Here is a 55,550-nt window from a genome sequence, read left to right on the forward strand (position 1 = left end):
CGCCGTGACCGTCGCGACGGCGACGCCTTCCGGGATGACGGTTCCGACGGCCACCACACAGGCGACGACAGCCGCCTCCATCACCGAGATCGCCACAGTTTCTCCTGCACACGGGGGATCTTGAGCGAAAAAATGCCGCAAATTCACTCAAGTGCCGCAGATCGTACAAGAGGTCACCGCAGGTCATCGAGGGCTCAAACCAGACAGAAAGGTAAAAACTTCCGGCCAGCCCTCTGGTGGAGGCGGATGCTCACGCACCCGCCGTGTCAGGCAGTGATCGCGTCATAGGCGGCCAGCACGATGCCGAGCCCCCGGGTGTAGCCGTCGGCCCACAGGATCTGGTTCATCACGTACGACACCGTCATCCGGTGGTCGAAGTCGACGAGCGCCACCGAGCCACCCCACCCGCCCCAGGAGCACGTGTGGTTCTCCAGCCGGTAGCCCATGCCCCAGCGGATCGGCATGCCCAGGATGCGGTCCTCACCGCGGTACTGCTCCTCGAAGACACGCTCACACCCGGCCTCCGACAGGAGGCGTACGCCGCGCGCGACACCCCCGCACGCCAGCACCGACTGCACGGCTCCGACCGAGCGAGCGTTGCCGATCCCACCGATGGCGGGCAGCTCAGCGCGCCGCCAGGCAGGCGTGTTGGCGTCGGACACCCCGACCAGGAATCCTTCCGGCCTGTCCCCCTCGGGCGCGGGGATCAGCGGAGCGACCCGATCGTCGTGCTCGGCCGGCAGCGCGATGTGGAAGTCGGCGCCCAGCGGTCCGGCCACCTCCTCGGCGAAGAACGCGCCGAGGCTGCGTCCGGTGACGCGACGGACGACCTCACCGACCAGGAAGCCGAAGGTGATCGAGTGATAGCCGGCCTCGGTGCCCGGCTCCCACTGCGGGGCCTGCTCGGCCAGCCGCGCCGTGACGGTCGTCCAGTCGTACAGGTCCGCCGCCGTGATCGGCTCATCCCAGGTCGGCAGGCCCGCGGTATGACCGAGCAGGTGCCGTACCCGCACGTCCTGCTTGCCCGCCGCCGCGAACTCGGGCCAGTAACGGGCGACCGGCGCGTCCAGGTCGAGCTCGCCGCGGTCGGCCAGGATCAGTGCGCACAGCGCCGTCATCGTCTTGGTGGTGGACCAGACGTTGGTGATGGTGTCGCGCTCCCACGGCACGGTACGGGCCGCGTCGACGTACCCGCCCCAGATGTCGACGACCGGCTCGCCGTCGACGTAGACCGCCGCCGAGGCGCCCACGTCATCGGCGTCCAGCGAGGCCGCCAACGCCTCGGCGACCTTGCCGAACCGACCGTCGCATACGCCGCGAATCTCCGCCATGAGGCGCAACGTAACCCAGACCAGAACGACCGAGCCAACCATTTTTCCCGGGGGTGTCAAGAACGTGCGGGTGGCTCCGACTCTCCGGTGACGGCGCCCGTTGGAGGCGCTGTGGTCAGCGGAGGAGCGCGCCATGCGGAAGATCATTTACTGGGTTCACGCGTCGATCGACGGCCACATCGCGGGGCCCAACGGGGAGTTCGACTGGCCGGCCGTCGGGCCGGAGCTGTTCGGGTACTCCGAGGCGATGAACGAGCAGGTCGACACCCTCTTGTACGGGCGCGTGGTGTGGGAGATGATGGCCGGCCACTGGCCGACGGCCGACGCCGATCCGGCCACGACCGACGACCACGCCAAGGCGTTCGCGCCGTACTGGCGGCGGACCCCGAAGATCGTGGTCTCCCGGACGCTGGAGGACGCCGGCTGGGGCGCCCGCGTCATCGGGAAGAACCTCGCCGAGGAGGTCGCGGAGCTGAAGCGGCGGCCGGGCAAGGACATCCTGCTCACCGGCGGCGCGGAGCTCGCGGCCGCGCTGACCGAACTCGGCCTGCTCGACGACTACCGCATCGTGGTCCACCCCGTCGTCCTCGGCGGCGGACAGCGGCTGTTCCTCGAGCCGAAGGACCGCATCGGCATGACCCTCGTCGACTCGCGCACGTTCGACGCCCAGACCGTCCTCCTGCGATACGAACGCCGCAGCGACGCTCCCCGCTGAACCGCATCGCCCACGGCGGGCGTGAAGGTAAGCGGGATCTGGCCTTGCCCGCTGCGGCCGGAGGGCGCACGCTCGGTCCATGAGACGCGGATGTTCATGCGGGCACGGATCCAGCTGCTCCTGCGCCAAGGGGTGCTCCTGCGGCTGCAACGGCTGACCGGTCGCCCTGCCTACAGGGCCGTGGCCCCCTGACGCGGGGACCACGGCGACGGGGCTAACCGGGACGTGAGGCCACGGCGATGTGCGGGCGGCCGGTGATGGGGTGCGGGCCGATGTGGGCGCGGACGCCGAAGACCTGGGCGATCAGTTCCGGGGTGAGGACCTCCAGCGGCGGCCCGTGACCGACGATCCGGCCCTGCTCCAGCACGACGACGCGGTCGCCGTACGCGGCGGCGTGGTCCAGGTCGTGGAGTGCCGCGAGCAGGGTCAGGCCCAGGTCCCGGACGAGGTCCAGCAGGTCCAGCTGGGCGCGGACGTCCAGGTGGTTGGTGGGCTCGTCCAGGACCAGCAGCGGCGCCTGCTGCGCCAGGGCGCGGGCCAGTAGCACACGCTGGCGTTCGCCGCCGGACAGGGTCGAGAACGGCCGGCCCGCCTCGCCGACCATGCCGACCCGTTCGAGGGAGGTGCGGACGACGGCGCGGTCGGTGTCGTTCTCCCGGTCGAGGAGGCCCTTGTGCGGTCCCCGGCCCATCGTGACGACCTCGGCGACGGACAGTTCCGCGTCGACGTCGCCGTGCTGGGTCACGACCGCCCGGCGGCGGGCGGCCTGGCGGGCGCGCATCGCCCACAGGTCCGCCCCGTCCAGGGAGATGACTCCGGCCGTCGGCCGTAGCGCCCGGTAGACCGTCCGCAGCAACGTCGACTTCCCACTGCCGTTCGGGCCGACCAGGGCGACGAACTCACCCGGCTCGGCGGTCAGCTCGACGTCGGACAGGATGGGGCGGGCGTCGATCCGTGCCGACAGGCCCGCGATCCGCAGCCGCATCAGCCTCTCCCCCCGGCCCGGCGCCGCAGTAGCCACAGGAAGAACGGCACGCCCACGGCGGTAGTGAAGATCCCGATCGGGAGCTCCTCCGGCCGGTCCACCGTGCGCGACGCCAGGTCGACCACGACGAGGAACACCGCGCCCAGCAGCAACGCAACCGGCAGCACGCGCCGGTGGTCGCCGCCGACGATGAACCGCGCCATGTGCGGGACCATCAGCCCGACGAAGGCGATCCCGCCGGCCACGCTGACCACCGTGGCCGTCAGCAGCGATCCGACGACGAGCAGCGTGACGCGCAACGCCTGCACCGGGACGCCGAGCCCGGCTGCGGCGTCGTCGCCGGCGGACAGCGCGTTGAGGCTGCGCGTCTGCAGGAGCAGGTACGCGACGCACACCGCGATCACGGCGGCGGGCAGGCCGAGCGTGTGCCAGGTGCCGCCCGCCACGCTGCCCATCAGCCAGAACATCAGCCCCTGCAGCTGCGTCGGGTCGAGCTGGAGCTGGACGTAGCTCGTCACCGCCGAGCACAGGTAGCCGACGGCGACGCCCGCCAGCACCAGGCGTGAGTCCAGCAGGCGGCCGGCGCGCTGGGCCAGCACGTAGACCAGCAGCACGCTGACCAGGGCGGTGGCGAACGCCGCACCGGTGACCCCGACGCCGCCCAGCACCGTGGTCCCCAGCGCGGCGACCAGGACGGCACCGAGCGACGCGCCCGAGGAGACCCCCAGGACGTACGGGTCGGCGAGCGGATTGCGGACGAGCGCCTGGAAGGTGACGCCGGCCACGCTCAGACCGGCGCCGGCGACCGCCGCGAGCAGCACCCGCGGCGTGCGGATGTCCCAGACGACCTGGTCACGCAGGGGATCGATCCCTCCGGTCCGGCCCGTCAGGTGAGCTCCGATCACCCGCCACACCGCGCCGACCGGCAGCGTCACCGAGCCGATCGAGATCGCCACCATCGACGCCACGAGCAGGGCGAGGACGAGCCCGCCGATCAGCACGCCGATCGCGGGGCCGGAGACCGGATGGGCTCGGTCGAGACGGTCAGGCATCGGGGTGGATCACCTTCGCGAACTTCTCGACGGCCCAGGCGTTCATCGGCCCCAGGTAGGCGCCGTCCGAGACGACCGTGTACGAGCGGGTCTTCGACGCCTGCCACTGCGGATATGCGGCGAACAGGCGCTGGGCCTCTTCGGCGGGCTTCTCGGTCAAGGTGAAGGCTCCGACGACGAGGACGTCGACCTGCGCGGTGGCCAGTTGCTCCTTGTTGAGGGTGCGCGTCGTGTCCTCGGACCGTCCGGCGAAGGAGTTCACCCCGCCCGCGGCCTTGATGACGTCGTCGTAGATGCCACCGGTCATGATCGCGGGCAGGCCGTTGGCGTTCATCATCGACATCCCCGGATAGGCGATCAGCACCTTCCGCGGCGGCTTCCCGGCGACCTTCGCCCGGACGTCCCGCACACGGGCGCGAAGCGCGCCGACCGTCTGCGCGGCCTTGGCCTGCACGTCGAAGATCCGCCCGAGCAGCGTCATGAACCGGAACGACGACTCGATCGACGCGTGCCGCCACGCCTCCTTCTCCGCCGGAGACGCGTCCGGTTTGCCGTTCGCGCAGTTGACGGGGTTGACGAGCGAATTGATGCCCGCCGCCGCGAGCCGTTCGCGGGTCGCGAAGCCGTTGCGGGCGTCGAACCCGCCGGACCAGGTGGAGACCACCAGGTCCGGCCGTGCCGCCAGCACCTGCTCGGCGGGGACGTCGAAATTCTTGTTCATCGTCAGGCCCCGGGTGGGCAGCGCCTTGATGGCGGCGACCATGGACGGGTCGTCCGACACCCCGTAGTGCTGGACGTTCGCCAGGATGGGGCGGGTCAGGCCGAGCATGATGAAGCTCTCGACCTCCCCCACCGACGTGCCGTTGAGGATGAGCACCCGGCTCGGCGGCCGGGTGAACCTCACCTTCTGCCCGCAGTTGTCGACGGTCAGCGGATAGGAGGTCCGGCGGGGCGCGGCGTCGTCCGGCGCGGACGCGCCGGATCGTACGGGCTCGGTGCCGCAGCCGGTGGCGGTCAGGACGACGGCCGCGGTCAACGCGGCGAGCGTCTTCACGGCCCGCCCATGGCGGGTCGCCGACGGGCTCGACGCTCGTGCCAGAGCACGCGGAAAGGACATGTTGCTCCTCGGAAAGACATGCGGATGGAACACCCGTCCCGCGCCGGTAAGCGCCGCCCGGCGCGGCCGCCGGGTCGCCGGTCCGCCTGGCGACCGTCGCAGGCATCAGACGTGACCGCGCCAGACGCGCGGTACGCCACGCAGGGCGCAACCGCGCAGGTGCCAGGCGTGACCGCACTCGGGTGTCAGGCGCGCTGTACGCCACGCAGGGCGCGACCGCGCAGGTGCCAGGCGTGACCGCGCTCGGGTGTCCGGCGCGGAACGCCGACGCGCCGTGCGGGGGTCGCGAAGCGGTGTCCGACGCGAACGCAGAGGCGACCGGACGGACGCCGCGCGTCGTCGGGACGGGTGGTGATCAGATGAGGGCGTTCGCGGGAACGCCGGTGTTCCGAGGAGGGCCGCGCCGTACGAGGACGTGCCGGAGCGTGGCCGTGACGGGCGGGGTGTCGTCGTCGCGACGGCACGGTCCGGCGGGACGGCGCGGGGGCGTGCGGAGGTCCGCGGGTGCCAACAGGACCAGCGCCCGCAGCGTACGACCGAGGAGGGACTCGCCGAGAGCGCTCAGCGCGCGCCAGAGGGCGCGTTCGCCGGCGTACAGCCACAGGGCGACGAGCATTCCGGCGACCGCGTGGGCGCCGAGCATGCCGAGCCCGGCCGACGCGCCGTGCCGTACGGACGGGGCGGCGCCGACGACATGATGCACGCCGCCGTGCATGGTCATGACGAGATGCCCGGGGGCGGAGGGCGTGGCCCAGGTGAACCACTGGTGCAGGCAGGTCTGCGCGACCTCGACGGCCAGCAGGATCCACCAGGCCGACCGCCGCCGGTCGGCGAGGCAGTAGCCGACCGCCGTGACGACGGGCAGGGCGATCAACCCCGCCCAGGCGGGGGCCGGCCGGGCGGCCATCATGTCGTGGCCGGCCATGGACAGCACGACGCACACCGAGGCGAAGACCCCGGCGCGCATCAGACGGAACCACCCAGGCGGACGCATGACCTCACCGAACTACTACGGCGCGTAGTACCCGGAGACTACACTGCGGATATTCACGGCCCGAGACGTCAGGCGAGCCACCCGTTGACGCGCGCCCGGTGGAGGGCCTGGCGGGCCTCGGCGCTGTCGAGCATCTCCAGCCCCCGGATCGCCCAGAACCGCAGCGACTCGTCGTCGCCGTCGAGCTGATCCGCCAGAACCGGCAGAGCCCCCGGAGACCGGGCCTCGGCGATGAGCTCGAGGAGCAGGCAGCGCAGATCGTCGTCGCGCTCCTCGCCGAACGCCGTGACGATCTCGTCGACGTACGTGTCGGAGTGCTCGCGCAGGAAGTCGAAGCCTTGCGCCCGGAGCGCCGGATCCGGGCTCCGCATCGACTCCAGGGCCCGTGCAACGCGCTGGTTCGCCATCAGGTCCGTCTTCCTAGCAGCGTGGGTTCGGGAACGCACCGCATCGTAGAGGTCCCCTCCGACGGTCTCACCACCACCCGCCCGGTTCGGGCAGGGGCGGGCATCGCGCATCATGGAGGGGTGACTGGGGCGGTGTACGACGGCGGACTTCACGTCAGGCCGGGCGGGGCGGCGGTTGTCGGCGCGGATCCGGCGTTCGGCACCGCTTTCGCGATGCTGGTCGACCTGGTCGCCGACGGCGATGTGGTGGTGCTGAGCGGGGCCGGGCTGTCCACCGAGTCCGGCATCCCGGATTACCGGGGTGAGACCGGTCGTCAGCGGCGTGCCACCCCGATGACGTATCAGACCTTCGTCGGCAGTGAGGCGGCCCGGCGGCGCTACTGGGCGCGCAGCCACCTGGGCTGGCGGCACGTCGCACGGGCCGCGCCCAACGACGGTCACCGCGCGGTGGCCGAGTTCCAGCGGCGCGGGCTGCTGGCCGGGGTCATCACCCAGAACGTCGACGGCCTGCACCAGGACGCCGGCGCGCGGGACGTCATCGAGCTGCACGGCAGCCTGGACCGCGTCGTCTGTCTCGCGTGCGGGCGGCGCACGCCGCGCGAGGAGCTCGACGAGCGTCTGCGCGCGGCCAACCCCGGCTGGGACGCCGAGGCCAGCGTGATCAATCCCGACGGTGACGCGGTGCTGGACGACGACCGCGTCGACTCCTTCCGTACCGTCGACTGCCGGGACTGCGGCGGGGTGCTCAAGCCGGACGTCATCTTCTTCGGCGAGAACGTCCCGCGCCCGCGCGTCGAGGACTGTTACGCGCTGACCGAGCGGGCCGGCACCCTCCTCGTCCTCGGGTCCTCGTTGACGGTCATGTCGGGGTACCGGTTCGTGCGCCGTGCCGCCGAGCGGTCGATTCCGGTCGCGATCGTCAACCGGGGCGTCACGCGAGGCGACGCCGAGGCTCTGCTGACCATGGACGCCCCGCTGGGCACGACCCTCACCGCGCTCCTCGCCGAGCTGACCCCTCGTCCCTGAGCGCCCGACCGCACGAGGGCGGGCGCCGTGCTGCCGACCACTCTGCGGGTGAGCGATGATGCGAGTATGACGATGATCGCCGACCGGCTACGGGAAGGCCGCGACCTCTTACGACGTGGCGCGTGGGCCGACGCCCGCAAGGTCTTCACCGTGGCCCTCGAGGCGTCGGACGACCCCGCGGCCGCGGAGGGCATCGCCAGTGCGTCCTGGTGGCTGGAGAACGACACGGAGGTCACCGCGCGGTACGAGGACGCCTACCGCGGCTACCGCGCGGCGGGCGACGACCGCGGGGCGGCCAGGGTCGCCGCCTGGCTGGGCAACGGCGCACTCCAGTTGCGCGGGGAGGCCGCGGTCGCCCAGGGCTGGTTCCAGCGGGCGGAGCGGCTCCTGGCCGACCTTCCCGAAGGGGAGGAACACGGCCTGCTGTCGCTGTTCAAGGGAATGGCCGCGCGCTTCCGGGGCGACGTCGAAGAGACGGACGAGCTGGCGGCGCGCGCCGTCGAGATCGGCCGCCGGCTCGGCTCCCCCGATCTCGAGGTCCAGGGAATGGCGCTCACCGGGATGGCGCGCATCGGGCAGGGCAAGGTCGCCGACGGCATGCGGCTGCTCGACGAGGCCGCCGCGGCGGCGCTCGCCGGCGAGGTGCGCGAGGTGGGGTCGGTCTGGATCCCCACCTGCTACCTCGTCCAGGGCTGCGAGCAGGTACGCGACTGGGACCGGGCCGAGCAGTGGCGCGCCCGCGTCATGGACTTCTGCCGGCGCTTCGACCTGGGCTCGCCCTTCTCCCGGTGCCGGACGCACTACAGCACGATCCTGCTGTGGCGCGGCGACTGGGCCGCGGCCGAGGCCGAACTGCTCCATGCCGCCAAGGCCCTGCGGATCCAGCGGCCCATGTTCGCGGCGGAAGCGTGGGTGCGCCTCGGCGAGCTGCGCCGCCGCCAGGGACGATGGGAGGAGGCGGCCGACCTGTTCGCGTTGAGCCGGTCGCTTCCCGCCGCCCGCATCGGGCAGGCGGAGCTCCGCCTGGACCGGGACGACCCGGACGACGCGCTCGACCTCGCCGGGCGCCTGCTGGAGGCGATCGGCGGCGCGGAGCGCGGCCCCGCCCTGGAGGTGTTCGTCCGCGCGGGCGTACGGACGAAGGACCCCGACGTGGTCGCGACGGCCGTCGACGAGCTGGCCGAGATCGCCCACGCGTCCGGCGTCGAGGCCGTGGAGGCGGCTGCGCTGTGGGCCCGCGGCGTTCACCGCGCCGCGCTCTCCGACACGGCCCAGGCGATCCCGCTGCTGGAGAACGCGGTCGAGCTGTACGAACGCGCGGGCGGACCGTACGACGCCGCCCGCACCCGCCTCGACCTGGCATCGGCTCTCCTCGCGAGCGGCCGGCCCGGCCCGGCGGCCGAAGAGGCGCGGGCCGCGCAGGACGTCTTCGAGCGGCTCGGCGCCACCGCCGACGCACGGCGGGCGAACCGCCTGGTGGGCCGGGCGCACAGCGCGCCGACCGCCGAGCTGACGCCGCGCCAGGTCGAGATCCTGCGGCTGCTGGCGGTCGGCCTGACCAACGCCGAGATCGCGGACCGGCTGGTCCTCAGCGAGCACACGGTCAAACGGCACGTCGCGAACATCCTCGCCCGCCTGGGCCTGCCCACGCGCACGGCCGCCGTCGCGTACGGTTCCCGGGTCGGCCTGCTCTAGGGGAAGCCGTGCTCGAGCTCTAGAGGAAGCCCCGTTCGAGCTCTTAGAGGAAGCCCTGTTCGAGCGAGCACCGCTCCCGGGGACTCGCTCGTGGCGGCCCTGCGCTCGGAGACCCCGCGCGCGGAGGCTCTCGTTTCTGGGATGGCCCCGGTCATGGCGGAGGTCGTGGCCCGTTCGGGCCACGACCGCGGCGAGGTTGGCCCGCTCGGGCGAAGATGACCGGGGTGGACCGGCCGTAGCGTCCCCGAACATGACCGAATACGCGCTCATCACCGAAGCCCAGCGCAAGGCCTGGTCGATCGGCGACCTCGGCAAGCTGGCGGCCCGCATGTCCACGCTCTACGCCGAGCTGCTCTGCGAATCGATCCGGCTGCGCCCCTCCGAACGGGTCCTCGACGTCGCGGCCGGGACCGGCACGACGTCCATCGCCGCGGCACGCCGCTTCTGCGACGTCGTCGCCGTCGACCTCGTGGGCGACTTCCTCGCGAAGGCCACCGACCTGGCCGGCGGCGAGGACCTCGAACTCGAGACCCACGAGGCGGACGCTCAGGACCTCCCGTTCGAAGACGGCTACTTCGACGTCGTCCTGTCGACGTTCGGCGTCATGTTCGCCCCGGACCAGCAGCGCGTGGCCGACGAGCTGCTGCGCGTCGTCCGTCCGACCGGCCGGATCGGCTTCACCGCCTGGACCCCCGACGGCGTCATCGGCCGCTACGCGCAGACGATCGGCAAGTACCTGCAGCCGCCTCCGGGCGTCCGTTCCCCGTTCGAGTGGGGGACCGAGCAGCGGATCCGCGAGCTGTTCGGCGGGCGCATCAGGTCCGTCAAGGTCAGCCGCCGGGCGCAGCCGATCTGCTACCCGTCGGTGGAGTTCGCCGTCGAGTACTTCCGTGCGTGGTACGGCCCGGCCCGCGCCGCGTTCGACCGGCTCGACGAAGCGGGCCGGAAGGCGCTGCACGACGACATGGTCGCGGTGTGGGACAGCACCAACGAGGCCGGCGACGGCAGCCTCATCGCCCACGCCGACTATCTCGAGTGCGTCATCGAGACGTCCTGATCCGGGGAGCCGACATGCGATCAGCGGATGCGAAACACCCCTGGGTGGCGCTGACGGCGCTGTGCCTCGGGATGCTGGTGGCCTCACTCGACACCACGATCGTCAACGTCACGCTGCCGCGCCTCGTCACCGGACTGCACGCGGGACTCGACCAGGTCCTCTGGGTCGTCAACGGTTATGTCCTCGTCTACGCCGCTCTGCTGATCACGGGCGGCAGGCTCGGCGACGTGCTCGGTTCGCGGCGGATGCTGCTGACCGGCCTCGTCCTGTTCACGCTGGCGTCCGCCTTGTGCGGGGTGTCCGGCAGCGTCACCCAGCTCGTACTGGCACGCATCCTGCAGGGCCTCGCGGGCGCCGTGATGGTGCCCCAGGTGATGGCGCTGATCTCCGCGATCTTCCCGGCGGAGCGCAGAGGCGCCGCCTTCGGCCTCCTCAGCGCCACGGCCGGGGTGGCCGCGGTGAGCGGGCCGGTGCTCGGCGGCCTGATCGTCACCGACTGGAGCTGGCGCTGGGTCTTCTACATCAACGTGCCGATCTGCGCGGCGGCGTGCGTGCTGACGGTGCTCTTCGTACCGGACGCGCGCCCCGCCCGGCGGCATCGCTTCGACCTGCTCGGAATCGTCCTCATCACCGCCGGGCTGGGCGGGATCACCTACGGCCTCATCGAGGGCCAGCACTACGACTGGGGCACCGTGACGGGGTCCGTCACGATCCCGGAGATCATCGCGGCCGGTGCCGTGGTCCTCGCGGGGTTCGTCTGGTGGGAGGGCCGGCACGCGGAGCCGCTGGTGCCGCTGGCGCTGTTCCGCTACCGGTCCTTCTCGGTGGCGAACTCGGTCAACGCCGTCCTCTACCTCACGATGTACGGCGTAACGCTGCTCGTCTCCCTCCACCTTCAGTCGGTCGCGGGCATGAGCGCCCTCCGTACCGGGCTGACGTATCTGCCGATGGCGTTCGCCATGGGATTCATCTCCGTGCCGGCGGGCCGGCTCACCGACCGCGTCGGAGGACGTTCCCTCATGTTCGGCGGCCTGGTGATCCTCGCGGCCGGGATCGGCCTCCTGGCCTGGGTGGAGTCCGGCACCGCGACCGCGTCGACCTTCGTCGGCCCGCTGCTCGTCGTGGGCATTGGCATCGCGTTCGTCATGGCCCCGGCCACCACCGAGGCGATGCGCGAACTGCCGGCGAAGCTCGCCGGTGCCTCGTCCGGGGTGTTCAACAGCAGCCGCCAGGTGGCGGGCGCGATCGGCGTCGCGGTCGTGGGCGCCGTGCTACAGAACCGGATGACCAGCGAGATCTCCGACAACGCCGCCCGCCTGGCCCAGCAGCTTCCGCCCGGCGAACGCGCCCGGTTCGCCCACGAACTCCCCCGGATGGTCGGCGGCGGCGGGGTCATCACCCGCTCCGGCGGGTCCGGCGGCACGGGGCTCTTCCAACGCCTGGCACACGAGGCGTACGCCAACGCGTTCGCCGCGGGTGAGCGGCCGGCCCTGTGGTTGCTGATCGGCCTGGTGGTGGTCGGCGCGGCGAGCTGCCTCCTGCTCAGGCGCGCGCCGACGAGAGATGAGACGGCCGGGCAGGCGCCGGCAGAACGCCGCCCTCAGGAAGAAGCCGCCTGACCCTCCGGTACCTCGTCCGTCTTGGGACGGACGAGGGAGAAGATGACTGATGGCGTCCGCCAGCATCGGCACCAGCCGTGTCAGTCAGATCGAGAAGGGCAAGATCTCCAGGCGGGACGCCCTCGGCCGGTACGTCGAGGCGCTCGGCGGGCGCCTCAGCGTCTCTGATCAGCTTGGAGATCCGTAGTCACATTGGAAAGTGTTGTGGCTGGTGGATCTGCCCATCGTGGTGGGGTGGCGTGGGCGTGCAGGTGGAAGCCTGCGCCCAGTGCCGCTCCTTTGGGCCGGTGCCGTGGCCGGTTCCGGCGGGTGGGGGTGGTTGAGCTGATCGTGTGCACGGGTGTGCGTACGCCCTGGTACCGGCAGGCCGCGCGGGGCGGTCTGTGGTCCGTGTGAGCGCGTCCCTCCGGACGCTGACCCGCCGACCCGTGAGGGCCTGGGGTGGAGGGTGCCCCGCGTCGCCTGGGCGCGGGGCGTGAGGTACGGCGCGGGGTCGGGCCGGTCTTGGACCGGTCACCCCCGCTGGCCTGAGAAGGCGCGGTCCCGGTGATGACCGCGCCCGCTTCGAGCGTGTCGATCACGCGGCCGATGGTCATCTGGCCGGTGGCGCGATCAACATTGGTGTTGTGCTGGTGGGTCAGGCCGCGGGCGGCGATGCGCCGCCACGCGCCGTGGTCACGGTCGCCTTGCCAGCCACAGTCAGGGCCGGGGCAGATCGCCCATTTCCAGCCAGGTGCGGTGGGGCGGTCGGGTGCCTTGCAGTGCCGTAGCGGCAGCAGGCAGTGCGGGCAGTGCTTGGAGGTGTTCTTCGGCGGGACGGTGACCACGGCGATGCCGGTCTCGGCGGCCAGGTGCCGCATGTTGCCGACGATCTGTCCGCGCACGGCTTGGGAGAGGCGGGTGTTGAGGGTGCGGCCCATGCCTTTGGCCTCCATCGACCGCAGATCCTCGATATAGATCACGCTCGCGCCCGCGGCGATCGCCTGATCCACCGCCCACCGCGCCGCCGACCAGGCCAGAGCGTCGTTCAGGCCCGACCGGCGATCGGCCACGTACTCGCTTTCGGTCTTCAGGACGGCGCGTTTGGCGGCCAGGCGGTGGTCTTCCCGGTCGCCGATGAGGCGGGAGTAGGTGTCGGTTTTGGCGTGCAGGTGTTCGCCGTGGCGGCGTAGCCGGTGCTGGCGAGCCATCACCCCGGCAGCCCGGAACATCGCCCCGGCCCCGAGGGCGGCGATGGTGCCGTCGGGACGCAACCGGCAGGGTCCGGCGCTGAGCAGGGTGTTCAAGCCCCAGTCCACACCCAGCGCCGTCGTGTGACCTTTCCGTTCGGCTTTCGGGACGGGATGGGAGAACGCCAGGTCGGCATGCACCTTGCCACCTCCCGGCCCAATGGTGGGGCGCAGTGTGGGCAGGTGCAGCACCGCATCCGGCGGGACGGTGGGCGGCAGCGGGAGCTGACAGGCCACCCAGGTCCAGTCGGCATACGAGCGCGGATCCGGGCGGGTGGGCAACTGCACCCGCAGCAACACCCTGGCCGCGTCGTCGTCGGCGCGTTCCAGGGTGGCCTGCTGGCGGTCCACCGCGGCCAGTACCAGCATCCGCGCCGCGCGCGGCGCCTCCTCCAGGTCGAACACATCGACCGGAAGCCGCCCATGAGCGTCGCAGAAGGCGGTGATCTGCCGTGTACGCGCTTTGATCACATTGCCCGGCAGCGATCTGCTGTCAAGGATCGCCTCTCGGACAGCGTCCCACTCGGCCGGCGTGCGCTTGGACGGATCGGCAGGCCAGGCTTCCAGGACCCCAGCGACCATCTCTGCGCGGTGCTGCACACCACGCAGAATCCGCCCGGCCTGCTCTTGAACCATCCGCACGATCCGGTCATTGACCCGCACCCCGTCGGGCACGGCCACAGCCCAGCCCAGCCTCCGCAATGCCATCCACGCATTCGACGGCAAGGCGCGGCCCGCCTCGTCCACCCCGGCGGCCAGCCTTGCCACGTCGCCGGCGTTCCAGTGTCCGGCCAGCAGGCCAGCAATCATCCCCGCAGCCAGGTCCGCGGCCCAGCCCACCCGCTCGGCCACCACCCGCGCCGAGACCACCTCACCGGTCTTCTCAGCCACCCCGCCCCGCAGCAGCACGCGGGCGGTCGCGGTCCGAGCCACCTGCCCCTCAGCCAGCGGACGTCTCCGGCTCATGCGACACGACCGGATGACACGCGATCAAGCATGTACGCACAGTAGCGATCCGTATCCGTATTCCGCTCGGTGATTCGAAAATTCGAGCGAGGCAAGCCCGTCAGAGCGTCGACGATAAGCGTCATCGGGTGCACACCGCTTTCGCCATCCTGAGCAACCACAGCAACTCGACGCCCTCCAGCGACCGCTACGCAACATCACGGATCCCTACGGAAACCTGTGAGCCTCATGGCCGATTTCGGCGACGAACTGCTGCGCGGGGGATGAGGCGGACCGGCGCTCGGGAGGGGCGCCGGTCCGCCCTCGGGCGGCGAATGCGGGGGTGCCTGGCTCAGCGCCGTCGGTGACCGGGGCCGGCGAACGCGGTGAGCACGCCGAGCCCGAGATAGACGGCACTCGTCACGTACCGCTGCCGACGACGGAACGCCCGGCTGCCGCGCAGCCGGTGCCCGAGCGAGCCGGCGGCGAGAGCGTACGCGACGTCGGAGGCCAGCCCGATCAGGGCCGTCACGAGCCCCATGACGACGATCTGGGCGGGCACCGCGCCCGCCTGCTCGTCCACGAACTGCGGCAGGAACGCCAGGAAGAAGAGGATCACCTTCGGGTTGAACAGGTTGACCAGGACGCCGTCGAGATAGACACGCCGGAGTGGCCGCGGCTCGAGCACCAGGCCCTCGTCGTCGCCGCGGCGCAGGGTCCGCACGGCGAGGTAGACGAGGTAGGCCGCCCCGGCGTACCGCACCGCGCCGAACGCCGTCGCCGAGGCGGCAACCAGCGCGGACAGGCCGGCCGCCGCGGCGAGGACGTGCACCAGCGTGCCGGTCTCGACGCCGAGCGCCGAGGCGATGCCCGCACGGCGCCCTTCGCCGACGCTCCGCGTCGTGATGTAGAGATGGTTCGGTCCGGGGACGGCGACGAGCGTGAGCGCCGCCAGCAGGAACAGGAGGGGATGGGTCACCGTCCGTACGCTAGATCCGGTGTCGGGCCCGGCCCCAGGTCCAATCGCCCTCCCGGAACATGGACCATCCTCCCCCGCCGTACGCCTCGGAGGCGGCGGTCCGTCCACGGCCGGGGACCGCTCATCCCGCGTCCGGCCCCGCCGCGATCGCGTCACCTGGGATGATCAACAGGCTCCGACGACGCGGGAGGAACCGCCGTGAACGACGCGTTCGACATCGCCTGGCGCGGCTACGACCGTCGCCAGGTCGACGAGTACCTCCGGCGCCTGTCCGACGACCCCACAGGCACGCCCCCACCTGCCTTCGACGTCGTGCTGCGCGGCTACGACCGGCGACAGGTGGAGCGGTACCTCGCCGAGGGCGGGCGGCCGGATGACGGCGGGCCGATGGAGGGCTTCTTCGGCTCCTGAGCGCGGACGTCCGCCGGGTCAGGTGGTGGTCTCCCGCGCGGAGGCGTGGGCGTACGCGCCGCCGAGGATGTTCTCGCGGCCCCACGCGCCGAGGGGGGCGAGCGCGGCGTTGAGCGAGACGCCGAGCGCGGTCAGCGAGTACTCCACGTGGGGCGGCACCTCGTCGTACGCCTCACGGTGCACGATGCCGTCCTCCTCGAGCTCCCGCAGGTGCGAGGCGAGCACCTTCTCCGTGATGCCGGGCAGGTTCCGTCGCAGTTCGCCGAACCGGCACGGCCGCTCGTTGAGCGCCCAGAGGATCAGTACCTTCCACTTTCCGCCGATGACGTCCATGGCGGCGTCGATGCCGCACTCGTAGCTCCCGGGCCTGCGTACGGTCGCCAACTCCATCTCCCCTGCCTGCTCGCTTACCCGGCGGTCACCACGCACTTCGAAGTGCGTACTTGATCGTTTCGGGCCCTGCGCACCAGCCTAACCAGCATGAACTCGGAAAAAACTCCCCTCACTCTTCTCGGGCTCGGCGCGATGGGCACCGCACTGGCCCGTACGTGGCTCGCCGCCGGGCATCCGCTCACCGTGTGGAACCGCACGGCGGCCAGGGCCGAACCGCTGGCCGCCGACGGGGCGACGGTCGCGGCGACCGCCGCCGAGGCGGTCGCCGCCAACGACTTGGTGGTGGTCTGCCTGCTCGACGACGCCTCGGTCGCCGAGGCCCTGGCCGACGCCGACCTGACGGGTAAGGACCTGGTCGACCTCACCACGGGCACTCCGGACCAGGCCCGGGACCGGGCCGCGTGGGCGCGGGCCCGCGGCGCCCGCTTCCTGGACGGCGGGATCATGGCGGTCCCGCCGATGATCGGGGCTCCGGGCTCCGGGGCGTACATGTTCTACAGCGGATCCCGGCCGCTGTTCGACGCCCACCGCGACACCCTGGCCGTTCCGGCCGGCACGGTGTACGTCGGGGAGGATCCCCGCCTGGCGGCCCTGCACGACGTGGCGCTGCTGAGCGCGATGTACGGGATGTTCGCCGGGGTCGCGCACGCGTTCGCGCTGGTCCGGGAGGAGGACGTCGCGCTGACCGACTTCGCGTCCCTGCTCGCGGGCTGGCTGACCGCCATGACCGCGTCCGTGCGCGGGACCGCCGCCCATCTGGAGAGCGGCGACTACACCGGTGGCGTCGCCTCCAACCTCGCCATGCAGGTCGCGGGGACGGCGACGCTGCTGCGCACGGCCGAGGAACAGGGCGTCAGCCCCGAACTGCTCACGCCGTACCTCGACCTGATGAAGCGCCGCCTCGCCGACGGCCGCGGCGACGAGGACACCACGGGCGTCATCGACCTGCTCGCACGCCGTACGGACCAGGCCGGCTGACGACCGCCGCCCCTGCGCCGGGTGCACCGGAACCACCCGCCCGGAACGGCGGCCATCCCGCACTCGGTGGTCAGGGCGGAATGTCGGCGAACACCGATAGCGTCGAGCGTGTGATCGAACCGGAAGGGACGCCCGCCCACCACGGCGACGCCGGGGTGCTGACGACGGCCGAGCGCCGTGAGCGGCGGGTGGCCGCCGGTGTCGAGGAGCTCGACCGGTGGCTGTGCGACCAGATCGAGCAGGGCCTGGCGCACGCCGATCGCGCACCGTCCACGATGTGGGAGGACGTCGCCCGCCGCCTCGTCGACGCCCAGGCGAGCGGGCTCGCGGCCCGGGTGCGCGAGCTCGGGGCGATCCCGGGCCGCGGCGGGGACCGGCCCGAACGGCTGCTGGAGGAGTACGCCCTGCTGCGGCTGCTGACGACGGCCTTCCGGCGCCGTGACGCGCTGCCGGAGCCGCTGCACGCCACCGTCCGGGCCCGCGTGGGCTTCACCGTGAGCCAGGAGGAGGTCCTCGCGGGCGAGCGGGTCCGGGATCACTGGTACGTCGCGGGGTGCCGGGACGTCGAGCAGGACCGGCTCGTCGCGCGGCGGGTCTGGCTGCGCGGCCGGGAGACCGGGCGGTCCGCGCTGGTCCTGACCTTCGCCGCGCCGGGCCGGGCGCTCGACGCGTCCCTCACCGTCGGCGACACGGTCGACACCGAGCTCGCCTTCTACCCCGGAGCCCTGCCGCTGCGCGCCCTCGTGGCGGCCCGCCACCCCGCGCCCGCTCAGGGTCCGCCGCACGGCACGACCGTGATCGCACTGCTGCGCGAACACGCCGCAGCCCTGGCGCGGGACCCGTGGCTGGAACGATGGCCCGCCGTGCTGACGGGCGTCCGCCCGGCGCGCGACGGCGCGGGCCTCCCCCACCTGGTCGACGGAGACGGCGACGCACTTCCCCTGCGCACGACCGACGTGTGGCGCCTGCTGGCGGTGTCCGGCGGCCGGCCGTTCACGGTGTCCGGCGAGTGGTCGCCACGAGGGCTGCTCCCGCTGTCCGCCTGGCAGGAGGAGGAAGGGACCGTGCCGCTGTGAGCGCCTGGGGCGAGCACGTGAGCGCCGCGCTGCTGGGCACCCGACGCCGACCGGTGCCACCGCTCGACGAAGCACCGCCGCTGGTCGGGGCACCCACACCCGTCGCAGCGCCGCCACCCGACGAGACACCGCCACTGGAGGGTCCGCCCGCGCTCGGCGAGGCACCGCCATTCGACGAAGCACCGCGGTTGGACTGGACTCCGACCCTCGACGAGCCGCCGGCCCTCGACGGCGCACCACCGCCCCACGAGACACCGCCACCCGCCGGGACCTCCACACCCGGCGGGGCACCGCGACCCGCCGAGACACCAGCACTGGACGGGACGCCCACGCCCGGCGGGGCATCGGTGCCCGACACACGCACGCCTGGCGAACCACCGCGACCGGACGGGCCGCCGCCCGACGAGACAGCGGCACCGGACGGGACGCCCATACCCGGCGCGGCACCGCCACTCGGCGAGCCGCCGGCGCTCGACGGAACGCCCACGCCCGGCGAGCCACCGCCACCGGACGGGGGACCTATGCCCGGCGAAGCACCGCCACCCGACGGGACGCCGGCGTCCGCCGAGGCACCGTCACTCGACGGAACACTCGCGCCCGGCGAACCGCCGGCGCTCGACCGAGCGCCTGCGCCCGGTGAAGCACCGCCCGACGGAACGCCCGGGCTCGACGAGGTACCGGCGGGGCCGGTCGAGCCGGCGGCTCGGCTGCTGGAGCAGGCGGCGGTGCTGACGGCGCGTCGGCGGGCGGGGTGGCGGCCGGTCACGGCGGAGCCGATCGCGCCCGCCCCGGCGGAGACCGCGCCGATCGTTCCGCCCGCTGCGGCCGTTCGGCTGCGCCGGATACTGTCCGGCGAGTACGCGCGGGTCCTGCCGGAGTGGCTCGACGCCGCCGCCCATAGCGGTCGTCGCGTCCCCGCGCACCTGCTTCCGGACCTGCTGCACAAGGGCCGCTCCGACCGGGCGCTCCGACCGTCCATCGCACGGGCGGCGGGCCGCCGGGGCGTGTGGCTGGCGATGCGGAATCTCGACTGGGCGTACCTCGTCGTGGCGAGTGGCGGCGATTCCGCCCAGGACCCCGAAGTGTGGAAGACCGGTGCCCGCGCCCAGCGCGTCGCGCACCTCATGCGGTTGCGGGCCACCGACCCGGCCACGGCCCGTACGACGCTGTCCTCGACGTGGGCGCGGGAGCCCGCCCCGGAGCGGGCGCTGTTCCTCACGACCTTCGAGCGCGGGCTGTCCCTCGCGGACGAGGACTTCCTCGAGGACGCGCTCGACGACCGCGGCCTGGAGGTGCGGCGCATCGCGGCCGACCTGCTCGCCCGGCTCCCCGGCTCGGCGCACGCCGGGCGCATGGCCGATCGGGCCCGCGCCTGCCTACGCCCGCGGAGCGGGGCGGCGGCCACGTCCGCCCGGCCCACCGCCTGCGCGGCCACGCCGGAGGGGATCGTCGTCGCCCCACCGGCCGACCACGACGAGGCGATGCGGCGCGACGGCATCCCGTACCACGCGGTCGAGCGCATCGGGAACCACGCGGGCTGGCTGCGGGAGATTCTCGCGCGTACGCCGCTGTCGGCCTGGACCGACCGGTTCGGTACGGCCCCGGAGCGGATCGTCCGGCTGCCGATCGTGGTCGACGCGTCGCGCGAGCCGGACGCGGGCCGCACCCGGGACGTCCACCTCGGCTGGGCCCGTGCGGCGGCGCGGCAGCGGGACGCCGCCTGGGCCCGCGCACTCCTGGCGGGCGACGTCGTGCTCGGCGAGGTCACCACCCTGGCCGATCTGCTGGACGTCCTGCCCGCCGTCGAGCGCGACGACGCCGCGGCCGAGGCGGTCCGCCGGATCGAGGGGCATGCCGACCGCCTCACGGTGCTCGAACGCGTCCCCGGCCCCTGGGCCGGCGCGCTCGCCGACGCGGTGGCGGCCGCCCTGGCCGCCGCCGCGTCGGATCCCGACGGTGAACGCTTCCCGGTCGACCTGGCCCGCCTTGCCGGCGAGCGCCTCGGGCCGGCCACCGCGCCCCGCCTGGCCGACCTCGTCCGGCGGCACCCTGCGTGCCGGCCGCTGTCCGAGCTCGCCGACGTCCTGCGCTTCCGCCACGACATGCTCGAGGAGCTGCGGTGACGCCGCACGCGACGGGAGTGGGCGGACGTCGTCACGATGAGGACCCGAAAGTGGGAAGGTCGTCGCGCAGGCCCGCGGCGCCCTCCAGCCGCTGCGCACCGGCATCTCGATGGTGAGGGGTGGCCCGCCCGCCGAGCGAGCGAGGACGGCGAGCGACCCATGACCCCGAGCGAGCCCGACGTGACCGCCCATCCCTTGCCTCCCGGCAAGACCGCCCATCCCTTGCCACCGACGAAGGAGTCCAGCCGATGACCGAGGCCGTGCTGCGCCCGCACGCGGAGCACCAGTTCGCCGACGAGCTCGCCCTGCTCGCCGAGCGGGACGACCGGCCGCGCCCGCCCGGCTGGCGGATGTCGCCGCAGGCCGTCACGGTCTATCTTCTCGGCGGAACGCTGCCCGACGGCTCGGTGATCACGCCGAAGTACGTCGGGCCGCGCCGCCTGATCGAGGTGGCCGTCGCCACCCTGGCCACGGACCGGGCGCTGCTGCTGCTCGGCGTACCCGGCACCGCCAAGACCTGGGTGTCGGAGCACCTGGCGGCGGCGGTCAGCGGTGACTCGACGCTGCTGGTCCAGGGCACCGCCGGCACGGCGGAGGAGGCGATCCGGTACGGCTGGAACTACGCGCGGCTGCTGGCCGAGGGCCCTTCGGAGCAGGCGCTCGTGCCCAGCCCGGTGATGCGGGCGATGCGGTCCGGGGCCGTCGCCCGGGTCGAGGAGCTGACCCGGATGCCGTCGGACGTCCAGGACACCCTCATCACGATCCTGTCCGAGAAGGCCCTGCCGATCCCCGAGCTGGGCTCCGAAGTGCAGGCCCGCAAGGGGTTCACCGTGATCGCGACCGCCAACGACCGTGACCGGGGCGTGAACGACCTGTCCAGCGCGCTGCGCCGCCGGTTCAACACCGTCGTGCTGCCGTTGCCCGCGACGACCGAGGAGGAGGTCGACATCGTCGCCCGCCGGGTCGCCCAGATCGGCACGTCGCTCGAGCTGCCGGAAACCGGCACCAGGCTGGAGGAGATCCGCCGGGTGGTGACCGTCTTCCGCGAGCTGCGCTCGGGACGCACGGCGGACGGCCGTACGCGGCTCAAGTCGCCCAGCGGCACGCTGAGCACCGCGGAGGCGATCTCGGTGATCACGAGCGGCCGCGTCCTGGCGGCGCACTTCGGCGATGGCGTGCTGCGCGCCGCGGACGTCGCGAGCGGCATCGTCGGCACCGTCGTGCAGGATCCGGTGTCGGACCGCGTCGTGTGGCAGGAGTACCTCGAGACGGTCGTCCGCGACCGCCCAGAGTGGCACGATTTCTACCGCGCCTGCCGCGAGGTCTCCTGACCGTGGCCGCCCCTGCCCACGAGCGCGTACGGATCTTCGGCATCCGGCATCACGGCCCCGGATCGGCGCGGGCCCTCGTCCGCGCGCTGGACGAGCTGCGGCCCGACATCGTCCTGATCGAAGGGCCGCCGGAGGCCGACGCGCTCGTCGGCCTCGCCGCGGACCCCCGGATGGTGCCCCCGGTGGCGCTGCTCGCCCACGCGGTGGAGGGCGGAGCGGGGCGGCGGGCGGCGTTCTGGCCGTTCGCGGAGTTCAGCCCCGAATGGCAGGCGATCCGCCACGCCCTGCGGGCGGGGGTGCCCGTCCGCTTCTGCGACCTGCCCGCCGCCCACCAGCTCGCCGACGACCCACCCGGCGACGGGCCCGTCGGGCCTGAAGCGGTTCCGGGGACCGACGCCGACGACCCGCCGGGTGACAAACCCGTCGAGACCGAGGCGGTTCCGGGGACCGACCAGGCCCGCGCGGCACTGCCCGGGACCGACGGCGACTCAGGACGGCCAACGGCGGATCCCCTGACCGGTGACGGTCCCGACGCAGAGGCACCGGGAGACGACGGCGGGCCCGACGCCGCCGCAGAGCCGGTCCACCTCGATCCCCTGACCCGCGACGGCCCCGGCGCGGAGGCGCCGGCAGAGAACGGCGGGCCCGACGCCATCACAGAGCCGGTCCACCTTGATCCCCTGACCGGTGACGGCTCCGGCGCGGAGGCATCGGCAGAGAACGGCGGGCCCGACGCCGTCGCAGAGCCGGTGCGCCTCGATCCCCTGACCGGTGACGGCCCTGGCGCGGAGGCGCCGGGAGACGACGGCGGGCCGGACGCGGTCGCGGAGGCGGTGCGGCTCGATCCCCTGGCGCGGCTGGCCGAAGCCGCGGGATACGACGACGCCGAACGATGGTGGGATGACGTCGTCGAGCACCGCGATGGCGGGCCGTCGCCGTTCCCGGCCATCGCCGAGGCGATGGCCGCGCTCCGGGAGCACGCCCCGGACCTGCCGGAGGATCACCTGCGGCGAGAGGAGCGGCGCGAGGCGTTCATGCGCAGGGCCGTGCGCCAGGCGCTCAAGGAGGGGTACGAGCGCATCGCGGTGGTCTGCGGCGCGTGGCACGTGCCCGCGATCGCCGCCGGGCTCCGTCCGCCGCGGTCGGCCGGAGCGCCCACCGCGGCGGGCGACGACCGTACGCTGCGCGGCCTGCCCACCACGAAGGTGGCGCTGACCTGGGTGCCGTGGACGCATGGGCGCCTGGCGAGCCACTCCGGGTACGGCGCCGGCATCACTTCGCCGGGGTGGTACCACCACCTGTTCACCGCGCCCGATCGGCCGATCGAGCGCTGGTTCACCGCGGTCGCGGCGGTGCTGCGCGACGAGGATTTGCCCGTGTCGTCCGCGCACGTCATCGAGGCCGTCCGCCTCGCGAACGCGCTCGCCGCCCTGCGCGACCGGCCGCTCGCCGGGCTCGCGGAGGTCACCGAAGCGGCCCTCGCCGTCCTGTGCGAGGGCGCGGAGCTCCCCCTGGAGCTGATCCAGCGCCGCATGGTCGTCGGCGAGCGCATGGGCGCCGTACCAGACAGCGCGCCGATGGTGCCGCTGCAGCGTGACCTGCGGGACGAGCAGCGGCGGCTGCGGCTCAAGCCCGCGGCGACGGCCAAGGAACTCGACCTGGACCTGCGCCGGCCCACCGACCTGGACCGCAGCCGGTTGCTGCACCGTCTCCGCCTGCTCGGGGTCCCGTGGGGCGAGCCCGCCGGATCCGGCCGCGGCAAGGGCACCTTCCGGGAGAGCTGGGCTCTGACCTGGCTGCCGGAGTTCGACGTCCGGCTGGTCGAGGCCGGCGCTTGGGGTCTGACGGTCCGGAGTGCTGCGTCCGCCCGGGCGGGCGCCCTGGCGGCGGAGGCGGACGCCCTGCCGGCGCTCACCGTCGTGGCCGAGCACTGTCTGCTGGCCGACCTCGCCGAGGCGCTGCCGGCCGTCATGGCCGCGCTCGCCGACCGGGCGGCGGCCGACACCGACGTCACCCACCTCATGGCGGCGCTGCCGGCCCTGGTCCGCACGCTGCGGTACGGCGACGTGCGGGGCACCTCGGTGGGACCGCTGCATACGGTCGTCGACGGCCTCGTCGTACGGATCTGCGTAGGGCTTCCGAAGGAGGTCTCCGGGCTGGACGACGATGCGGCCCGTACGCTCCTCGATCGCGTCGACGAGGTCCACGAGGCGATCGCCCTGCTCGGCGACGGCGAGCACACCGCCCGCTGGCACGGCACGCTGGCCTCTCTCCTCGACCGGCCGGGGCTGCCCGGCCTGATCGAGGGCCGCCTCACCCGGCTGCTGCTGGACGCCGGGTCGCCGGCCGAAGAGCCCGCCGGCCGGGTCGGCGACCGGATGGCTCGCGCCGTCTCGGTCGGTGAGTCACCGGCCCGGGCGGCCGCCTGGATCGAGGGCTTCCTCTCCGGCGGCGGCCTGATCCTCGTCCACGACGACCGGCTGCTCCGTCTGGTCGACGACTGGATCACGGGCCTGCCCGCCGACTCCTTCACCGACGTGCTGCCGCTGCTGCGCCGGACGTTCGGAACGTTCGAGGCGCCGGAGCGCCGATCGATCGGCGAGCGGGTAGCCCGGATCGCCACCGCCTCGGCGCCGGACACCACCGACGAGCCCCTGGATCTGATGCGCGCGGCCCCGGCCGTACGGACGGTCCTCGACATTCTCGGCTGGGCCGCGCCCGCCCGGCGACCCGAAGACGACGAGAGGGGAAGCCGGTGAGTGACCCGGGGAGACACAACGCCGTCCCGGCGAAGGGTCCGCCGGAGGCGACGACCGGGCAAGGGGCACCGACCCCGATCGCCCGCCCTCGTCCCCCGCAGGCGACGACCGGGCCCCCGATCGTGCGCCCTCGTCCCGCGCAGGCGCGCCGGCCGGCCTTTACGCGGCGGGGCCGCGCCCGAGGTCCCCGGCCGGCCATAGCGCAAGACGACGAGAGAGGACATCGGGTGAGCGCCCCGGGGAGACACAACGCCGTCTCGGCGGAGGGTCCGCCGGAGGCGACGACCGGGCGAGGGGTACCGACCCCGATCGCGCGCCCTCGTCCCCCGCAGGCGCGCCGGCCGGCCTCTAAGCGGCGGGGCCGCGCGCGAGGTCCCCGGCCAGCCGTAGCGCGCCGGTCGGCCGTAGCGCGCCGGTCGGCCGTAGCGCGCCGACCGAAGCCCAGTGCGCGCCGGTCGAAGCCCAGTGCGCGGCGGTCGAAGCCCGGTGCGCGGTGGTCGAAGCCCGGTGCGGGGCGGTCGAAGCCCGGTGCGGGGCGGCATGCGAAGACGCCCCGGAAGCAGCGGCCGGGCAAGGACGGGCGGTCGGCGTACCCGAAACGGCGGCCGGGCGAGGAGAGATGGCGCGCGAGGACGGCCCGTAGGCGAGCGGAGGGCGAACGGTGAGCGAGGAGCGGATGCGGCGCTGGCGGATGGTGCTCGGCGGCGAGGCGGCCGAGTCCACCGGTGCGGCCCTCGCCGGTGACGACGCGAAGATGGACGGCGCGCTCGAGGCGCTGTACGGCACGCGGGGTGCCGGTCGGGGCGGCCGCGGTGCCGGGCTGGGCGCGTCCGCGCCGCAGGTCGCACGCTGGCTGGGCGACATCCGGACGCTCTTCCCCTCGACCGTCGTGCAGGTCATGCAGAAGGACGCCGTCGAACGCCTCGACCTGACGCGACTGCTGCTCGAACCCGAGATGCTGGAGGCGGTCGAGCCCGACCTTCACCTGGTCGGCACGCTGCTGTCCTTGAACCAGGTGCTGCCGGAGCGGGCCAGGGAGTCCGCGCGGGCGGTCGTCCGCACCGTCGTACGCCGGCTCGAGGAACGCCTCGCGCAGCGGACGAGGTCGGCGGTCGACGGCGCCCTCGACCGGTCCGCTCGGCGCCGACGCCCCCGGCGCGCCTCCGAGATCGACTGGGACCGCACCATTCGCGCGAACCTCCCCCACTACGTCCCGTCCCACCGGACCGTCGTCCCCGAGCGCCTCATCGGGTACGGCCATCGGCGGCGGGCCGTCGAACGCGACATCGTCCTGTGCGTCGACCAGAGTGGTTCGATGGCGTCGTCCCTGGTCTATGCCGGGGTGTTCGGCGCGGTCCTCGCCTCGATGCCGACGCTGCGCACGTCGCTCGTCGTGTTCGACACGTCGGTGGTGGACCTCACCGACCGGCTGCACGACCCGGTCGACCTGCTGTTCGGCAGCCGGCTCGGAGGCGGGACCGACATCAACCGGGCCCTCGCGTACTGCGAGCGCCTCATCACCCGCCCGAAGGAGACCGTCCTCATCCTGATCAGCGACCTGTACGAGGGCGGGGCCCGCGCGGAGATGCTCAGGCGGGCGGCGGCCCTGACCGGCGCGGGCACCCAGGTCGTGGCGCTGACCGCCCTCTCGGACCAGGGCGCCCCGGCCTTCGACCACGGAAACGCCACCGCCCTGACCGCCTTGGGCGTTCCGGCGTTCGCGTGCACGCCCGACGCGTTCCCCGACCTGATGGCCGCCGCGATCGAAGGCCGCGACCTCGCGGAATGGGCGGAGCGGGCCGCCCCCTAGAGGTTGGATCTTGTTCGCGCGGCCGGGCAGAGACGAGTCGGCTCTCGGGCGGCGGACCACCACGCCGCCGCCCGAGAGCCCGTCCGGTCCCTACTTCTCGATCGAGTAGCTGTCGCCGTACACCTTCCAGTGCAGCGGCGGATCGAGGTCCAGGTTGCCGGCCTTCAGGAAGACCCGCTGTTCGGTGTCGACCCGGCTGGTGTCGCTGTGGGCCTCTTCGTGCTTCATGGCGACCTTGCGCGCGTCGAGGAAGGCGTTGAGGTAGGTCACCTCGCTGCCGCCCTGGGCCGGGGTCTTGGCCTTCTTCATGGCCGCCGCCCGGATCCCGCCGAAGCTGTCGCCGTCGCTGCCGGGCCCGTGCATGACGATGGCGTCGTAGTAGATGAACTGGCCGAGTGCGCGCAGGCCGTCCTTCTTGGCCTGGTTGACCGCGGGGGTGAAGTAGACCCGGTCGCGTTCGTCGTCCTGGGCCTGCTGGAAGACCTTGTCCGAGGCGGCCTTACGCCAGTCCTTGGTGAAATTCGGGTCCAGGCCCTTATGCGAGGCGCTGCCGTTCACCTTTTTGAGTGCGGGGAGGTATTTGGCCAGGACGTTGCCGGGCTCTCGATCGGTGTACAGCTGGACGAGTTCGAGCATGTCACCGGTGCCGGAGCAGAACCCGATGATGCCTGCGGTGTAGCCCCGACCGTCTCCGATGTCCTCGATGTACTTGTACTGGGCTCGCCAGTCCAGCGAGGAGTTCTCCGCGCTGGACACCAGCTGCATGGCGATGTCCTTCTTGTGCGGGTCGGTGAGGTCGACGGCCGCGGCCGTGACGGAGCCGGCCTGGACGGCGTGCGAGACGGAGGAATGCCCGGTGCCCGCTTCGACGGCGGCCGCGGAGGCGAAGGCCACGCCCAGGGCGAGGACGACCGGGACGCTCCGTCGAGCGGACTTTCGGGTAAGTGGAAGGCGCATGTTCCTAACCGTTTCAGTCAGCTTTCTTGACATGCCGTTCACGGCTGGGGGCGCAGAACGGCACCGCACCATCGGCGGGCGATGGCGACTTGTCATGACAGGGCGATCGCCAATGCGTTAGGTAAGGTTCCTAACAAATCAGGATGAAAGCAGGCTCCGAAGGCGCTGTCAACACGTTCGCCGGATCGGAGAAGGCCGACTTCGGCGGCACCGGCCATTACCTTAAGAGAGGCTTATGCGCGGATTAAGGCCGCCCGATCCGGCTGACATCCGCCGCCCGAAGCGCACGGCCCCAACGGTCGCCGATCAGCGGACCGCCGACCCTTCGATGGATGGACGATCCGTCAGGCCACGACGACCGGCAGCGCGGTCAGCCCGTTGATGAGCAGGCCGGCCTGCAGGGTGAGATCCTCCGGGGGGACGGCCAGGCGCAGCTTCGGGAATCGGTCGATCAGCACGCCGAGCGCGATCCTGGCCTCCAGCCGGGCCAGCGGCGCGCCGAGGCAGTGGTGAATGCCGTGGCCGAAGGCCAGATGTGACGCCGGCTGCCTCGTGACATCGAGTCGTTCCGGATCGGCGAACTGGCGGGGATCACGATCGGCGGCCAGCAGGGCGGGCAGCACCACCTCACCGGCGGGAATGGTGACGTCGCCGATCCGCACCGGTGCCGCCGTCCGGTAGGGCGTCGCCACCTGCGCCGGGCCGTTGAAGCGGAGGAGTTCCTCGACGACCGCGGGCAACCGGTCGGGTTCGGCGCGCACCAGGTCGAGCTGGCCGGGATGGGCCAGCAGCGTCTGCATGCCGCCGCAGATCAGGTGGGCCGTGGTCTCGTATCCGGCGACGAGCAACAGGAAGACCATCGAGGTCAGCTCGTCCTCCGAGAGCCCGTCGCCGTCCTCCCGCACCGCGACCAGTCCGGAGATGAGGTCGTCCGACGGTTCGGCCCGCTTCTGCGCGATCAGTTCCCGGATGTAGGCGATCAACGAGGTCGCCGCGGCGACGAAGGTCTCGGCGGGGTGGACCGAGCCGTTGATGGCCACCTTCGTCCATTGCTGGAAGTCGCCCCGCCGGTCCGCCGGTACGCCGAGCAGCTCGCTGATCACGGTGAGCGGGAGGGGGTGGCCGAAGGTCGCCAGCAGGTCGACCGGCGCGCCATGCTCCCCCGCCGCCGAGACGTCGTCCAGCAGCCCGTCGACGATGAGCCGGATCTCCGGCTCCAACCCGTCGATCCGTCGCCGGGTGAACGCGGCGGACACCAGCCGGCGCAGCCGGGTGTGGTCGGGCGGGTCGGCGCCGAGCAGATGGTGGTCCATCGCCGCGGCGAGCTCGGCCGGGACGGCGTCGCGATGCGGGCCGTCACCCCCCTTACCCTTGATGATGTCGGGGTGGGTGAGCGCCTCGCGCGCCTCGGCGTAACCGGTGATCAGCCATACCGGGACACCGGTGAACAACGTGACCCGCTGTACGGGCCCCGCCGCCGCCAGTTCGGCGAACGCGGCATGCCGAACGGCCGACGTGGCCTCGACGAACGCCGAGGTGATCGCGGGCGATTCCGCCATGGTCAACTCCGATCGAGACCGTCGTCCGGCCGCCAGCCGGTGATCATGACGGTCCAACGTTACCGAAGATCCGCAACCCGCCCATTTCGCGAATCCGGACCGTCGGCCCGGCTCGATAAGCTGAGCCAGGTGAGGCCCTGTTCGACCGCCCCGCCGGGCCGATCGCCCCGCGACCGGTCCGCTCCCCGATCGCGCCATCGGCGCTCGGCTCCTCGACGGCCTCGAGGCGCCCGCATCGCGTCACGGAGCCGCCCGTGACCGGCGGACGAGCCGACACGGTCCGGACGCTGACCGGGGTCTCGGCGCCTCCGCTGGTCCCGGAGGTCTCCCTGCACCTGGCCGACGAGCCGTTCGCGGCCTGGGAGGCGACCCAGCGCGACCAGGCGGGCGCCGACCAGGCCGACCCCGATCTGCCGCCGCCGTTCTGGGCGTTCGCGTGGGCGGGCGGCCAGGCCCTCGCCCGGTACGTCCTCGACCACCCTTCTGCGGTGGCCGGGCGGCGCGTCCTGGACCTGGCCAGCGGGTCCGGTCTCGTCGCGATCAGCGCGGCGCTGGCCGGCGCGCGGTCGGTGACCGCCTGCGACATCGACCCGCTCGCCGCGACCGCGATCGGCCTCAACGCCGCCCTCAACCGCGTACGCGTCGACATGCTCACCGAGGATGTCCTGGGGCGCGACCTCGACGGAGTGGACGTGGTCCTCGCCGGTGACGTCTGCTACGACGCCGAGCTCGCGGACGCCATGATGACGTTCCTGCGCGCGCAGCGACGACGGGGCAGGGACGTCCTGATCGGGGATCCGCTGCGGCCGTACCTGCCGCGCGGCCTCACCGTCCTCGCCCGGTACGAGGTGCCGGGGACCGCGAATCTGGAGGAGCGGGCCGTCACCGCGGCGGCGGTGTTCACGATTCCCGCATGACCTCCGGACAGGACCGTCACCGCGGCAGTGTTCGTGCTTCCGGCGTGACCCCCGGCACCCGAGGCCGCTCCACGGCCTCCAAACACGAGCGGGCACCCGTACGGTCGCCCGGCCCATGTCCTCACCCGCCCGGCCGGTGTCCTCCCCGTCACCGCCGATCCGGGTACCGGGTGGTGATCCAGCGGTCCGCCGCCTCCCACGTCGCGCCGTCTGCGGCCACCCCGCGCAGTCCGCGCACCACACCGGCTCCGGCGAGTGCCGGGAGACGGGCGTCGTGGAGCGAGGCGAACGCGTACGTGCGCCGGGGGTCCCAGTCCGTGTCGTGCCGCAGCCGGCGGCTGAGCTGGGCGAAGCCGAGCGGTGCGGCGGCCACGACCCACGCGTCGGGCGTCTGCGCGGTCATCCGCCGGGCCGAGCGGAGCCAGGACGCGGCCCGCTCCGGCCAGTCCACCACCGCGATGATCTCCCTGCCGAGGGCCCGCCACGCGTCGAGGAACGCCCGGGCGGTGGCCGTGGACACGTCGTCGCGGCCGTGCCCGACGACCACCGCCTCGATCCGCGGCCGGTTCTCCTCCAGGAGGCCGATCAGGGCGGCGAGTTCGGCGTCGGTGTGCGGGCCGGGCGGCGGCGACTCTCCGTACGCCGCCGCCTCGGCCTCCGTGAGCCGCGGGGACCGGTACCCGGTCACGTGGCGTCGTGGAAGACGAGGCCCAGCGCGCGGCGGCGGCCCGACCGTACGGTGCTGACGCCGTGCCGTACGGCGCCCGCCGACCAGCCGCGCTTGGTGCGGACGGGCCGGTCGCGGGTGGTGAAGATGAGGCCGTGGCCCTGCCGGAGCACGGTGGTGGTGCCGCGCGACTGGGCGCGGGGCCGCTGCTCGACGAGCAGGAACTCCCCGCCGGTGTAGTCGGTGCCCTGCTCGTCCAGGCCGATGACGACCTGGAGCGGGAACACCATGTCGCCGAACACGTCGCGGTGCAGCGCGTTCCAGTCGCCCTGCCCGTAGCGCAGCAGGATCTGGGCGGACCGGTCCTGCCCGGCGGCGTGGCACATCGCGAGCCACTCGTCCAGGTCGTCGGGCCACGGCGCGGGCCGGCCGAGCCGCGCCGCCCAGTCGCGGGCGATGGCCAGCAGGTGCGGGTAGAAGGCGCGCCGAAGTTCGGCGACGGGCTCGGGCAGGTCGTGGGTGAAGTAGCGGTACTGCCCGGAGCCGAACCGGTGACGGGCCATGTCGACCGTCGTGCGGAACAGCTCCGCCCGCTCGTACAGTCCGGCGATGGCGCGGCACTCCTCCGAGGCCAGCAGCCGAGGCGTCAGAGCGCAGCCGTACTCGTCCAGCTCGGTGGCGAGGGCCGCCCAGTCCGCGACGTTGACATGCCGCCTCACCTCCGAAGCGGTGTGCTGTGAGGTCATACCTCCACTCTGTCGCGGAACCACCTCGCCGGACTGGCGGGAATCCGACACCACGTTCGTGGAGCGCCCGTCGGGATCGAACCCGTCGCCGTGGCGCACACAGCGGCCACCGGGATCACGGCCGCAGGCCCTGGCCGGAAACGGCCGCCGGGGCCCCGAGGGCCGGGACTACCTTCGGGCGTAGTCACGACGAAAGGTCGCCGCCCGTGCCCGCTCGCCCACGTAGCCCCCGGCGTCCGCACGCCACCCCGCCCCCGACTCGACGCGTCCGGTTCACCCGGCGCACCGTGGCCGTCATCGGCGCGATCCTCGTCGCGGCCCTGACGGCCGTGCTGACGGGCCTGCTGAACAAGGTCCTGGACAGCGGCGTCTCCCATGTGCGCGGCGACGACTCCGCCGCGCCCTTCGCCTGGACGGTCCGAGTGAACCGCGACATGTGCGCCGGCGCGACCCACTTCCGGGCATTAGCGTCGCTCCCGCCCCGCCCCGCCGACGGGCCGTTCGGGCTCACCGGCGTCGACAGCGGGACGGACGCCGCCTTCAGCGACGTCGCAATCACGTTCCAGGGCAAGACCGACGCCGCGACGGTACTGCAGGCCCTCCACATCGACGTTGTGAGCCGGGCCCGGCCCGCCGGGGCCCTGGTCGAGATGGTCGCCGGCTGCGGCGGGATGCTGCCGCGTTACTTCGCCGTCGACCTCGACCGCCCGCAGCCCCGTGCCGTCCCGAGTCCGGGGCGGCAGATGCCAGGGGCGGGGCCGACCGTGATCCCCGCCGTCCCGTTCCCCTACCGGATCTCCAGCACCGATCCCGAGGTCTTCCACGTGATCGCGGCCGCGCGCTCCTGCGACTGCCGGTGGCGTGTCCGGGTGGACTGGACGAGCGGCGACCGGAGCGGCACCGTCACGATCGACGACCACGGACGCCCGTTCCGTACGGTGGGGACGGAGAACGTCCCCGTCTACACCGCCGACGGCGGGCGCTGGGAGCGCGGCTCCGGGCCCACGCCCAGCGAGATCCCGGTGCGGTGACGCCCCATGGCCCCTACGGCAGGCCGGTCCACCGGATCACGGCGGCGGCCCACGTGTAGCCGGTGCCCGCGGCCAGGAGGAGGACGTGGTCGCCGGGCATGAGACGGCCCGCCCGGGCGGCGCGGTCGAGCGCGAGGAGCGGGTCCACGCCGCTCATGTGGCCGGTGTCGTCGAGGTACTCCGTGCGATCCGGCGGCAGGCCGAGCTCCTTGAGCAGGGCGTCGTGCAGGGAGCGCTTGACGTGCAGCGCGCACAGGAAGTCGGCGCGGTCCACGCCCGAGCGCGTCAGCGCGCCGGTCGCCGCCGCGACGAAGTTCGGCAGGCTCATGGGGGTGAACTACTCCCGGTCGCCGGACGTGCCATGGCCGCCCCCGTAGGTGCGCCCAAGGGCCGTTGCTGCCCAAGCCGCGGGCTGCAGGCCCGTCGGGAACAACGGAACCGCCTCGCGCTCATTGGCGATAGCGGACTGCCGGGCGGGGAGACAGCGCCATCCACCGTTCAGCTTCGTGGCCGCTGAGCGGGGTCGAACATACGCTGAAGTTGTGGCGCTGATGGTCGACGAGGAGTGGATTCGCAGTAACCGGTGCCCGCAGACGGCGATGGCCATTCCGGGCGGCCGCTGGGTGCTGTCGTGGCGGCCAGGCTCCTACCAGCTGCCTCAGGCGATAGCGGCGATGAGGCGGGCCGAGAACGGTGGCCTGGAGACCGATCCGGCTACCGCGACGTCGACGTCATGAGTCCCCCTCGAACGAGGAGAGGTGGCCGGCCACGCCCCGATTTCCACGCTACCCGCGCTCGACAATCCATCCCCAGCCCGAAGGAACTACGCCGCGCCGGCGGCGCGCGCCCACACGCAGGACCCGCGGCCGGTACGGGCCCGCCTCACCGGCCTCGGCAGCAGCACGCCGGGCGAGCTGACGCGGCGCCTGCAGAGCCAGGACCGACCAGCACGGCGCACCGGCGGCGCCGTCTGCGGGCACCTGCGGCCGGACCGCTCAGGTCCGCCGCGCCGCCGGTACCGTCGCCAGCTTCGCCGCCGGCATCGGCTACACCGCTCGCTTTACAGGCCTGCGTGCGGTGGCTTCGGTGTCCGGTTGCGCTGAAGCTGCCATGCCTCGGGTGTGACTGGCGTGTAGAGGTTGACAAGGGATCCGTCGGGGTCGCGGACAAGAGCCGACAGATTACCCCACGGCATCATGGTCGGAGGCTGAACGACATCAAGATCGTCGCCGAAATCGGTCGCAAGCCTCTCGTATACGGCGTTGGTGTCGTCGACGAGGAACTCGACGATCGCACTGTTGTTTGCACCCCCACGGGGCGTGTTGGTGGTGATGAAAGCGACGCGGGCGGAGCCGCTGACAGCGACGGTGGCTGAGGGGGTCACCAGTTCGACGAAATCCTCGGTGAGGTACTGCGGGGTCGCACCGGTGAGGGCCTTGTAGAAGCGGACGAGCCGCGGAATGTCATCGGTGATGAGACGGACGGAGGCGAGCTGCACTGCGGCTGAGGCGGTCATGTGGTCACCTTAGAATGAATACAGGTCATATTCCGCCCGGAAATGCCGCATCATCGCAGGTATGACCCGACCAACCGCACGCGTTCTCGCCTTGCTGGAGTTGTTGCAGACGGGAGGAACCCGCACTGTTGTCGACCTCGCCGAGCGCCTCGGAGTCGATCAGCGCACCGTGCGTCGCTATGTCGAGCAGCTACGCGAAATGGACATTCCAGTGGACGGGGTTCGCGGTCGGTACGGCGGCTACCGTCTGGCCCGTCACTACCACATGCCGCCGCTGATGCTGAACGACGAGGAAGGCCTTGCCGTGGTGTGGGCGTTGCTGGTCAACCAACATGCGCACAGTGGTCCGGTAACCCCGCTGGTGATGGAGACGGCCACGGCGAAGGTGCGCCGAGTACTGCCTGCCGCGCTCGCCCGCCGCATCGACGCGGTACTCCGGGCAGTGGACTTCACCGGTGAGCGACGCCCGGGCGCGGAAGACCACGACGACGCCGAAGCTCGTCCTGGTGCTGACGAAGGCGCTCAGACGCTGCTCGGTCTGGCTGAGGCAGCACGGGACCAGCGCCCGGTTGCGTTCGCGTACCGGACGCGTCAGGGGCATTCGGCTACGCGGCACGTACAGCCGCACGGCATCGTGGCGTACCGAAACCTGCTCTACCTCACCGGCTTCGACGCCGACCGCCAGGCGCAGCGTACCTACCGCCTGGACAGGATGGCCGATCTGCGGCTTCTGCCAGGCACCTTTGAAGCGCCCGCGAACATCGACCCAGTGGCCCAGGTGCTGGGACCACTGTCGGCGGCACCTTCGCGATACGACGTCTCCGTGCTCATCCGCGCTGATCCGGCCTATGTGCGGCGCTGGATTCCGGAAACGCTCGGGTCAGTTGCGCCGGCGTCTCCTCCCGATGCTGCGGACGGTCATGACTGGCTGCAGGTGTTTCTGCGGGCTGAACGCCTCGAGTGGGTCGCCGGCACACTCGCCATGCTGGACCGGCCCTTCATCATCCAACAGCCGGAAGCCCTCAAAACGGTGGTTCTCGCACTCGGACGCCGACTGGCTGAACGCTCCGCCCAGTAACGCGAAGTCACCGACGACGCGGAACGACTCGATGCCGCCCGCGGCCAGGACGACCTGATCGCGGGCGGCCTGCCCCAGACGCCGCCAGTGGTCGACGCTCAACGGCTCCAGGATGAGGCGGGCCGAGAACGGTGACCTGGAGACCGATCCGGCTACCGCGACGTCGACGTCATGAGTCCACCTCGAACGAGGAGAGGTGGCCGGCCACGCCCCGATTTCCACGCTACCCGCGCTCGACAATCCATCCCCAGCCCGAAGGAACTACGCCGCGCCGGCGGCGCGCGCCCACACGCAGGACCCGCGGCCGGTACGGGCCCGCCTCACCGGCCTCGGCAGCAGCACGCCGGGCGAGCTGACGCGGCGCCTGCAGAGCCAGGACCGACCAGCACGGCGCACCGGCGGCGCCGTCTGCGGGCACCTGCGGCCGGACCGCCATGGCCTTCCCCCAAGGTGCGATTCATGCGTGCGCTTGCCGATCCTCGCTTTCGCCTTCCCCGGCGCCGACCTGCCCGAATCACTGCCAGAGGCGTCAGGCATCTCTCGTCGTACAGATGGTGCGGCTCAGCGGAACTCCTACCGTGCCGAGCTCGCCGACGCACCCTCGGCAGGCCCGCAGTGTGCACGGCGGCCTGCGCACCGACCAGGATCACCGACGCTCTCGCGGCAAGACCACTGACGTTGCCGTGGCAAACCCACTGACACCCGGCGGCACTACCCACTGACGCTCTCACGGCACTTGGCAGATCGGGGCAGCGCCGCCACGAGCCGCACGTGCTTGGGCACCTTGAACGCCGCGAGACGCTCCCGGCAGTGCGCGAGCAGCCCGTCGACCGGAACGTTCCCGACGACGAAGGCGCATCCGGCCTCGCCCCAGCGTTCGTCGGGCACCCCGACGACCGCGACCTCGGCGACGCCGGGGAACGCGGCGAGCACCGACTCGACCTCGGCCGGGTAGACGTTCTCGCCGCCGGAGACGTACATGTCCTTCACCCGGTCGCAGATGCGGTAGAAGCCCTCCGCGTCGCGTTCGGCGACGTCGCCGGTGCGCAGCCAGCCGTCCGGGACGGCGTCCCGGGTCGCGGCGGGGTTCCGCCAGTAGCCGGGGAAGACGTTCGGCCCGCGGACGACCAGCTCGCCCCGCCCCGGCCCGTCCAGGGGCCCGTCCGGACCGAGGAGTGCCACGTCGACGTGCGGGTACGGCTTGCCCGCCCAGCCGGCCCGGGCGGCGACCTCCTCCGGGGGCAGGCACAGGACGTTCGGGGCCGCCTCGGTGAGTCCGTACCCCTGGGTGATCCGCACGCCACGCTCCAGCCAGGTGTGCAGCAGCGGCTCCGGCATCGGCGCGCCGCCGACGACCACGTACCGCAGCGACGACAGGTCGGCCGTCGCGAACTCCGGCCGTGCCGCCATGAACTGGTAGGTCGCCGGAACGCCCATCATCGTGGTCACCCGGCGCTCCGCGATGAGCCGCAGCGCCCGGCCCGGGTCGAATGACGGCTCGAGGACGACGGTGGCGCCCTTCCACCAGGCGAGCAGCGGCTGGACGTTCCAGCCGCCGACGTGGAACTGCGGGAGCACCTGCAGGACGGCGTCGTCCTCCCGCAGCTCGCAGCCCCGGTCGAGCGACAGGTTCGTCCAGAAGCAGTTCGCGTGGCTGAGCAGCGCGCCCTTGGGCCGGCCGGTGGTGCCGGAGGTGTAGACGATCAGCAGCCCGGCCTCCGGGCCGACCTCCCGTTCGCCGAGGACGCCGTCCGCCACCGCGTCGAGGCCCGCGCGGGTCAACTCGAGGACCGGCCCGGCGAAGGGCGGAACCGCGCGGCCGGGGGCGGCGAACAGGATCGACGGTTCGGCGTCGCCGACCTGATAGGCCAGCTCCGGCACGGTCAGCCGGACGTTCAACGGGACGAGGATCAGGCCGGCCTTGGCGCAGGCGAAGAACAGCTCGGCGTGCTCCGGCCGGTTGTCCGTCAGCGTCGCGACCCGGTCCCCCGGCCGGAGGCCGCGCGCGACGAGCCCGGCCGCCAGCCGCTCTGACCGGTCGTCCAGCTCGGCGTAGGTGGTCTCCTCGTCGCCGAACACGATCGCGGTCCGGCGCGGCGTCGTACGCGCCCGGTCGCGGATCCAGCGCCCGAGGTTCACGAGGCGCCGAGCCCGCGCCGGACGAAGGCGTACATCTCCTCGAAGACGTGCTCCGGCACCTCGCCCGCCTCGACGTCGTCCCGCCAGAGGATCCAGCGCATGCCGATCATCTCGCCGACGCCCATCAGCGCCCAGGCGACGACCTCCGGGTCGGCGACGGCGATCTCCCCGTCGTCCATCGCGCCGCGCAGCCCGGCGACGTAGCCGTCGGCGATCGCCTGGTAGTGCCGGCGGAGCGCGTCCGGCGCGGCGAACTCCGCCTGCCGGATGATGCGGTACAGCGCCGGATGCTCCGCGGTGAACCGGAAGAACCCCAGGAACCCGAGCCGTTCGGCCTCCGCGCGGGTACGGCCCTGCCGTGCGCCCTCGGACATCGCGCGGCGCACGCGCCGGTTCAGGTCGGCGACCAGCTCGTCGAAGATCTGCCGCTTGCCCTGGAAGTAGATGTAGAACGTGCCCTGCGCGACCTCGGCCGCCTCGGTGATCTTCACGATCGAGGCGTCGTGGTAGCCGAGGGCGGCGAACACCTGCTCGGCGGCGTCCAGCAGGCTGCGCCTCGTGCGCTCCCCCTTCGCGGACAGCGGCCGCCCGCGCGTGCTCGTGGGCGGTGGTTCCTCCTCGATGCGCCAGGCCATCGCGTCAGCCCGCCAGGTGCGCGTGGAGCAGCGCGGCGAACTCGTCCGGCCGCTGGGCGTACGGGAAGTGCCCGGTGCCGGTCAGCACCTCTTCCCGGTAAGTGCCGTAGCGGTCGAGCACCTGCCGGGTCTGCGCCTCCATGGGCTGGGCGGGGAAGGCGTCCTCGCCCGGCCAGCCGGGGACGTACCCGAGCGCGCCCAGGTGGCCGAGGTCGCACATCGAGGTGTCGGAGACGACCGCGTCCCGGTCGCCGTGCACCCACAGCACCGGGGCCCGGCAGCCCGACTCCGGGAAGCCGCTCCAGCCGAAGTACTTCGGCGACATCGTGTTGAGCACTCCGCGGGTGCCCGGGGCGGTGCCCGGCCAGTGCGGCGAAGTCGTCGCGTCGCCGGGGTAGTGGTCGTCGCCGACGCGGGTGCGCAGGATGCCGTCGAGCAGCTCCTCCTCGCTCCGTACGGCCTCGGCGCCCGGGAAGTAGAGGGTCCGGACGACGTTGCGCGGGGACACCGGGTGCGCGTCGGCCCGGTCGCCCTCCCGCATGAGTTTGACCAGGTCCGGGTTGGCGGTGCCGCCGCCCGATCCGGCGAAGTCCGGCGTGCACGGCGTGCCGTCGAGGCGGGTGCCGCCGAAGCCGTACGGGCTGACGGGCGCGACGAGCGTGATCGTCCGCGCGCGCTCGGGGTGCCGGGCGGCCAGGTCCATGACGACCCCGCCGCCCATGGAGTGGCCGACGAGGTGGACCGTCTCGAGGCCGAGCTCGTCGAGGAGCGCCACCAGGTCGTCGCGGAAGTCGCCGACCCCGCACGTCGCGTCGATCGGCGCCGGGTCGGTGCGGCCGAATCCGCGCAGGTCGGGGGCGATGCCGCGGTAACCGGGCGGCAGCAGCCGGAGCTGCTCGTCCCAGGCCGAGCCGTCGGACAGGTTGCCGTGCACGAACAGCACCGGCTCGCCCTCGCCGGCCTCTCGCGTGTACAGGATCGTGGGGCCTCCTTCGTCGGAGAAGCGACCCGTAGGGACTGCGCCTTCGATTCCCTCGCTCCGCTCGGTCATGGTTCCTCCCGACCGGCTCTTGACGGAGTACGCCGGCACCGCCAAATTAACAGGTGAATCACCTCTCATAAAGGGGCGGCGGATGCGCGGATTCCTGGTCACCGTGATGTTGCTGTTGATGTTCGCGTCGCCCCTCCCGGCGTACGCGACGTCCTCGGTCACGCTCGAGGCGACCTACACCAGCGGTCTGGAGAACGGCTGGGCTCAGGTCGAGCGGTACCGCGACACCTCCTCCGGGTTCGCCGCCGAGGCGTACCCGCCGGGCGGCGTCGGCGACCAGACCGGGCAGACGCAGCGGCTGTTCGGCGGCGTGGCCGAGCCGCACTCGTCGCGGTTCCTGCTGTACCAGGCGCCGGGCGCGCTGACCGGTTCCAAGGCGGTGCCGGTGCTGCTCGTGCACGGCGCGAACCAGACCGCCGACCAGGCGTGGGCCGACCCGAACGTCCTCGGCGCCAACGGCTGCGGCAGCGCGAGCTGCCCCTCCACCGGCCTCATGCAGTACCTCGACGGGCGCGGCTACAAAGTCTTCGCGATCGGCTTCCCGCACAAGACCGGCGACGGGTACTACTGGAGCGAGCAGATCGGCGACGCCGTGCAGCTCATCAAGGCCAGGACCGGCGCGTCGCAGGTCGACGTCGTCGGCTGGTCGAAGGGCGCGTTCAACGCCCGCATGTACGTCTCGTCGCTGCGCAGGTCGTGGGGCACCGCGTACGCCGGCGACGTACGCAGGCTGATCCTCGTGGGCGGACCGAACAAGGGCTTCGACTGGGGCTTCCGCCACGGCTGGAGCCACGACTTCGCGATCTTCCCGCAGTGCGGCGGCTCCCTCGACGCGCCCGCGCCGCACACCGCGATGGTCTGCTACGGCGTCTGGTACGACGAGACGCAGCTCAGCTACGAGGGCACGGCGTTCCCCGGCGCGCGGCAGATGCTGTACCGCTGGGACGACGTCTATCCGCTGCCGACCACCGAGCAGGACTGGTACACCACCTACTACGGCGGCCAGGGCTATTACACGAGCGGCCGCGGCATCCAGTACAGCATCGACCAGGGCTCGCTGGTCCAGCCGCTGATCGACGCCGGCGTCCCGGCAAGCGTCCCGGTGTACGAGCTGTGCGGAAACTCCCCGACCATGCCGCTGCTGCACAATGAGCACACCGGCCCGTCCGACGGCGCGGTGTTCGTCGCCAGCTGCACCAACACCGCCGGAATCGCGAACCGCGCGGCCTCGGCCACCTTGCCCCTCAACCACCTGCAGCTCGGCTGGAGCCCCGGCGCGGAGGCCCAGGTGGCCTCCTGGCTGGGCTGATCGCGGAAGACGGAGGGACGGCGATGACGACGGGCACGGTGACGGCGGCCGGTGTACGGATCGCGTACGAGGAGACGGGGAGCGGCCGGCCGCTGCTGCTGATCCACGGGCTCGGCTACCCCCGCTGGGGCTGGAAGCCCGTCGTCGAGCCGCTCGCGAAGACCTATCGGGTCATCACAATCGACAATCGGGGCATCGGCGACAGCGACGCGCCGCCCGGGCCGTACGACACCGCGACCATGGCCGCGGACGCCGTCGCGGTGCTGGACGCGCTCGGCGTACGGCGGGCGCACGTCATGGGCGCGAGCCTGGGCGGGATGATCGCGCAGATGGTGGCCCTGGACCACGCGCACCGGGTCGACCGGCTGATCCTGGCGTGTACGACGCCGGGGGGCACCGAGGCGTACCCGCTGCCCGAGGCGACCCTCACCCTCATCCGCGAGGCGGCCGGCCTGCCGCCGGAGGAGGCGACGCGTCGCCTCACCGCCAACGCGCTGGCGACGCGTCACCCCCTGGAGGATCTCCTCTTCCGCAGGCTGGCCGATCCGCAGGACCCCGCGGCCTGGCGGGCGCAGTCGGCGGCGTCACTCGGCCATGACGCGTTCGGGCGGCTGGCCGGCATCACGGCGCCGACGCTGGTCCTGCACGGCACCGCCGACCGCGTCGTCGATCCCCGCAACGCGCCCCTGCTGGCCGAGCGCATCCCCGGCGCACGGCTGGAGTGGCTGCCCGGCCAGGGGCATCTCTTCTTCTGGGAGGACCCCGACGACACCGTCGAGCGGGTGCGGCGTTTCCTGGCGTAACGCCGCGTCTATCCTTCGGCGGGCCCCACGCGGAACCAGTCGGCCTCGGCGGCGTCGCCGTGCGCGCCGGCCGGGGCGGTGCCGAACAGGCCCAGCGTGGCCCCGATCCACTTGCCCTGTGACGCGGTGAACGGCCCGCCCACCGGCTGGAACCCGCGCCCGTCCACGTCGGCGGCGAACCGGCACACGCCACCGGGCCCGACCTCGACCCGCAGCCGTACCGACGACCGGCCGCGCGGCAGCGGGATCGGCGCGGCGGCGTCGACCTCGGCCTTGTCCTGGGCGGCCGTGCGGTGCACCAGCGCGAGCCCGGAGTCGAGCCGCTGCAGCCCGATCCAGGCGTAGCCGTAGCCGAGGACGACGAGCCCGGACCGCGCTCCCGCGCTGCGGGCGTGCAGGGTCAGCGAGGTCGTCGCGATGAACGACTCAGCGGGGAAACGCTGGCCCAGGACGTTCGGCAGGAGCCGCAGGTCGGCGGTGTCGGCGCTGGGCGGGCACGCCAGCCGGAGCCGTCCGCCGCGCAGCGACGCCCACGACGGATCGGAGTTCGCCTGCCAGGTCCACTGCTCGCCCAGCCGGTGGCCGGTGAACTCGTCCCCGCTCGCCGGCGCGGTGATCTTCGACGGCCGACCCACCGCGGGCTTGCGGTACACGAGGACCGGCTTGCCGCGTCCGCTGCCGTCGTCCTCGCCCATCACGGGCCAGCCGTCGTCCCGCCACCGCATCGGCTGCAGGTGGACGACGCGGCCGTAGACGCCGCGGTCCTGGAAGTGCAGGAACCAGTCCTCGCCCCGCTCGGTGGCGACCCAGGCGCCCTGGTGCGGGCCGTTGATCGGAGTGTCGCCCTGGGCCAGGACGATGCGGTTCTCGTACGGGCCGAGGATGCTGCGCGACCGGAAAGCCGACTGCCAGCCGCCGGTCACGCCGCCGACCGGCGCCAAGATCCAGTACCAGCCGTCGCGTTTGTAGAGTTTCGGTCCCTCGAGGGTGGTGTAGCCGGGGATCTCGTCGCCGTTCACGACGATCCGGCCGTCGTCGAGGAGCTCCCGGCCGTCCGGGCTGATCTCGTGCAGGGTCAGCCGGTTGTTGATCCCGGCCCGGCTCTTGGCGTACGCGTGGATGAGGTACGCCCGGCCGTCGTCGTCCCACAGCGGGGACGGGTCGATGAAGCCCTTGCCCGGCTTCAGCACGTGCGGCTTGGTCCACGGGCCGGTCGGGTCGACGGCGGTGGTGACGAAGATGCCGTAGTCCGGGTCCGGGTAGAAGATCCAGAACCTACCGGCGTGGTGGCGGATGGCCGGCGCCCACACGCCGTTCCCGTGCTGCGGCACGCCGAACACGTCGCGGGGCTCGAGCTCGGTCAGCGCGTGGCCGATGATCGTCCAGTTCACCAGGTCGCGCGACCGGAGGATCGGCAGTCCCGGGATGCGGTTGAACGTCGACGCGGTGAGGTAGAAGTACGGCCCGACGCGGACCGCGTCGGGGTCGGACCAGTCGGCGCCCAGCACCGGGTTCTGGTAGCGGCCGTCCCCGAGGTCCGCGACCCAGGGAAGGCCGGTCGGCCGGCCGGCCGTGGACGCGGCCGGGGCGGCGGCCGCCGCCCGCTCGGCGGCCCCGGCCGTGCCTCCGAGCCGGCCGAGGGCCACCGATCCGGCCACCGCACCGAGGCCCGCCTGGAGGACCCGTCTGCGACTCTGCTCACCCATCCGCGCTCTCCCAGGGGTAGGAAAAGGTTTTCCGGAGCGGAGTCTCTCAACGGGTCCCCAGGCGGTCAAGGTTTGGTCAGCCCAACGGGATCCAGACCCGCATGGGGCCCGGTGTCCGGTTCGCCCATAGGAAGTAGGGCACGGCGGTCAACGACAGCCGCTCGGCAGCGTCGTCGGCGGCCGCGTGGTCGCGGTACGGCTCCGGCGAGGACCGGTGCACGGTCCCGTCGGCGGCCAGGGCCACGGGGATCTCCGGCAGGTGCGCGCGCTCGACCGGGCGCACCGGAGCGGACGCGTCCAGCCGTACGTCCTCCAGCACGGTCCCGTCGGGCAGGTCGGCCTGCTCGAGGCAGTAGACCAGCGGTCCGCGCGTCAGGGCGACGCAGCCGCGCACCGCGTCGACCCTCGGGTGGGCGGAGACCAGACGGGCGGGCATGTGCAGGTCCAGGACGATCACCGTGGGGGTGTTCCAGCTGCGAGTCAGGCGGAGGTAGCCGTCCTCGGCCTCACCCGCGACCGTCGTGCCGTCCACCTCGACGGCGAAGCCGCCGCACCATCCCGGGATCCGCAGCGCGAGCGTCCACGGCCGGTCGGTCGTCGCCGTCACGGTCAGCTCGATCCGCCCGTCCCACGGGTAGGCGGTCCGCGTCGTCACCTCGGCCTCGCCGCCCGGGACCGGCGACCGCAGGATGCCCTCGCCGTACAGGTGGACCCGCAGGCCGTCGTCGTCGGCGGTCGCGACGTAGCCGTGGAGGGAGGCCATCAGCCGGGCGAGGTTGGGCGGGCAGCAGGGGCAGGTGTACCAGCTCAGCCGCTCCGAGGGCGCGTCCTCGTCCGACCCGTCGTGGCCGGTGCGCAGGTGGAGCGGGTTGGAGTAGAAGAAGCTCCGGCCGTCCGCCGCGATGGCCGCCGCGATGGCGTTGTGCAGGACCCGCTCCATCTCGTCGGCGTAGCGGTGCTCGCCGGTGGCCAGCAGCATGCGCCAGGCCCAGTGGAAGCTCGCGATCGACGCGCACGTCTCGGCGTACGCGCGGTCGGGCGGCAGCTCGTACGGGTCGCCGTACGCCTCGTCGCGGTGCCGGGATCCGTGCGCGCCCGTGAGGTAGGTCTTGGTGTGGAACGCGCTGTCCCACAGCCGTTTCGCCGCGTCGAGCAGCGCGGTGTCGTGCGTCTCGACGGCGACGTCGACCATGCCCGCCAGCAGGTACAGCTGCCGGACGGCGTGGCCGGTCACCTCATCGGCCTCGCGGACCGGGACGTGGTCCTGGTGGTACGCCGCGCCGAACCTCCCCTCCCCGAGCAGGCCCCGCCCGCGCAGGTCCAGGAACCGGCGCGCCGTGTCGAGGTACGGCCGGTGCCCGGTCGCGCGGTACAGCTCGACCAGCGCGGTCTCGATCTCGGGGTGCCCGCACACTCCGTCGGTCCCGCCCGGGCCGAACCGCTCGACGATCAGGTCGGCGAACCGCCGCGCGACCGTCATCAGCTCGGCGGAGGCGTCGGCGCGCGCGGCGGCGACCGCGGCCTGGATCAGGTGGCCGGCGCAGTACAGCTCGTGGCTCCAGTCCAGCTCCTGCCAGCGCTTCTCCGGGTGCACCGTGGTGAAGTAGGAGTTGAGGTAGCCGTCGTCCTGCTGGGCCTTGGCCAGCAGCGACGCCGTGGAGTCGAGGAGATCCCGCAACCGGGGGTCGTCCTCGTTCACCAGCTGCCAGGCGGCCGCCTCGAGGGTCTTGTAGATGTCGGAGTCGCGGAACCACATGCCCGCGAACTCCCGATCGCTCTGCCCCGTGACGCGCCGCAGGTTCTCCAGCGTGCCGGTGGCCGACAGCTCGTCGACGCAGTGGGGGATCGTCGCTTCGGCGTTGCGTCGCTGCCACGCGCCGAGCAGGCCGCCGGCGTCGAGCCGTACGGCGTCCAGGGAAAGCGGCCGCAGCGCGCCGAGGGCTTCCGTCGTCGGGGAGACCGGGCCGAGGTGTGAATCGGTCATGCTCTCTCTCATTGTCAGCCCTTGAGGGCACCGGAAGTGAACCCGCGCACGTAGTAGCGCTGCAGGAGAAGGAACACCGCGACGCACGGGACCGCCGCGGTCACCACGCCGGACTGCAGCGCCCCGAAGTCGACCGACCCGAAGTTGCCGGCCTCCAGGTTGAACAGCGCCACGGGAAGGGTGAACTTGGCGCCGTCCGTCAGGAAGATCAGTGGCGCGACGAACTCGTTCCAGGCGGCGAGGAACGCGAACAGCGCGACGGTCACCATGCCCGGCGCCACCCCGCGCAGCAGCACCCGGCGCAGCACGCCCGTCGGCGTGCAACCGTCGATCAGCGCGGCCTCCTCCAGCTCCACCGGCAGCGCCTCGAACGAGTTGCGCATCATGAACAGCCCGAACGGCAGCTGGAACATCGCCAGGACGAGGCCGAGGCCGATCAGGGAGTTCTGCAGGCCGATCCAGCCGAGGAACACGTACAGCGGCACGAGGATGGTCGCGTACGGGACCATGAGGATCGCAAGGGTGATGAGGAAGAGGACGTTCTTGCCGGGGAAGTCGAACCTCGCCACGGCGTAGCCGCCCAGCGTGGTGGCCACCACGGTGACGCACACCGTGATGAGCGCGACCACCGTGGTGTTGAGCAGGTACGCCGGCAGCCCGCTGCCGTAGTGGAACAGGCGTTTGTAGTCGTCGATCCCCCACCCGTTGCCGTGGCCGCTCGCCTGGCGGCCGTGCACGGAGGAGAACAGCGTCCAGACCATGGGGAACAGGAACAGCACCGCGAGCACGGTGGACGTGGAGTAGAAGCCCGCGGACCGGGCGACGCGGTGACGCGGTCGTGACATTGATCGGCTCCTTGGTGGGTCGTCGGCTCAGCGACCGTCGCGCCGCAGGAGGCGGAGCTGCGCGCCGTTGATGAGGATCAGGCCGACGAGGATGGCGACCGAGACGGCGGCCGCCCGTCCGAGGTCCTGGGACAGGAACGCCTCCCGGTAGACGTCGATGACGATGGTCGCGGTGCCGTGCCGCCCGCCGGTCAGGATGAAGAACTGGTCGAAGGCCAGCAGGGACCCGGTGACGGAGAGCACCATCATCAGCGCGATCGTCGGCCGTAGCAGCGGTACCGTCACCCGCCGCATGATCTGCCACCACCCGGCCCCGTCCGTACGGGCGGCCTCGTACAGCACCGGGTCGATCGCGTGCAGGCCGGTCATGAGGATCAGCATGTAGAAGCCGGCGAACCGCCAGGTGATCATGCCGATCGTCGAGAACAGCGCGTTGCCGCTGCTGCCCAGCCAGTCGACGTCGCCGCCCGCCAGCAGCCGCATGGCCGCGTTCAACACCGACGAGTGGGTGTTGAACATGCCGTAGAAGAGCAGGCTCGCCGAGGCGAGGCCGACGGCGCTCGGCAGGAAGAACACCGTTCTGAACAGTCCCACACCCCGCGGGCCCTCCTGGACGAGCAGCGCCAGGCCGAAGGCGACGAGGCCGAGGACGACCGTCGTCACCACCGTGTACTTCACGGTGAACCAGAGGGCGTGCAGGAAGAGCGGGTCGCTGAGGGCCCGGTAGTTCGCGACTCCGTTCGGCGCGGACGCGCCCAGCAGCGGCCAGTGGTTGAACGACATCCAGACCATCAGGCCGAGCGGGACGACGAACAGGACGGCGACGATGACGGCGAGCGGGGTCGCGTAGATCATCGCCAGGCGCCGGTGGCCGCGCCGCAGCGTGGAGACCTCGCGACGGGCGCGCGGCGGGGGCGACGGCGCGTCACGGGAGGGCGCGCGGGTGGGTGAGAGGGAGACCATCGGGTGCTCCTCGTTGATCACGGAGACGTACGGCGGCGTGGCCCGGGGCCCCTCAGCCGTTGCCGGACAGGGACCCGGTGATGGCGCCGTTGTGACGCTGCAGGATGGCGGCCGGATCGCCGGAGCCGAAGACCGCGTCGGTCACGGTCGACGTCCACGGGCCGTTCGGGTCGTTGTAGGTCTTGCCGAAGTTGACCGAGATGGGCGTCTGGCCCTGAGCGGCCAGCTTGTTGAACGTCGCGAGCCGGGGGTCCTGCTGCGCGTAGGTGTTGTCGGCCAGGTCGGTGCGCACGGTGATGTTCTTGTTCTTCGCGACGACGTCGACCTGGGCGTCCTTGGACAGGGTCCAGGAGATGAAGTCCCACGCCTGCGCGGCGTGCTTGCTGTTGGAGCTCACGCCGAGCACGTCACCGCCGACGAAGGACGAGGTGCCGCCCGTCAGGCCCGGGATCGGGGCGACGCCCACCTTCAGGTCGGGTCCTTCCTTCAGGGTCTGCAGCACGGTGGCACCCATCGGCTCGATACCGATCTTGCCGCTGGCGAACGGCTGGGTCCACGTCGGGCCGTTCTCGTTCTTGGCCGAGGACGGGACGAGGCCCTCCTGGTACATCCGGCGGTAGAGGGCGTAGACCTTCCCTGCCGTGTCGTTGGCGATGGTCGACGCCGTGCCCTTCTCGTTGAGCACGGTCCCGCCGGAGGCCCAGATCATCGGCCAGGTGGTGAAGAGCATGCAGCCGGGGCAGGCGCCGCCGAAGAAGTAGCCGTGCGCGCCGCCGCCCACGCCGTTGATCTTCTTGGCGTCGGCGTAGAGCTCGTCCAGCGTCGTCGGTGGCTTGTCCGGGTTCAGGCCCGCCTTGGTGAACAGCGCCTTGTTGTAGAAGACGGCGGACAGGTCGATGTCGTGCGGCACGCCGTAGATCTTGTTGTTGTAGGTGGCGGTCTTCATGTGGGCGGGGGCGAGGGACGCCTTGAACGGCAGCTTGTTCACCCGGGCGGTCAGGTCGAGGTAGACGCCCTTCGAGGCGTAGTTCGGCGCGTAGACCACGTCGGAGGCGAGCACGTCCGGCAGCTGCCGGGCGCCCGCGGCCGTACCGACCTTCTGCTGGTAGGAGTCGGCCGGGATCACCGTCAGCTTCACCTTGTTGCGGTGGCCGCGGTTGTAGGCGTCGATCAGCGTCTGGCTGAAGATCGCCGTCGGGGAACGGGTCCACATGGTGATGGTCGTGCCGTCGTCCTTGGCGCTGGTGTCGCTCGCGGAGGAGGCGGCTCCCCCGCTCTGACAGGCCGTGAGGAGCGCCGCCGCGGTGGCCAGCGCGGTGAGGGCGGGTGCCTGCCGGAGCCGTGCCCGGGGGCGGGAGAGGGCCATCGTGCCTCCTACGTGTCCAACGGAATCCGGCGCCGGCCGCGGCCCACGCCGGTCGAACCCCCGAGGTGCGGTCGGCCGTGTGGGAGCACCATCCGGCCGACCGGAAGAAAATTCGGAAACCGGTTGCCTCGGAGGCTAGGTCGCCGGTGAACCGCCGTCAAGACCGGATTTCTCCCGTGTTACGCAGCTCCACGTCGCGCACGACGGAGTACGGTACATTCGGGTATCCGCACCGCAGGAAAACGGAGGAAACATGGGAAAGTCGGCGCGGCCGGCGACCATCAGCGATGTGGCCGCGCTGGCGGGCGTCTCGGTCGGCACCGCTTCCAAGGCGCTCAACGGGCGCGGCTCCCTGCGGGCCGAGACCCGGCAGCGGGTGCAGGCGGCCGCCGAGCAGCTCGGCTTCCAGGCCAACGCCGCGGCGCGCACCCTGAGCTCCGGCCGCACCTACACCGTCGGGATGATCACCACGGACACCATCGGCCGGTTCAGCATCCCGCTGATGATCGGAGTGGAGGACGCGCTCGGCGCGGGCCGCATGTCGGTGTTCCTGTGCGACGGGCGCGACGATCCGATCCGCGAGCAGTACTACCTGAACACGCTGCTCAGCCGCCGGGTCGACGGGATCATCGTGACGGGCCGCCACGCCCGGCCGCGGCCCCCGATCGGATCGGGCCTGCCGGTCCCGGTGGTGTACGCGTTCGTCAGCTCCACCGATCCGGAGGACTGCTCGGTCGTGGCCGACGAGGCCGGTGGCGCCCGGAAGGCCATCGACCACCTGCTCGCCGTCGGCCGTCGCCGGATCGCGCACGTCACAGGGCCGGAGCACCACCACTCCGCCGTCATACGGTCCGCCGCGGCGATCGAGCAGCTGGCCGAGTCGGGTCTCGAACTGGCCGCTCCGCCGCTGTTCGGCGAGTGGAGCGAGGCGTGGGGGCGGCGGGCCGTCGGCATGCTCCTCGGGACGGCCGGCGAGTTCGACGCGGTCTTCTGCGGCAGCGACCAGGTCGCCCGGGGCGTCACCGACGCGCTGCGCGCGGCGGGCCGGAGAGTGCCCGAGGACGTCGCGGTGGTCGGATTCGACAACTGGGACGTCATGGTCCTCGGCAGCCAGCCCCCGCTGACCAGCGTCGACATGAACCTCGAGGGCCTCGGCCGCGGTGCCGCCGACCTGCTGCTCGCGGCGATCAACGGCGAGCCCTCCCCCGGCCCGCACGTCCGGCCGTGCCGGCTGGTCGTCCGCGAGTCCACCACGGTCCCGGTGGAGCCCTCCCCCGCCGACTGAGCCGGGCGTGCCTCAGCCGAGGTCGCGGTACTCGAACCAGTCGAAGTCGGCGACGTTGGTGCTGGGCCGTCCCGTACTGCTGGCGTACATCCCGAGGTAGGCCCCGACGAAGCCGCCGGCGACCTCGGTGCTCAGCACGCTGCCGTCGACCGGACCGCCGAGGGGCCGCCACGCCGACGCCGGGGTGGCGTACCGGAACTCGTAGGACTGGTCGTGGGCCTCGACCGCCAGCCGGACACACCCATCGGGCAGGCCGTCTTCGGCCAGGGTCTCGTCGGTTCCGGCGGCCCTGCGGATCAACCGGAGCACGCGACGCCCATCGTGGAGCGTGACCACGCACCGGATCTGGAAGTCGTCGTTCTGCAGGAGGACCAGGCCCGCGCACTCGTTCGAACCCCAGGGGGCGAAGTCGACCGCGGTGTGCGCGACGAAGTCCGCGTGACTCTGCCGGCGGGCGATCAGACTCGGGCAGGCGCGCTCCGTGACCGTTTCCGGCCGCAGCCGCAGCCGCAGGTGACCGGGCCGTGCCGTCAGGTCCCAGAACCGCTCGCGCGGCGTGCGGAGCTGGTTCCACTGCGGACCGAGCTCGAGGTCGTCGAAGTGGTCGCAGGCGGCCTCGGCGGGCCAGCGGTGTTCCGGCAGGTGCGGAGCGGCGCCGACGGGCTCGACCCGGCCGACACCGGGGGCGATGACCGGCCAGTCGTCCTCCCACGCCACCTCGGCGAGGAAGGTCTCCCGGCCGAGATTTCCCAGATATCCGCCGGACGGACGGACCCCGAGCAGCACCGCCCACCACTCCCCCGCGCCGGTCGCCACCAGGTCGGCGTGCCCGGTCGCGACGATGGGGTGCGCGGCCCCGAGGTGGCGATGGGTCAGGAGTGGGTTGCGCGGATTGCCCTCGTACGGGCCGGTGACGTCGTGGGACCGGGCCACGGTGACGGCGTGGTTCAGCTCGGTGCCGCCCTCGGCGACCAGGAGGTGGTAGAAGTCCCCGACCCGGTACAGGTGCGGCGCCTCGGTCCAGACCGCACCGTTCAGCGCGCCGTTCCACAGGACGTGCTCCGGCCCCGTCAGTGTGCGGGTGGCCGGGTCGAACTCCCGCAGCCAGATCTCGGTGTGCCCCGCCGCGTCGACCGGCCGGGTCGCGTGGAACCAGGCCCGCCCGTCATCGTCGAACAGCAGCGACGGGTCGAAGCTCTCGGGTTCGCCCAGCCAGTGCGGCTCGGACCACGGCCCGGCCGGGTCCGTGGCCGTCACCACGAAGTTCCCGGACGGCCCGGTGCCGTCGACCAGCGTGCACACGACGTAGAACGTGCCGTCGGCGTGCCGGATCGTCGGCGCGAACAGGCCGCCCGACGGCCGGACGCCGTCCAGCGGCAGCTGCTCGGGCCGGTCCAGGACATGGCCGAGCGGCCGCCAGTGCACCAGGTCCCGGCTGTGGTGGATCGGCAGCCCGGGGAACCACTCGAAGGACGAGGTCACCAGGTAGTAGTCGGCGCCGACCCGGCAGATCGACGGGTCGGGGTGGAAACCCGCCAGGATCGGGTTGCGGAAGGTGCGCATCGCCGGTCAGGCGGACGGCGGAGCGGTGGACAGCCGGACGCGCAGCTCGGTGGCGAGCTCGACGCGCGGGCTCACCAGCGCCTCGCCGTCGAGCAGCTGGAACAGCGTCCGCGCGGCGACCCGTCCCATCTCCTCCAGCGGCTGCCGGACGGTGGTCAGGGGCGGCGACAGCCACTGGCACAGCGGCAGGTCGTCGAACCCGACGACGCTGAGGTCCGCCGGGACGCTGAGACCCGCCTGGCGCGCCGCCTCGTAGACGCCCATCGCCTGCTGGTCACTGCCCGCGAAGATCGCGGTCGGCCGGTCCCGCGACTCGAGGAGCTCACGCGCCGCCTGGAACCCGCCCTCGTAGCTGAAGTCGCCATATCTGACCAAAGCGCGGTCGAGCTCCATGCCCGCGCGTTCGAGCGCGGCGCGGTAGCCGTCGATCCGGGCCTGGGTGCACAGCATCTCCTGCGGGCCGCCGATCGCGGCGATCCGCCGGTGCCCGAGGGAGACCAGGTGTTCGGTCGCCGACAGGCCGCCCGACCAGTTCGTCGCGCCGACGCTCGCCAGATCCGGATCGGGCAGGTCGACCGGGTCGATGACGACGAGGGCGACGCCAGCCCGCTCGATCTGCGCGCGCTGCTGCGCGGTGATCCGGGACGTCACGAGGATCACCCCGTCGCTGTGGTGCTGGACGCTGAGCGAGGCCCAGCTCGGCGGCCGCGCGTCCTCCCCGCGCACGAGCGAGACGACCGTGCCGGTGCCGCGTTCGGCGCATTCGGCCTCCACCCCGCGCAGGATCTCCACCGCCCAGGGGCTGTCCAGGCCACCGATGACGACGTCGACCAGCCCGGACCGGCGCGCCCGCCGTACGCCGGGGGCGAGGTAGCTGTGGGCCTTCAGCAGCCCGGCGACGCGTTCCCTCGTGGCCGCGGCGACGTCGGTCCGGCCGTTGAGCACCTTGGACACCGTGGCCGTCGAGACGCCCGCCTCCATGGCGATGTCGGCCAAGGTGGGCCGGGAGCGCCGACCGGCCGTCGGCTCCGATCCCGTTCCGGCTGGACGTCCCACCGCGCTCCTCCACATCGTCGACCGTACGTTTCGAAGATTAGCGCAATCTTTCGGCGAACCTTGATTCCAGGTCGCCTGGGCAGCGACCCACAGACTGTCGGCGCACGGATACCGGGAGTTCCGACGTACCCGCCGAAGCCGGCCGCCGACACGTTTCGAAAGGTATCGATCCAGGACGGTGCCCGAGTCTCCGCCCCGCCCGCTTCCGCGGATCGATCCGGGTGTCGGCCCGGCCGCTGCGGGTAGCCGAGCGAACAGCGGGCAATCGCACGCCACCGCCGCCCTGACCGGAAGGAGTAGGACGATGAGCGAGTACGAGGCGTCCCGGAGCATCACCGCGCCCGCGGAGCTGGTGTTCGACGAGGCGTCCGACCCCGGGACGATGGACGCGTGGCTGCCTCAGGACGTCCACCTGGAGTCCGCCGACCTGCCGGAGGTGACGGTCAGCCACGGCGCCGACCGGGAACGCGCCCTGATGCGGGCCGAGCGGGATCAGCTCCGGGTGGAGTGGGGCACCCGGGACACCAACGAGTACGCCGGCTGGCTCCAGGTCACCGGCATCGAACCCGAGCACAGCGAGGTGGTCGTCCACCTGTCGTTCTTCGACCCCGACCACGCGCCACCCGGCGCGAAGGTCGAACAGGCCCTGCACGAGAGCCTGGACCGCCTGGCCGACAAGGTGCGGCGGGATCGGGGCGATTCGGCCGGCCGATAGCCACCGATCGCCCGCCGGTGAGCGGTTGGGCGACGGTCACCGGCGGTCGTCGGCGGCGAGGCGGTCCAGCCACTCACTCAGCAGATGCCGCTCCGCGTCGCTGAGGGGCGTCTGCTCGGGCAGTGCGGCGCGCAAGGCCCGGGCAGCGCCGGCCGGGCCCGCCTCCCGTACGGCCGGCTGCCGGTTGGTCACGGCGGCGAGCATGGACTCTCGAAGAGTGGTCAGCAGGGCCGGGTCGCGCCGTTCCTCCGGCAGGGACAGCCAGGTGAGCACCGCACCGCGCGCCGTGGCATGGATGATCATGGCTGCGAGCTCCTCGTCGACGCGGAGCCGGCCGCCGACGGCGAGGCGCCGGATCCGGCCCATGAGGATCTCCATGCCGGCCTTGTGGGCGGCGGACGCGGCTCTCGTGGGCTCGCTGTACATCAGCGTGTACAGCGCGGGATTGGCCAGGCCGAACTCGACCGCCAGGTCCCAGCCGGCGCTCAGGTCCTCGATGGGGTCCGGCGGGTCGGGGTCGACGTGCTTTGCCGCGAGGAACGCGGCGAAGCCGTACTCGGCCACCGCGTCGAGCAGCCCGTCCTTGTCGCCGAACAGCCGGTAGATGGCCGGTGCCTGCAGGCCTGCCGCGACGGCGACCGCGCGGGTGGTGACCGCGTCGCGGCCCTCGCGCGCCAGCAGATCGATGGCGACCTCGATGACCCGCCGGCGGGTCTGCTCCCGTCCGGTGGCCGCGGCGTCGGATTCGCGGCCGGGTGAACCTGGTGACATGTAACAAGGATACGCCGCGGTTGATTCCGTCGTTATTATCAGTGTTACGCTGATTCTGATTCCACTGGAAACAGAACGCTGGAGTGCATTGTGATCATCGTGACCGGAGCCACCGGACAGCTCGGGCGTCAGATCGTCGAGAGCCTTTTGACGCGCATGCCGGCGCACCGGGTCGGCGTCAGCGTCCGCGACCCGCGGAAGGCACAGGGGTTCGCCGACCGAGGGGTGCGGGTGCGGCAAGGCGACTTCACCGACACGGCCGGCCTCGCCCACGCCTTCGAGGGCGCTTCCCAAGTGCTCATCGTCTCCGTCGACAAGATGGGCGACGAGGCCGTGCGGCAGCACCGTGCCGCGATCGACGGGGCCGTCGCGGCGGGGGCCCGCCGCATCCTCTACACCAGCCATCAGGGAGCCGGCTCGGCGTCACACTTCCAGCCGTGCCGCGACCACGCCGCCACCGAGGAGGCACTGCTCGCGTCCGGCGTGCCGTTCACCTCGCTGCGCAATGGCTTCTATGCCGCCACCGCGGTCCAGTTCCTCGGCGACGCCGTGGAGTCCGGGCAGATCACGCTTCCAGCGGACGGACCGGTCGGCTGGACCGCGCACGCCGACCTCGCCGACGCGGCCGCCGCCGTCCTGGCCGACGAAGGCCGCTTCGACGGCCCCACCCCGCCGCTCACCGCGGCGCAGGCGCTCACCTTCACCGACATCGCCGGCATCGCCTCCGACGTCACGGGCCGCGCCATCACCAGGACCACCGCACCCGACGACGAGTTCCGGGAGCACCTGGTCGGCCGCGGCGTCCCCGCCGAAAGGGCGAACCAACTGCTCGGCGTCTTCACCGCCGCCCGCGCCCGCGAATTCGACGCCGTCGACCCGACGCTGGCCACCCTGCTCGGCCGCGAACCCATCGCCCTGGCCACGGTGCTACACGAGCAGTTGCCGACACGGCGCTAGAAGTGGGCCGCCAGGAGTGCCGGGCGTTCCACGCAGTCGGCGACGAAGCGCAGGAACCCCCCTGGCCGAGAAGGCCACGGCAACGCAGCGAGCAGTCCGGCGGAAGAATTCCGTTGCAGGACGATCATGCCCGGTTACCCTGGATCCGTGTGCAGGTACGCGATGGTCGTCTACAAGGTCCACTACGTCTGCCTGCCCTGTCGGCAGAGTCACAAGTACCCCTGGGACGCCCGGGAGCACCTGTGCCCGCGCTGCCGCACGCCGATGACCTACGCGGGGCACGACTTCGCCGCACCGCGAAGGGCCGACGACCGTCGGTGGGCCGCTGTGGCCGCCGTCCTCGCGGCCGGCCTGCGCTACGAGGGATTCGACATTTGTGGCTGTGGCCAGGACCCGAAGTACCGGCCGCGCACGGGTCAGGAAGTCCGGGCACGCCGCCGAGCGGGCGCACGCGCAGATCTCACCGACGCACAGGCACTGGCCCTCCGCGACGTCTCAGACGTCCGCCCTCAGTCGTCGCAGGGCCGACGCCCAGTCTGACCACTGCGGCTCCGCCCCGTCACCCCCAGAGGGCCTCGCAGACAAGCGCGACCAGACGAATCGGTTGACGAAGGTCACCGGGCGGGTTGCCCCCGAGCTCGTTATCGGTAGACGACCTCCCGGCCGGGACTCGCGGCACGCAGATCCCGGACGATGACCCGGCCGGGACCTTCCGGTACGGCGCAGTCCGGGCCGTGCAGGTCAAGGTGTTCGAGGTCGGAGGGGAAGGCCATGTCGTGCCCGACGTACTCCGGGTCGAGAGCGAAGGTGACACGTGTTCCGCTCCCTGGCGGTGGATCGATCCTCTCCGGAACGGAGAGCGGCCGGATGCCGGCGAGTTCCTGACGGAAGGCGTGATCGTCTCGCCACACCTCCACCACGACTTTTTCGCATAGGGCCATCACCGCGGCCAGGAGCCACCACCCGGCTCCGTTCAAGGAATAGAAGTGGTCGGGAGCCGGCAAGTCCGGTTCGTCCCAGGAAGGCGGCAGGTCCAACATCACCGTGAAACTGCGGTCACCGGATATCTCGATCAGGCCCTGCAGCGAGTGCACCTCGGCCGTCCTGGCCGGCGGATGAAGAACGTGCCCACCCACCGCACACATCAACGAGACCGGCAGCCGAGGATCCCGCAGCCCCACACCGAAGTACATGCCCGGACGCTTGCGTATCGCCTCGTCCAACTCCAGCACGATGATGTCCGCAGCGCTGTACTCATGCTCCACCACGACCACACGCTACCGACCCGACAAGCCAGGCACCTTCGGTGGTGTGCCTAAAGGTGAGCCGCCAGGAGCGCCGGGCGTTCCACGCAGTCGGCGACGAAGCGCAGGAAGCCCCCTGCGACGCCTCCGTCGCAGACCCGGTGGTCGAACGTGAACGACAGCTGCGTCACCTTGCGCAGCCGGATCTCTCCTTCGTACGCCCACGGGCGATCGATGATCCGCCCGACGCCGAGCATGGCGGCCTCGGGGTGGTTGATGATCGGGTTGGAGCCGTCCACGCCGAACACGCCGTAGTTGTTGAGCGTGAACGTCCCTCCGGTGAGGTCCTGCGGGGCGAGCCGGCCGGCGCGGGCGTCCTCGGTGCGCTCCCGGAGCCGGGCGGCAAGCTCGGCGAGGGTGAGCCGGTGCGCGTCGGGGACGACCGGCACGACGAGGCCCCGGTCGGTCTGCGCCGCGAACCCGAGATGCACCTGCGGCACCTGGACGATCTCCTGGCGTTCGGTGTCGACGTAGGCGTTCAATTCGGGGAACCTCCGCAGCCCGGCGACGCAGATCCGGGCGAACAGCGCCAGCATGCCGATGCGGGCGTCCGGGAGGGCCCGGTCGAGGTCGGCCTTGAGCTCCACCAGGGGCG

General features: G+C 72.3%; 51 protein-coding genes (2 of these 51 running past the window's edge). 22 read left to right on the forward strand and 29 right to left on the reverse strand.

The window, feature by feature from the left end:
- Together ACQP2O_RS32535 and ACQP2O_RS32540 are read right to left on the reverse strand one after the other, a co-directional pair.
- A protein-coding gene (locus tag ACQP2O_RS32535; protein ID WP_433171744.1) for a phospholipase D-like domain-containing protein crosses the window boundary here: on the reverse strand, positions 1 to 96 show its 5' end (the start). It extends 1,140 nt beyond the left edge of the window; 96 of the gene's 1,236 nt are visible here — the first part of the coding sequence; the start codon lies at positions 94 to 96; its stop codon lies beyond the left edge, outside the window.
- A gap of 170 nt (positions 97 to 266) precedes the next feature.
- Positions 267 to 1,331 (reverse strand): serine hydrolase domain-containing protein, encoded by a 1,065-nt coding sequence (locus tag ACQP2O_RS32540; protein ID WP_433171746.1) that lies wholly within the window; start codon positions 1,329 to 1,331, stop codon positions 267 to 269.
- 133 nt (positions 1,332 to 1,464) lie between these two features.
- On the opposite strand from ACQP2O_RS32540, the gene ACQP2O_RS32545 reads away from it, so the two are divergent.
- Complete coding sequence (locus ACQP2O_RS32545) at positions 1,465 to 2,046, forward strand: dihydrofolate reductase family protein (RefSeq protein ID WP_433171748.1); 582 nt, start codon at positions 1,465 to 1,467, stop codon at positions 2,044 to 2,046.
- A 214-nt stretch (positions 2,047 to 2,260) separates the two neighbouring features.
- On the opposite strand, the gene ACQP2O_RS32550 is transcribed toward ACQP2O_RS32545, so the two are convergent.
- The 5 genes from ACQP2O_RS32550 to ACQP2O_RS32570 all read right to left on the reverse strand — a co-directional run bounded on the left by ACQP2O_RS32550 (position 2,261) and on the right by ACQP2O_RS32570 (position 6,601).
- Complete coding sequence (locus tag ACQP2O_RS32550; RefSeq protein ID WP_433171750.1) at positions 2,261 to 3,031, reverse strand: ABC transporter ATP-binding protein; 771 nt, start codon at positions 3,029 to 3,031, stop codon at positions 2,261 to 2,263.
- Entirely contained in the window at positions 3,031 to 4,083 is a 1,053-nt protein-coding gene (locus tag ACQP2O_RS32555) for a FecCD family ABC transporter permease (protein WP_433171752.1), read from the reverse strand. Before ACQP2O_RS32555 ends, ACQP2O_RS32550 begins: the two co-directional genes overlap by 1 nt.
- On the reverse strand, positions 4,076 to 5,200 hold the full coding sequence (locus ACQP2O_RS32560; RefSeq protein ID WP_433171754.1) for an ABC transporter substrate-binding protein: 1,125 nt from the start codon (positions 5,198 to 5,200) through the stop codon (positions 4,076 to 4,078). Before ACQP2O_RS32560 ends, ACQP2O_RS32555 begins: the two co-directional genes overlap by 8 nt.
- A 355-nt stretch (positions 5,201 to 5,555) precedes the next feature.
- Positions 5,556 to 6,194 (reverse strand): hypothetical protein, encoded by a 639-nt coding sequence (locus tag ACQP2O_RS32565; RefSeq protein WP_433171756.1) that lies wholly within the window; start codon positions 6,192 to 6,194, stop codon positions 5,556 to 5,558.
- Between the two features lie 68 nt (positions 6,195 to 6,262).
- A complete protein-coding gene (locus ACQP2O_RS32570) occupies positions 6,263 to 6,601 on the reverse strand; it encodes a HEAT repeat domain-containing protein (protein ID WP_433171758.1) in 339 nt (112 codons plus the stop codon).
- A gap of 213 nt (positions 6,602 to 6,814) precedes the next feature.
- Here ACQP2O_RS32570 and ACQP2O_RS32575 point away from each other — a divergent pair, with 213 nt between their 5' ends.
- From ACQP2O_RS32575 to ACQP2O_RS32590, 4 genes are all read left to right on the forward strand, one after another.
- Positions 6,815 to 7,627, forward strand: coding sequence for an NAD-dependent protein deacetylase (locus ACQP2O_RS32575; protein ID WP_433191231.1), 813 nt, complete (start codon positions 6,815 to 6,817; stop codon positions 7,625 to 7,627).
- Between the two features lie 66 nt (positions 7,628 to 7,693).
- Entirely contained in the window at positions 7,694 to 9,322 is a 1,629-nt protein-coding gene (locus ACQP2O_RS32580) for a LuxR C-terminal-related transcriptional regulator (protein WP_433171760.1), read from the forward strand.
- Positions 9,323 to 9,572: 250 nt separating this feature from the next.
- On the forward strand, positions 9,573 to 10,379 hold the full coding sequence (locus tag ACQP2O_RS32585; protein ID WP_433171762.1) for a class I SAM-dependent methyltransferase: 807 nt from the start codon (positions 9,573 to 9,575) through the stop codon (positions 10,377 to 10,379).
- 14 nt (positions 10,380 to 10,393) lie between these two features.
- Positions 10,394 to 11,998 (forward strand): DHA2 family efflux MFS transporter permease subunit, encoded by a 1,605-nt coding sequence (locus ACQP2O_RS32590; protein WP_433171764.1) that lies wholly within the window; start codon positions 10,394 to 10,396, stop codon positions 11,996 to 11,998.
- Between the two features lie 155 nt (positions 11,999 to 12,153).
- On the opposite strand, the gene ACQP2O_RS32595 is transcribed toward ACQP2O_RS32590, so the two are convergent.
- Both ACQP2O_RS32595 and ACQP2O_RS32600 read right to left on the reverse strand, forming a co-directional pair.
- Positions 12,154 to 14,160, reverse strand: coding sequence for a zinc ribbon domain-containing protein (locus ACQP2O_RS32595; protein ID WP_433171766.1), 2,007 nt, complete (start codon positions 14,158 to 14,160; stop codon positions 12,154 to 12,156).
- A 364-nt stretch (positions 14,161 to 14,524) separates the two neighbouring features.
- Positions 14,525 to 15,151 carry a LysE family translocator gene (locus ACQP2O_RS32600; protein ID WP_433171768.1) on the reverse strand — a complete coding sequence of 209 codons (627 nt, stop codon included), beginning with the start codon at positions 15,149 to 15,151 and terminating at the stop codon, positions 14,525 to 14,527.
- A 198-nt stretch (positions 15,152 to 15,349) separates the two neighbouring features.
- Here ACQP2O_RS32600 and ACQP2O_RS32605 point away from each other — a divergent pair, with 198 nt between their 5' ends.
- Positions 15,350 to 15,562, forward strand: coding sequence for a DivIVA domain-containing protein (locus ACQP2O_RS32605; protein ID WP_433171770.1), 213 nt, complete (start codon positions 15,350 to 15,352; stop codon positions 15,560 to 15,562).
- Positions 15,563 to 15,580: 18 nt separating this feature from the next.
- Here the strand turns inward: ACQP2O_RS32605 and ACQP2O_RS32610 are convergent, their stop codons facing one another.
- Positions 15,581 to 15,946 carry a winged helix-turn-helix transcriptional regulator gene (locus ACQP2O_RS32610; RefSeq protein ID WP_433191233.1) on the reverse strand — a complete coding sequence of 122 codons (366 nt, stop codon included), beginning with the start codon at positions 15,944 to 15,946 and terminating at the stop codon, positions 15,581 to 15,583.
- A gap of 96 nt (positions 15,947 to 16,042) precedes the next feature.
- On the opposite strand from ACQP2O_RS32610, the gene ACQP2O_RS32615 reads away from it, so the two are divergent.
- The 6 genes from ACQP2O_RS32615 (at position 16,043) to ACQP2O_RS32640 (ending at position 26,032) form a co-directional block, all read left to right on the forward strand.
- On the forward strand, positions 16,043 to 16,933 hold the full coding sequence (locus ACQP2O_RS32615) for an NAD(P)-dependent oxidoreductase (RefSeq protein ID WP_433171772.1): 891 nt from the start codon (positions 16,043 to 16,045) through the stop codon (positions 16,931 to 16,933).
- A 110-nt stretch (positions 16,934 to 17,043) separates the two neighbouring features.
- On the forward strand, positions 17,044 to 18,009 hold the full coding sequence (locus ACQP2O_RS32620; protein ID WP_433171774.1) for an SWIM zinc finger family protein: 966 nt from the start codon (positions 17,044 to 17,046) through the stop codon (positions 18,007 to 18,009).
- On the forward strand, positions 18,006 to 20,132 hold the full coding sequence (locus tag ACQP2O_RS32625) for a DUF5691 domain-containing protein (RefSeq protein WP_433171776.1): 2,127 nt from the start codon (positions 18,006 to 18,008) through the stop codon (positions 20,130 to 20,132). Before ACQP2O_RS32620 ends, ACQP2O_RS32625 begins: the two co-directional genes overlap by 4 nt.
- Before the next feature lie 248 nt (positions 20,133 to 20,380).
- Positions 20,381 to 21,463 (forward strand): ATP-binding protein, encoded by a 1,083-nt coding sequence (locus ACQP2O_RS32630; RefSeq protein ID WP_433171778.1) that lies wholly within the window; start codon positions 20,381 to 20,383, stop codon positions 21,461 to 21,463.
- Between the two features lie 2 nt (positions 21,464 to 21,465).
- Positions 21,466 to 24,222, forward strand: a complete 2,757-nt coding sequence (locus tag ACQP2O_RS32635; protein ID WP_433171780.1) for a DUF5682 family protein — start codon at positions 21,466 to 21,468, stop codon at positions 24,220 to 24,222.
- 676 nt (positions 24,223 to 24,898) lie between these two features.
- Positions 24,899 to 26,032 carry a VWA domain-containing protein gene (locus ACQP2O_RS32640; protein ID WP_433191235.1) on the forward strand — a complete coding sequence of 378 codons (1,134 nt, stop codon included), beginning with the start codon at positions 24,899 to 24,901 and terminating at the stop codon, positions 26,030 to 26,032.
- A 90-nt stretch (positions 26,033 to 26,122) separates the two neighbouring features.
- Here the strand turns inward: ACQP2O_RS32640 and ACQP2O_RS32645 are convergent, their stop codons facing one another.
- On the reverse strand, positions 26,123 to 26,989 hold the full coding sequence (locus ACQP2O_RS32645; protein WP_433171782.1) for a chitosanase: 867 nt from the start codon (positions 26,987 to 26,989) through the stop codon (positions 26,123 to 26,125).
- A gap of 344 nt (positions 26,990 to 27,333) precedes the next feature.
- A complete protein-coding gene (locus ACQP2O_RS32650) occupies positions 27,334 to 28,548 on the reverse strand; it encodes a cytochrome P450 family protein (protein ID WP_433171784.1) in 1,215 nt (404 codons plus the stop codon).
- A 254-nt stretch (positions 28,549 to 28,802) separates the two neighbouring features.
- On the opposite strand from ACQP2O_RS32650, the gene ACQP2O_RS32655 reads away from it, so the two are divergent.
- Positions 28,803 to 29,465: a class I SAM-dependent methyltransferase gene (locus tag ACQP2O_RS32655; protein WP_433171786.1), complete on the forward strand. Its 663-nt coding sequence runs from the start codon at positions 28,803 to 28,805 to the stop codon at positions 29,463 to 29,465.
- A 148-nt stretch (positions 29,466 to 29,613) separates the two neighbouring features.
- Here ACQP2O_RS32655 and ACQP2O_RS32660 read toward each other — a convergent pair whose 3' ends face one another.
- Both ACQP2O_RS32660 and ACQP2O_RS32665 read right to left on the reverse strand, forming a co-directional pair.
- Positions 29,614 to 30,153, reverse strand: a complete 540-nt coding sequence (locus ACQP2O_RS32660) for a hypothetical protein (RefSeq protein ID WP_433171788.1) — start codon at positions 30,151 to 30,153, stop codon at positions 29,614 to 29,616.
- On the reverse strand, positions 30,150 to 30,878 hold the full coding sequence (locus ACQP2O_RS32665) for a 2OG-Fe(II) oxygenase (protein WP_433171790.1): 729 nt from the start codon (positions 30,876 to 30,878) through the stop codon (positions 30,150 to 30,152). The genes ACQP2O_RS32660 and ACQP2O_RS32665 overlap by 4 nt, the downstream gene beginning before the upstream one ends.
- Positions 30,879 to 31,165: 287 nt before the next feature.
- Here ACQP2O_RS32665 and ACQP2O_RS32670 point away from each other — a divergent pair, with 287 nt between their 5' ends.
- Complete coding sequence (locus tag ACQP2O_RS32670) at positions 31,166 to 31,909, forward strand: hypothetical protein (RefSeq protein ID WP_433171792.1); 744 nt, start codon at positions 31,166 to 31,168, stop codon at positions 31,907 to 31,909.
- A 13-nt stretch (positions 31,910 to 31,922) separates the two neighbouring features.
- Here ACQP2O_RS32670 and ACQP2O_RS32675 read toward each other — a convergent pair whose 3' ends face one another.
- Complete coding sequence (locus ACQP2O_RS32675) at positions 31,923 to 32,237, reverse strand: 3-oxoacyl-[acyl-carrier-protein] synthase III C-terminal domain-containing protein (RefSeq protein WP_433171794.1); 315 nt, start codon at positions 32,235 to 32,237, stop codon at positions 31,923 to 31,925.
- Between the two features lie 214 nt (positions 32,238 to 32,451).
- Between ACQP2O_RS32675 and ACQP2O_RS32680 the strand changes: the two genes are divergently transcribed.
- A complete protein-coding gene (locus tag ACQP2O_RS32680; RefSeq protein ID WP_433171796.1) occupies positions 32,452 to 32,646 on the forward strand; it encodes a hypothetical protein in 195 nt (64 codons plus the stop codon).
- Between the two features lie 323 nt (positions 32,647 to 32,969).
- Here ACQP2O_RS32680 and ACQP2O_RS32685 read toward each other — a convergent pair whose 3' ends face one another.
- Positions 32,970 to 33,425 (reverse strand): VOC family protein, encoded by a 456-nt coding sequence (locus tag ACQP2O_RS32685; RefSeq protein WP_280890652.1) that lies wholly within the window; start codon positions 33,423 to 33,425, stop codon positions 32,970 to 32,972.
- Positions 33,426 to 33,486: 61 nt separating this feature from the next.
- Between ACQP2O_RS32685 and ACQP2O_RS32690 the strand changes: the two genes are divergently transcribed.
- Positions 33,487 to 34,503: a helix-turn-helix transcriptional regulator gene (locus ACQP2O_RS32690; protein WP_433171798.1), complete on the forward strand. Its 1,017-nt coding sequence runs from the start codon at positions 33,487 to 33,489 to the stop codon at positions 34,501 to 34,503.
- 711 nt (positions 34,504 to 35,214) lie between these two features.
- On the opposite strand, the gene ACQP2O_RS32695 is transcribed toward ACQP2O_RS32690, so the two are convergent.
- Genes ACQP2O_RS32695 through ACQP2O_RS32705 form a run of 3 tightly spaced genes read right to left on the reverse strand, consistent with a single transcriptional unit; the run spans position 35,215 to position 38,328 of the window.
- The gene (locus tag ACQP2O_RS32695; protein ID WP_433171800.1) at positions 35,215 to 36,642 is read right to left on the reverse strand and encodes an acyl-CoA synthetase; all 1,428 of its coding nucleotides are present in this window, start codon (positions 36,640 to 36,642) and stop codon (positions 35,215 to 35,217) included.
- Positions 36,639 to 37,277 (reverse strand): TetR/AcrR family transcriptional regulator, encoded by a 639-nt coding sequence (locus ACQP2O_RS32700; protein ID WP_433171802.1) that lies wholly within the window; start codon positions 37,275 to 37,277, stop codon positions 36,639 to 36,641. Before ACQP2O_RS32700 ends, ACQP2O_RS32695 begins: the two co-directional genes overlap by 4 nt.
- 4 nt (positions 37,278 to 37,281) lie before the next feature.
- Complete coding sequence (locus ACQP2O_RS32705; protein ID WP_433171804.1) at positions 37,282 to 38,328, reverse strand: alpha/beta fold hydrolase; 1,047 nt, start codon at positions 38,326 to 38,328, stop codon at positions 37,282 to 37,284.
- 82 nt (positions 38,329 to 38,410) lie between these two features.
- Here ACQP2O_RS32705 and ACQP2O_RS32710 point away from each other — a divergent pair, with 82 nt between their 5' ends.
- Entirely contained in the window at positions 38,411 to 39,637 is a 1,227-nt protein-coding gene (locus ACQP2O_RS32710; RefSeq protein WP_433171806.1) for an esterase/lipase family protein, read from the forward strand.
- A gap of 23 nt (positions 39,638 to 39,660) precedes the next feature.
- On the forward strand, positions 39,661 to 40,440 hold the full coding sequence (locus tag ACQP2O_RS32715) for an alpha/beta fold hydrolase (protein ID WP_433171808.1): 780 nt from the start codon (positions 39,661 to 39,663) through the stop codon (positions 40,438 to 40,440).
- 8 nt (positions 40,441 to 40,448) lie between these two features.
- On the opposite strand, the gene ACQP2O_RS32720 is transcribed toward ACQP2O_RS32715, so the two are convergent.
- The 5 genes from ACQP2O_RS32720 to ACQP2O_RS32740 form a co-directional block, all read right to left on the reverse strand.
- Positions 40,449 to 42,146 (reverse strand): glycoside hydrolase family 43 protein, encoded by a 1,698-nt coding sequence (locus ACQP2O_RS32720; protein ID WP_433171810.1) that lies wholly within the window; start codon positions 42,144 to 42,146, stop codon positions 40,449 to 40,451.
- A gap of 76 nt (positions 42,147 to 42,222) precedes the next feature.
- On the reverse strand, positions 42,223 to 44,130 hold the full coding sequence (locus tag ACQP2O_RS32725; protein WP_433171812.1) for a glycoside hydrolase family 127 protein: 1,908 nt from the start codon (positions 44,128 to 44,130) through the stop codon (positions 42,223 to 42,225).
- 14 nt (positions 44,131 to 44,144) lie between these two features.
- Entirely contained in the window at positions 44,145 to 44,975 is an 831-nt protein-coding gene (locus tag ACQP2O_RS32730; protein ID WP_433171814.1) for a carbohydrate ABC transporter permease, read from the reverse strand.
- Between the two features lie 27 nt (positions 44,976 to 45,002).
- Positions 45,003 to 45,938, reverse strand: coding sequence for a carbohydrate ABC transporter permease (locus tag ACQP2O_RS32735; RefSeq protein ID WP_433171816.1), 936 nt, complete (start codon positions 45,936 to 45,938; stop codon positions 45,003 to 45,005).
- A 52-nt stretch (positions 45,939 to 45,990) separates the two neighbouring features.
- A complete protein-coding gene (locus ACQP2O_RS32740) occupies positions 45,991 to 47,304 on the reverse strand; it encodes an ABC transporter substrate-binding protein (protein ID WP_433171818.1) in 1,314 nt (437 codons plus the stop codon).
- Positions 47,305 to 47,557: 253 nt separating this feature from the next.
- Between ACQP2O_RS32740 and ACQP2O_RS32745 the strand changes: the two genes are divergently transcribed.
- The gene (locus ACQP2O_RS32745; RefSeq protein WP_433171820.1) at positions 47,558 to 48,589 is read left to right on the forward strand and encodes a LacI family DNA-binding transcriptional regulator; all 1,032 of its coding nucleotides are present in this window, start codon (positions 47,558 to 47,560) and stop codon (positions 48,587 to 48,589) included.
- 12 nt (positions 48,590 to 48,601) lie between these two features.
- Here ACQP2O_RS32745 and ACQP2O_RS32750 read toward each other — a convergent pair whose 3' ends face one another.
- Together ACQP2O_RS32750 and ACQP2O_RS32755 are read right to left on the reverse strand one after the other, a co-directional pair.
- The gene (locus tag ACQP2O_RS32750; RefSeq protein WP_433171822.1) at positions 48,602 to 50,152 is read right to left on the reverse strand and encodes a glycoside hydrolase family 43 protein; all 1,551 of its coding nucleotides are present in this window, start codon (positions 50,150 to 50,152) and stop codon (positions 48,602 to 48,604) included.
- A 6-nt stretch (positions 50,153 to 50,158) separates the two neighbouring features.
- Complete coding sequence (locus ACQP2O_RS32755) at positions 50,159 to 51,208, reverse strand: LacI family DNA-binding transcriptional regulator (protein ID WP_433171824.1); 1,050 nt, start codon at positions 51,206 to 51,208, stop codon at positions 50,159 to 50,161.
- Positions 51,209 to 51,512: 304 nt separating this feature from the next.
- Between ACQP2O_RS32755 and ACQP2O_RS32760 the strand changes: the two genes are divergently transcribed.
- Positions 51,513 to 51,923, forward strand: coding sequence for an SRPBCC family protein (locus tag ACQP2O_RS32760; protein ID WP_433171826.1), 411 nt, complete (start codon positions 51,513 to 51,515; stop codon positions 51,921 to 51,923).
- 36 nt (positions 51,924 to 51,959) lie between these two features.
- Here ACQP2O_RS32760 and ACQP2O_RS32765 read toward each other — a convergent pair whose 3' ends face one another.
- Positions 51,960 to 52,694, reverse strand: a complete 735-nt coding sequence (locus ACQP2O_RS32765) for a TetR/AcrR family transcriptional regulator (protein ID WP_433171828.1) — start codon at positions 52,692 to 52,694, stop codon at positions 51,960 to 51,962.
- A gap of 90 nt (positions 52,695 to 52,784) precedes the next feature.
- On the opposite strand from ACQP2O_RS32765, the gene ACQP2O_RS32770 reads away from it, so the two are divergent.
- Positions 52,785 to 53,651 carry an NAD(P)H-binding protein gene (locus tag ACQP2O_RS32770; protein WP_433171830.1) on the forward strand — a complete coding sequence of 289 codons (867 nt, stop codon included), beginning with the start codon at positions 52,785 to 52,787 and terminating at the stop codon, positions 53,649 to 53,651.
- Between the two features lie 147 nt (positions 53,652 to 53,798).
- The gene (locus ACQP2O_RS32775) at positions 53,799 to 54,191 is read left to right on the forward strand and encodes a hypothetical protein (protein ID WP_433171832.1); all 393 of its coding nucleotides are present in this window, start codon (positions 53,799 to 53,801) and stop codon (positions 54,189 to 54,191) included.
- Positions 54,192 to 54,292: 101 nt separating this feature from the next.
- Here the strand turns inward: ACQP2O_RS32775 and ACQP2O_RS32780 are convergent, their stop codons facing one another.
- Both ACQP2O_RS32780 and ACQP2O_RS32785 read right to left on the reverse strand, forming a co-directional pair.
- Complete coding sequence (locus ACQP2O_RS32780) at positions 54,293 to 54,919, reverse strand: hypothetical protein (RefSeq protein WP_433171834.1); 627 nt, start codon at positions 54,917 to 54,919, stop codon at positions 54,293 to 54,295.
- Between the two features lie 47 nt (positions 54,920 to 54,966).
- Positions 54,967 to 55,550, reverse strand: the 3' portion of a protein-coding gene (locus ACQP2O_RS32785) for a dihydrolipoamide acetyltransferase family protein (RefSeq protein ID WP_433171836.1). The gene runs 1,036 nt beyond the window's last position; the window shows 584 of its 1,620 coding nt (coding positions 1,037-1,620); the start codon falls outside the window, past its right edge; it ends in the stop codon at positions 54,967 to 54,969.

It is taken from the genome of Actinoallomurus sp. CA-150999, from assembly GCF_050942425.1.
In the GTDB taxonomy this organism is placed as follows: Bacteria; Actinomycetota; Actinomycetes; order Streptosporangiales; family Streptosporangiaceae; genus Actinoallomurus.

What these genes read in the sequence shown, in the direction of transcription:
- ACQP2O_RS32565 (WP_433171756.1), bottom strand. Translation starts at nt 6,194, where the DNA reads ATGCGTCCGCCTGGGTGGTTCCGTCTGATGCGCGCCGGGGTCTTCGCC.
- ACQP2O_RS32690 (WP_433171798.1), top strand. Translation starts at nt 33,487, where the DNA reads ATGACCCGACCAACCGCACGCGTTCTCGCCTTGCTGGAGTTGTTGCAG.
- ACQP2O_RS32725 (WP_433171812.1), bottom strand. Translation starts at nt 44,130, where the DNA reads ATGACCGATTCACACCTCGGCCCGGTCTCCCCGACGACGGAAGCCCTC.
- ACQP2O_RS32715 (WP_433171808.1), top strand. Translation starts at nt 39,661, where the DNA reads ATGACGACGGGCACGGTGACGGCGGCCGGTGTACGGATCGCGTACGAG.
- ACQP2O_RS32700 (WP_433171802.1), bottom strand. Translation starts at nt 37,277, where the DNA reads ATGGCCTGGCGCATCGAGGAGGAACCACCGCCCACGAGCACGCGCGGG.
- ACQP2O_RS32580 (WP_433171760.1), top strand. Translation starts at nt 7,694, where the DNA reads ATGACGATGATCGCCGACCGGCTACGGGAAGGCCGCGACCTCTTACGA.
- ACQP2O_RS32765 (WP_433171828.1), bottom strand. Translation starts at nt 52,694, where the DNA reads ATGTCACCAGGTTCACCCGGCCGCGAATCCGACGCCGCGGCCACCGGA.
- ACQP2O_RS32555 (WP_433171752.1), bottom strand. Translation starts at nt 4,083, where the DNA reads ATGCCTGACCGTCTCGACCGAGCCCATCCGGTCTCCGGCCCCGCGATC.
- ACQP2O_RS32590 (WP_433171764.1), top strand. Translation starts at nt 10,394, where the DNA reads ATGCGATCAGCGGATGCGAAACACCCCTGGGTGGCGCTGACGGCGCTG.
- ACQP2O_RS32585 (WP_433171762.1), top strand. Translation starts at nt 9,573, where the DNA reads ATGACCGAATACGCGCTCATCACCGAAGCCCAGCGCAAGGCCTGGTCG.
- ACQP2O_RS32560 (WP_433171754.1), bottom strand. Translation starts at nt 5,200, where the DNA reads ATGTCCTTTCCGCGTGCTCTGGCACGAGCGTCGAGCCCGTCGGCGACC.
- ACQP2O_RS32675 (WP_433171794.1), bottom strand. Translation starts at nt 32,237, where the DNA reads ATGAGCCTGCCGAACTTCGTCGCGGCGGCGACCGGCGCGCTGACGCGC.
- ACQP2O_RS32665 (WP_433171790.1), bottom strand. Translation starts at nt 30,878, where the DNA reads ATGACCTCACAGCACACCGCTTCGGAGGTGAGGCGGCATGTCAACGTC.
- ACQP2O_RS32570 (WP_433171758.1), bottom strand. Translation starts at nt 6,601, where the DNA reads ATGGCGAACCAGCGCGTTGCACGGGCCCTGGAGTCGATGCGGAGCCCG.
- ACQP2O_RS32630 (WP_433171778.1), top strand. Translation starts at nt 20,381, where the DNA reads ATGACCGAGGCCGTGCTGCGCCCGCACGCGGAGCACCAGTTCGCCGAC.
- ACQP2O_RS32575 (WP_433191231.1), top strand. Translation starts at nt 6,815, where the DNA reads ATGCTGGTCGACCTGGTCGCCGACGGCGATGTGGTGGTGCTGAGCGGG.
- ACQP2O_RS32650 (WP_433171784.1), bottom strand. Translation starts at nt 28,548, where the DNA reads ATGGCGGAATCGCCCGCGATCACCTCGGCGTTCGTCGAGGCCACGTCG.
- ACQP2O_RS32550 (WP_433171750.1), bottom strand. Translation starts at nt 3,031, where the DNA reads ATGCGGCTGCGGATCGCGGGCCTGTCGGCACGGATCGACGCCCGCCCC.
- ACQP2O_RS32615 (WP_433171772.1), top strand. Translation starts at nt 16,043, where the DNA reads ATGAACTCGGAAAAAACTCCCCTCACTCTTCTCGGGCTCGGCGCGATG.
- ACQP2O_RS32545 (WP_433171748.1), top strand. Translation starts at nt 1,465, where the DNA reads ATGCGGAAGATCATTTACTGGGTTCACGCGTCGATCGACGGCCACATC.
- ACQP2O_RS32760 (WP_433171826.1), top strand. Translation starts at nt 51,513, where the DNA reads ATGAGCGAGTACGAGGCGTCCCGGAGCATCACCGCGCCCGCGGAGCTG.
- ACQP2O_RS32710 (WP_433171806.1), top strand. Translation starts at nt 38,411, where the DNA reads ATGCGCGGATTCCTGGTCACCGTGATGTTGCTGTTGATGTTCGCGTCG.
- ACQP2O_RS32685 (WP_280890652.1), bottom strand. Translation starts at nt 33,425, where the DNA reads ATGACCGCCTCAGCCGCAGTGCAGCTCGCCTCCGTCCGTCTCATCACC.
- ACQP2O_RS32645 (WP_433171782.1), bottom strand. Translation starts at nt 26,989, where the DNA reads ATGCGCCTTCCACTTACCCGAAAGTCCGCTCGACGGAGCGTCCCGGTC.
- ACQP2O_RS32735 (WP_433171816.1), bottom strand. Translation starts at nt 45,938, where the DNA reads ATGGTCTCCCTCTCACCCACCCGCGCGCCCTCCCGTGACGCGCCGTCG.
- ACQP2O_RS32740 (WP_433171818.1), bottom strand. Translation starts at nt 47,304, where the DNA reads ATGGCCCTCTCCCGCCCCCGGGCACGGCTCCGGCAGGCACCCGCCCTC.
- ACQP2O_RS32540 (WP_433171746.1), bottom strand. Translation starts at nt 1,331, where the DNA reads ATGGCGGAGATTCGCGGCGTATGCGACGGTCGGTTCGGCAAGGTCGCC.
- ACQP2O_RS32730 (WP_433171814.1), bottom strand. Translation starts at nt 44,975, where the DNA reads ATGTCACGACCGCGTCACCGCGTCGCCCGGTCCGCGGGCTTCTACTCC.
- ACQP2O_RS32745 (WP_433171820.1), top strand. Translation starts at nt 47,558, where the DNA reads ATGGGAAAGTCGGCGCGGCCGGCGACCATCAGCGATGTGGCCGCGCTG.
- ACQP2O_RS32705 (WP_433171804.1), bottom strand. Translation starts at nt 38,328, where the DNA reads ATGACCGAGCGGAGCGAGGGAATCGAAGGCGCAGTCCCTACGGGTCGC.
- ACQP2O_RS32640 (WP_433191235.1), top strand. Translation starts at nt 24,899, where the DNA reads ATGCGGCGCTGGCGGATGGTGCTCGGCGGCGAGGCGGCCGAGTCCACC.
- ACQP2O_RS32720 (WP_433171810.1), bottom strand. Translation starts at nt 42,146, where the DNA reads ATGGGTGAGCAGAGTCGCAGACGGGTCCTCCAGGCGGGCCTCGGTGCG.
- ACQP2O_RS32750 (WP_433171822.1), bottom strand. Translation starts at nt 50,152, where the DNA reads ATGCGCACCTTCCGCAACCCGATCCTGGCGGGTTTCCACCCCGACCCG.